At 62.8% G+C, this 54,786-nt stretch carries 57 protein-coding genes and 2 pseudogenes (2 of these 59 cut by a window edge); 23 read left to right on the forward strand and 36 right to left on the reverse strand.

Going from position 1 to position 54,786, the window contains the following annotated elements; genetic code table 11:
* The 6 genes from flgG to flgL all read left to right on the forward strand — a co-directional run.
* Nucleotides 1-622: the 3' portion of a flagellar basal-body rod protein FlgG gene (gene flgG / locus ACQ4MM_RS20055; RefSeq protein ID WP_090441524.1), read on the forward strand. The gene continues 161 nt to the left of window position 1, outside the view; 622 of the gene's 783 nt are visible here — the last part of the coding sequence; the start codon falls outside the window, past its left edge; the stop codon is at nt 620-622.
* 15 nt (nt 623-637) lie between these two features.
* The gene (locus ACQ4MM_RS20060; protein WP_431478996.1) at nt 638-1,294 is read left to right on the forward strand and encodes a flagellar basal body L-ring protein FlgH; all 657 of its coding nucleotides are present in this window, start codon (nt 638-640) and stop codon (nt 1,292-1,294) included.
* A 2-nt stretch (nt 1,295-1,296) separates the two neighbouring features.
* Nucleotides 1,297-2,403 (forward strand): flagellar basal body P-ring protein FlgI, encoded by a 1,107-nt coding sequence (locus tag ACQ4MM_RS20065; RefSeq protein WP_431478997.1) that lies wholly within the window; start codon nt 1,297-1,299, stop codon nt 2,401-2,403.
* Between the two features lie 10 nt (nt 2,404-2,413).
* Nucleotides 2,414-3,334 (forward strand): flagellar assembly peptidoglycan hydrolase FlgJ, encoded by a 921-nt coding sequence (gene flgJ, locus ACQ4MM_RS20070; RefSeq protein ID WP_431478998.1) that lies wholly within the window; start codon nt 2,414-2,416, stop codon nt 3,332-3,334.
* Between the two features lie 62 nt (nt 3,335-3,396).
* Complete coding sequence (flgK, locus tag ACQ4MM_RS20075; RefSeq protein ID WP_431478999.1) at nt 3,397-5,346, forward strand: flagellar hook-associated protein FlgK; 1,950 nt, start codon at nt 3,397-3,399, stop codon at nt 5,344-5,346.
* Between the two features lie 21 nt (nt 5,347-5,367).
* Entirely contained in the window at nt 5,368-6,597 is a 1,230-nt protein-coding gene (gene flgL, locus ACQ4MM_RS20080; RefSeq protein ID WP_431479000.1) for a flagellar hook-associated protein FlgL, read from the forward strand.
* On the opposite strand, the gene fliR is transcribed toward flgL, so the two are convergent.
* The 15 genes and pseudogenes from fliR to fliF form a co-directional block, all read right to left on the reverse strand.
* Nucleotides 6,555-7,412 carry a flagellar biosynthetic protein FliR gene (gene fliR / locus ACQ4MM_RS20085; protein WP_431479001.1) on the reverse strand — a complete coding sequence of 286 codons (858 nt, stop codon included), beginning with the start codon at nt 7,410-7,412 and terminating at the stop codon, nt 6,555-6,557. The genes flgL and fliR overlap by 43 nt on opposite strands.
* 3 nt (nt 7,413-7,415) lie before the next feature.
* A complete protein-coding gene (gene fliQ, locus ACQ4MM_RS20090; RefSeq protein WP_055930712.1) occupies nt 7,416-7,685 on the reverse strand; it encodes a flagellar biosynthesis protein FliQ in 270 nt (89 codons plus the stop codon).
* An 11-nt stretch (nt 7,686-7,696) separates the two neighbouring features.
* A pseudogene (gene fliP, locus ACQ4MM_RS20095) lies at nt 7,697-8,444 on the reverse strand (flagellar type III secretion system pore protein FliP).
* Nucleotides 8,434-9,051 (reverse strand): flagellar biosynthetic protein FliO, encoded by a 618-nt coding sequence (gene fliO / locus ACQ4MM_RS20100; protein WP_431479002.1) that lies wholly within the window; start codon nt 9,049-9,051, stop codon nt 8,434-8,436. The pseudogene fliP and the gene fliO overlap by 11 nt, the downstream one beginning before the upstream one ends.
* Nucleotides 9,048-9,467, reverse strand: coding sequence for a flagellar motor switch protein FliN (gene fliN / locus ACQ4MM_RS20105; RefSeq protein ID WP_055930721.1), 420 nt, complete (start codon nt 9,465-9,467; stop codon nt 9,048-9,050). Before fliN ends, fliO begins: the two co-directional genes overlap by 4 nt.
* Nucleotides 9,468-9,482: 15 nt before the next feature.
* Nucleotides 9,483-10,463, reverse strand: a complete 981-nt coding sequence (gene fliM, locus ACQ4MM_RS20110) for a flagellar motor switch protein FliM (RefSeq protein ID WP_431479003.1) — start codon at nt 10,461-10,463, stop codon at nt 9,483-9,485.
* Between the two features lie 14 nt (nt 10,464-10,477).
* Complete coding sequence (gene fliL / locus ACQ4MM_RS20115; RefSeq protein ID WP_431479004.1) at nt 10,478-10,996, reverse strand: flagellar basal body-associated protein FliL; 519 nt, start codon at nt 10,994-10,996, stop codon at nt 10,478-10,480.
* 129 nt (nt 10,997-11,125) lie between these two features.
* Entirely contained in the window at nt 11,126-12,607 is a 1,482-nt protein-coding gene (locus ACQ4MM_RS20120) for a flagellar hook-length control protein FliK (protein ID WP_431479005.1), read from the reverse strand.
* A gap of 12 nt (nt 12,608-12,619) precedes the next feature.
* Nucleotides 12,620-13,060, reverse strand: coding sequence for a flagellar export protein FliJ (gene fliJ, locus ACQ4MM_RS20125; protein ID WP_431479006.1), 441 nt, complete (start codon nt 13,058-13,060; stop codon nt 12,620-12,622).
* Between the two features lie 34 nt (nt 13,061-13,094).
* Nucleotides 13,095-14,500, reverse strand: a pseudogene (gene fliI, locus ACQ4MM_RS20130) (flagellar protein export ATPase FliI).
* Nucleotides 14,449-14,946, reverse strand: a complete 498-nt coding sequence (locus tag ACQ4MM_RS20135) for a FliH/SctL family protein (RefSeq protein WP_431479007.1) — start codon at nt 14,944-14,946, stop codon at nt 14,449-14,451. Before ACQ4MM_RS20135 ends, fliI begins: the two are co-directional and overlap by 52 nt.
* Complete coding sequence (locus ACQ4MM_RS20140) at nt 14,843-15,250, reverse strand: hypothetical protein (protein ID WP_431479008.1); 408 nt, start codon at nt 15,248-15,250, stop codon at nt 14,843-14,845. The genes ACQ4MM_RS20135 and ACQ4MM_RS20140 overlap by 104 nt, the downstream gene beginning before the upstream one ends.
* On the reverse strand, nt 15,250-16,248 hold the full coding sequence (gene fliG, locus ACQ4MM_RS20145) for a flagellar motor switch protein FliG (protein WP_055930739.1): 999 nt from the start codon (nt 16,246-16,248) through the stop codon (nt 15,250-15,252). Before fliG ends, ACQ4MM_RS20140 begins: the two co-directional genes overlap by 1 nt.
* Nucleotides 16,241-16,927 (reverse strand): flagellar M-ring protein FliF C-terminal domain-containing protein, encoded by a 687-nt coding sequence (locus ACQ4MM_RS20150; RefSeq protein WP_431479009.1) that lies wholly within the window; start codon nt 16,925-16,927, stop codon nt 16,241-16,243. The genes fliG and ACQ4MM_RS20150 overlap by 8 nt, the downstream gene beginning before the upstream one ends.
* The gene (gene fliF / locus ACQ4MM_RS20155) at nt 16,869-17,978 is read right to left on the reverse strand and encodes a flagellar basal-body MS-ring/collar protein FliF (RefSeq protein WP_431479010.1); all 1,110 of its coding nucleotides are present in this window, start codon (nt 17,976-17,978) and stop codon (nt 16,869-16,871) included. Before fliF ends, ACQ4MM_RS20150 begins: the two co-directional genes overlap by 59 nt.
* A gap of 170 nt (nt 17,979-18,148) precedes the next feature.
* Here fliF and fliE point away from each other — a divergent pair, with 170 nt between their 5' ends.
* On the forward strand, nt 18,149-18,490 hold the full coding sequence (gene fliE / locus ACQ4MM_RS20160; RefSeq protein WP_431479011.1) for a flagellar hook-basal body complex protein FliE: 342 nt from the start codon (nt 18,149-18,151) through the stop codon (nt 18,488-18,490).
* A gap of 88 nt (nt 18,491-18,578) precedes the next feature.
* On the opposite strand, the gene ACQ4MM_RS20165 is transcribed toward fliE, so the two are convergent.
* From ACQ4MM_RS20165 to ACQ4MM_RS20200, 8 genes are all read right to left on the reverse strand, one after another.
* Nucleotides 18,579-19,313 (reverse strand): flagellar brake protein, encoded by a 735-nt coding sequence (locus tag ACQ4MM_RS20165; protein ID WP_431479012.1) that lies wholly within the window; start codon nt 19,311-19,313, stop codon nt 18,579-18,581.
* Between the two features lie 26 nt (nt 19,314-19,339).
* A complete protein-coding gene (locus tag ACQ4MM_RS20170) occupies nt 19,340-19,696 on the reverse strand; it encodes an EscU/YscU/HrcU family type III secretion system export apparatus switch protein (protein ID WP_431479013.1) in 357 nt (118 codons plus the stop codon).
* Nucleotides 19,683-20,948 carry a flagellar hook-length control protein FliK gene (locus ACQ4MM_RS20175; RefSeq protein WP_431479014.1) on the reverse strand — a complete coding sequence of 422 codons (1,266 nt, stop codon included), beginning with the start codon at nt 20,946-20,948 and terminating at the stop codon, nt 19,683-19,685. Before ACQ4MM_RS20175 ends, ACQ4MM_RS20170 begins: the two co-directional genes overlap by 14 nt.
* A 14-nt stretch (nt 20,949-20,962) precedes the next feature.
* Nucleotides 20,963-21,289 (reverse strand): flagellar protein FliT, encoded by a 327-nt coding sequence (locus ACQ4MM_RS20180; RefSeq protein WP_431479015.1) that lies wholly within the window; start codon nt 21,287-21,289, stop codon nt 20,963-20,965.
* A 12-nt stretch (nt 21,290-21,301) separates the two neighbouring features.
* The gene (fliS, locus tag ACQ4MM_RS20185; RefSeq protein ID WP_431479016.1) at nt 21,302-21,739 is read right to left on the reverse strand and encodes a flagellar export chaperone FliS; all 438 of its coding nucleotides are present in this window, start codon (nt 21,737-21,739) and stop codon (nt 21,302-21,304) included.
* 21 nt (nt 21,740-21,760) lie between these two features.
* Entirely contained in the window at nt 21,761-24,418 is a 2,658-nt protein-coding gene (gene fliD, locus ACQ4MM_RS20190; RefSeq protein WP_431479017.1) for a flagellar filament capping protein FliD, read from the reverse strand.
* A 183-nt stretch (nt 24,419-24,601) separates the two neighbouring features.
* On the reverse strand, nt 24,602-24,973 hold the full coding sequence (locus ACQ4MM_RS20195) for a flagellar protein FlaG (RefSeq protein WP_431479018.1): 372 nt from the start codon (nt 24,971-24,973) through the stop codon (nt 24,602-24,604).
* Between the two features lie 77 nt (nt 24,974-25,050).
* Entirely contained in the window at nt 25,051-26,511 is a 1,461-nt protein-coding gene (locus tag ACQ4MM_RS20200) for a flagellin (protein ID WP_431479019.1), read from the reverse strand.
* A 347-nt stretch (nt 26,512-26,858) separates the two neighbouring features.
* On the opposite strand from ACQ4MM_RS20200, the gene ACQ4MM_RS20205 reads away from it, so the two are divergent.
* Entirely contained in the window at nt 26,859-27,479 is a 621-nt protein-coding gene (locus ACQ4MM_RS20205; RefSeq protein ID WP_431479020.1) for a hypothetical protein, read from the forward strand.
* A 51-nt stretch (nt 27,480-27,530) separates the two neighbouring features.
* Here the strand turns inward: ACQ4MM_RS20205 and ACQ4MM_RS20210 are convergent, their stop codons facing one another.
* From ACQ4MM_RS20210 to ACQ4MM_RS20225, 4 genes are all read right to left on the reverse strand, one after another.
* Entirely contained in the window at nt 27,531-29,108 is a 1,578-nt protein-coding gene (locus ACQ4MM_RS20210; protein ID WP_431479021.1) for a GGDEF domain-containing protein, read from the reverse strand.
* A 113-nt stretch (nt 29,109-29,221) separates the two neighbouring features.
* On the reverse strand, nt 29,222-29,869 hold the full coding sequence (locus ACQ4MM_RS20215; protein WP_431479022.1) for a response regulator: 648 nt from the start codon (nt 29,867-29,869) through the stop codon (nt 29,222-29,224).
* A complete protein-coding gene (locus tag ACQ4MM_RS20220; RefSeq protein WP_431479023.1) occupies nt 29,862-30,953 on the reverse strand; it encodes a histidine kinase in 1,092 nt (363 codons plus the stop codon). Before ACQ4MM_RS20220 ends, ACQ4MM_RS20215 begins: the two co-directional genes overlap by 8 nt.
* Nucleotides 30,954-30,968: 15 nt before the next feature.
* Nucleotides 30,969-31,550, reverse strand: a complete 582-nt coding sequence (locus ACQ4MM_RS20225; RefSeq protein ID WP_431479024.1) for a hypothetical protein — start codon at nt 31,548-31,550, stop codon at nt 30,969-30,971.
* Nucleotides 31,551-31,589: 39 nt separating this feature from the next.
* On the opposite strand from ACQ4MM_RS20225, the gene greB reads away from it, so the two are divergent.
* The 6 genes from greB to ACQ4MM_RS20255 all read left to right on the forward strand — a co-directional run bounded on the left by greB (nt 31,590) and on the right by ACQ4MM_RS20255 (nt 36,777).
* A complete protein-coding gene (greB, locus tag ACQ4MM_RS20230) occupies nt 31,590-32,153 on the forward strand; it encodes a transcription elongation factor GreB (RefSeq protein ID WP_431479025.1) in 564 nt (187 codons plus the stop codon).
* Nucleotides 32,154-32,232: 79 nt separating this feature from the next.
* Nucleotides 32,233-32,913 (forward strand): YIP1 family protein, encoded by a 681-nt coding sequence (locus ACQ4MM_RS20235; protein WP_431479026.1) that lies wholly within the window; start codon nt 32,233-32,235, stop codon nt 32,911-32,913.
* A gap of 7 nt (nt 32,914-32,920) precedes the next feature.
* Entirely contained in the window at nt 32,921-34,138 is a 1,218-nt protein-coding gene (locus tag ACQ4MM_RS20240) for an efflux RND transporter periplasmic adaptor subunit (protein WP_431479027.1), read from the forward strand.
* The gene (locus ACQ4MM_RS20245) at nt 34,135-34,818 is read left to right on the forward strand and encodes an ABC transporter ATP-binding protein (RefSeq protein WP_431479028.1); all 684 of its coding nucleotides are present in this window, start codon (nt 34,135-34,137) and stop codon (nt 34,816-34,818) included. The genes ACQ4MM_RS20240 and ACQ4MM_RS20245 overlap by 4 nt, the downstream gene beginning before the upstream one ends.
* 2 nt (nt 34,819-34,820) lie before the next feature.
* A complete protein-coding gene (locus ACQ4MM_RS20250) occupies nt 34,821-36,044 on the forward strand; it encodes an ABC transporter permease (RefSeq protein ID WP_431479029.1) in 1,224 nt (407 codons plus the stop codon).
* Nucleotides 36,045-36,156: 112 nt separating this feature from the next.
* Complete coding sequence (locus ACQ4MM_RS20255) at nt 36,157-36,777, forward strand: transposase (protein WP_431479030.1); 621 nt, start codon at nt 36,157-36,159, stop codon at nt 36,775-36,777.
* Between the two features lie 33 nt (nt 36,778-36,810).
* Here ACQ4MM_RS20255 and ACQ4MM_RS20260 read toward each other — a convergent pair whose 3' ends face one another.
* From ACQ4MM_RS20260 to gmk, 3 genes are read right to left on the reverse strand one after another with little or no spacing between them, the layout of a single operon-like run.
* Entirely contained in the window at nt 36,811-39,090 is a 2,280-nt protein-coding gene (locus ACQ4MM_RS20260) for a RelA/SpoT family protein (protein WP_431479031.1), read from the reverse strand.
* A 24-nt stretch (nt 39,091-39,114) separates the two neighbouring features.
* Complete coding sequence (gene rpoZ, locus ACQ4MM_RS20265; protein WP_005665923.1) at nt 39,115-39,318, reverse strand: DNA-directed RNA polymerase subunit omega; 204 nt, start codon at nt 39,316-39,318, stop codon at nt 39,115-39,117.
* Between the two features lie 41 nt (nt 39,319-39,359).
* The gene (gene gmk / locus ACQ4MM_RS20270) at nt 39,360-40,001 is read right to left on the reverse strand and encodes a guanylate kinase (protein ID WP_431479032.1); all 642 of its coding nucleotides are present in this window, start codon (nt 39,999-40,001) and stop codon (nt 39,360-39,362) included.
* Between the two features lie 121 nt (nt 40,002-40,122).
* Here gmk and ACQ4MM_RS20275 point away from each other — a divergent pair, with 121 nt between their 5' ends.
* Together ACQ4MM_RS20275 and ACQ4MM_RS20280 are read left to right on the forward strand one after the other, a co-directional pair.
* Nucleotides 40,123-40,707, forward strand: a complete 585-nt coding sequence (locus tag ACQ4MM_RS20275; protein ID WP_431479033.1) for a TetR/AcrR family transcriptional regulator — start codon at nt 40,123-40,125, stop codon at nt 40,705-40,707.
* Complete coding sequence (locus tag ACQ4MM_RS20280) at nt 40,704-41,588, forward strand: alpha/beta hydrolase family protein (RefSeq protein WP_431479034.1); 885 nt, start codon at nt 40,704-40,706, stop codon at nt 41,586-41,588. The genes ACQ4MM_RS20275 and ACQ4MM_RS20280 overlap by 4 nt, the downstream gene beginning before the upstream one ends.
* Here the strand turns inward: ACQ4MM_RS20280 and ACQ4MM_RS20285 are convergent.
* The gene (locus ACQ4MM_RS20285; protein WP_431479035.1) at nt 41,585-42,334 is read right to left on the reverse strand and encodes a DUF72 domain-containing protein; all 750 of its coding nucleotides are present in this window, start codon (nt 42,332-42,334) and stop codon (nt 41,585-41,587) included. The two genes, ACQ4MM_RS20280 and ACQ4MM_RS20285, sit on opposite strands and share 4 nt — an antisense overlap.
* A 51-nt stretch (nt 42,335-42,385) precedes the next feature.
* On the opposite strand from ACQ4MM_RS20285, the gene ACQ4MM_RS20290 reads away from it, so the two are divergent.
* Complete coding sequence (locus ACQ4MM_RS20290; RefSeq protein WP_431479036.1) at nt 42,386-43,693, forward strand: M20/M25/M40 family metallo-hydrolase; 1,308 nt, start codon at nt 42,386-42,388, stop codon at nt 43,691-43,693.
* A gap of 76 nt (nt 43,694-43,769) precedes the next feature.
* Here the strand turns inward: ACQ4MM_RS20290 and ACQ4MM_RS20295 are convergent, their stop codons facing one another.
* Complete coding sequence (locus ACQ4MM_RS20295) at nt 43,770-44,660, reverse strand: YicC/YloC family endoribonuclease (protein WP_431479037.1); 891 nt, start codon at nt 44,658-44,660, stop codon at nt 43,770-43,772.
* A gap of 97 nt (nt 44,661-44,757) precedes the next feature.
* Here ACQ4MM_RS20295 and ACQ4MM_RS20300 point away from each other — a divergent pair, with 97 nt between their 5' ends.
* Genes ACQ4MM_RS20300 through rph form a run of 3 tightly spaced genes read left to right on the forward strand, consistent with a single transcriptional unit; the run spans nt 44,758 to nt 47,428 of the window.
* The gene (locus tag ACQ4MM_RS20300) at nt 44,758-45,747 is read left to right on the forward strand and encodes a serine/threonine protein kinase (protein ID WP_431479061.1); all 990 of its coding nucleotides are present in this window, start codon (nt 44,758-44,760) and stop codon (nt 45,745-45,747) included.
* A gap of 12 nt (nt 45,748-45,759) precedes the next feature.
* Nucleotides 45,760-46,692, forward strand: coding sequence for a PP2C family protein-serine/threonine phosphatase (locus ACQ4MM_RS20305; protein ID WP_431479038.1), 933 nt, complete (start codon nt 45,760-45,762; stop codon nt 46,690-46,692).
* A 7-nt stretch (nt 46,693-46,699) separates the two neighbouring features.
* Nucleotides 46,700-47,428, forward strand: a complete 729-nt coding sequence (gene rph, locus ACQ4MM_RS20310; RefSeq protein WP_431479039.1) for a ribonuclease PH — start codon at nt 46,700-46,702, stop codon at nt 47,426-47,428.
* Here the strand turns inward: rph and ACQ4MM_RS20315 are convergent.
* A complete protein-coding gene (locus tag ACQ4MM_RS20315) occupies nt 47,397-48,302 on the reverse strand; it encodes a LysR family transcriptional regulator (RefSeq protein ID WP_431479040.1) in 906 nt (301 codons plus the stop codon). The genes rph and ACQ4MM_RS20315 overlap by 32 nt on opposite strands.
* Before the next feature lie 98 nt (nt 48,303-48,400).
* Between ACQ4MM_RS20315 and ACQ4MM_RS20320 the strand changes: the two genes are divergently transcribed.
* The 3 genes from ACQ4MM_RS20320 to hemW are packed head-to-tail and all read left to right on the forward strand — an operon-like array spanning nt 48,401 to nt 51,265.
* Complete coding sequence (locus ACQ4MM_RS20320) at nt 48,401-49,405, forward strand: NADP-dependent oxidoreductase (RefSeq protein WP_431479041.1); 1,005 nt, start codon at nt 48,401-48,403, stop codon at nt 49,403-49,405.
* 31 nt (nt 49,406-49,436) lie between these two features.
* Nucleotides 49,437-50,024: an RdgB/HAM1 family non-canonical purine NTP pyrophosphatase gene (gene rdgB / locus ACQ4MM_RS20325; RefSeq protein ID WP_431479042.1), complete on the forward strand. Its 588-nt coding sequence runs from the start codon at nt 49,437-49,439 to the stop codon at nt 50,022-50,024.
* Entirely contained in the window at nt 50,021-51,265 is a 1,245-nt protein-coding gene (gene hemW, locus ACQ4MM_RS20330; RefSeq protein ID WP_431479043.1) for a radical SAM family heme chaperone HemW, read from the forward strand. The genes rdgB and hemW overlap by 4 nt, the downstream gene beginning before the upstream one ends.
* A 272-nt stretch (nt 51,266-51,537) precedes the next feature.
* Here the strand turns inward: hemW and ACQ4MM_RS20335 are convergent, their stop codons facing one another.
* The 3 genes from ACQ4MM_RS20335 to ACQ4MM_RS20345 form a co-directional block, all read right to left on the reverse strand.
* Nucleotides 51,538-53,322 carry a methyl-accepting chemotaxis protein gene (locus tag ACQ4MM_RS20335; RefSeq protein ID WP_431479044.1) on the reverse strand — a complete coding sequence of 595 codons (1,785 nt, stop codon included), beginning with the start codon at nt 53,320-53,322 and terminating at the stop codon, nt 51,538-51,540.
* A gap of 95 nt (nt 53,323-53,417) precedes the next feature.
* Complete coding sequence (locus ACQ4MM_RS20340; RefSeq protein ID WP_431479045.1) at nt 53,418-54,491, reverse strand: patatin-like phospholipase family protein; 1,074 nt, start codon at nt 54,489-54,491, stop codon at nt 53,418-53,420.
* A protein-coding gene (locus ACQ4MM_RS20345) for an efflux transporter outer membrane subunit (RefSeq protein ID WP_431479062.1) crosses the window boundary here: on the reverse strand, nt 54,491-54,786 show its end. It continues 1,186 nt past the right edge of the window; only the last 296 of its 1,482 coding nucleotides appear in the window; its start codon lies beyond the right edge, outside the window; its stop codon occupies nt 54,491-54,493. Before ACQ4MM_RS20345 ends, ACQ4MM_RS20340 begins: the two co-directional genes overlap by 1 nt.

The raw sequence follows: 54,786 nt of genomic DNA on the forward strand, positions 1-54,786 counted from the left end.
TGCCTCCTCGCAGCAGACCCAGCTTCCATCGGGCATGCAGATCGGTACCGGCGTGCGTCCGGTGGCCATTGAGCGCATCCATACCCAGGGCAACCCGCAGTCGACCGGCAACGACAAGGACCTGATGGTCAATGGCAACGGCTTCTTCCCGGTACTGCTGCCGGACGGCACCACCGCCTACACCCGCGATGGCTCCTTCCAGCGCGATAACAATGGCCAGATGGTCACTTCCAGCGGCTTCGTGCTGCAGCCGGCCATCACCATTCCGATCAATGCCACCAGCATCACGGTGGGCCGTGACGGCATCGTGTCGGTCACCCTGCCGGGCCAGGCGGCGGCGCAGCAGATCGGCGCCATCCAGCTTGCCACCTTCATCAACCCGACCGGGCTGGAATCGAAGGGCGAAAACCTGTACGTGGAAACCGGTTCCTCCGGCGCCGCCACCCAGAACCAGCCGGGCACCAATGGCACCGGCGTGATCCTGCAGGGCTATGTGGAAACCTCGAACGTCAACGTGGTCGAGGAAATGGTCAACATGATCCAGACCCAGCGCGCCTACGAAATCAATTCGAAGGCGATCACCACCTCCGACCAGATGTTGCAGCGCCTGTCGCAACTGTAATAGAACGAGCCCGCCATGCGACTCCGTCTTGCCGCCACCGTTATCGCCGCCGTGCTGCTGTCTGCCTGCGCCGGCGCGCCAACCTCGATCGTCAACGGTCCGACCAGCGCCCGTCCTCTGCCGCCGCCATATCCACCGGTGGCGCAGAACAATGGCGCGATCTTCCAGGCCAGCACCTACCGCCCAGCCTTTGAAGACCGCCGCGCGCGCCATGTGGGCGACGTGATCAATGTCGTTATCACGGAAAGCACGTCCGCCGTCAAAAATGGCGCCAGCGCCGGCAGCAAGTCGGGCAGCGTCAACTTCGGCATTCCCGGCGTGCTGCAGAACCGCTTCGGCACCAATGTTGCAACCAGCGCCGACAACAAGTTTGCCGATGCCGACAGCCAGTCTCTCAGCAACAGCTTCCGTGGCACCATTGGCGCCACCGTGGTGGAAGTGCTGTCGAACGGTAACCTGATCATCGCCGGCGAAAAGCAGGTCGGCATGAACAAGGCCACCGAGTACATCCGCATTTCCGGCATGGTGAACCCTGACTCGATCAATGGCAATTCAGTGGCCTCGACCGCGATCGCTGATGCCCGCGTCGAATACCGTACCAAGAGCAATATCGATGGCGCTGAGGTGCAGTCGATGCTGTCGCGCTTCTTCCTCAGCCTGCTGCCTTTCTGATCATGAAGAATTTCAAGCTCCTCACTCTCTGCGCGGCCTTGCTGCTGGCGCCTGCCGTGCAGGCTGAACGCCTGAAAGACCTGGCCAGCATCGCCGGCGTGCGCCAGAACCAGTTGATGGGTTATGGCCTGGTGGTCGGCCTGGACGGCTCGGGCGACCAGACCACGCAAACCCCGTTTACCGTGCAATCGGTGGCCTCGATGCTGCAGCAGATGGGTATTGCGCTGCCTGCGGGGACCACGCTGCAATTGAAGAATGTGGCGGCGGTGATGGTCACCACCAGCCTGCCGGCCTTCGCGCAACCGGGCCAGCAGATCGACGTCACCGTGTCGTCGATGGGTAACGCCAAATCGCTGCGCGGCGGCACTCTGCTGATGACCCCGCTGAAAGGCGCCGACGGCCAGGTGTACGGCATGGCGCAGGGAAATGTGCTGGTCGGCGGCGTCGGCGCGCAGGCGCCGGGCGGCGGTGCTGCCGTGGTGGTGAACCACCTGTCGGTCGGCCGTATTTCCGGCGGCGCCACGGTGGAACGCGCAGTACCGACCACGCTGGGCGACGGCAACCAGATCCGCCTGGAGCTGAACAACACCGACTTTGCCACCGCCAGCCGCGTGGTGCATGCGATCAACGATAAATACGGCGCCGGCGTGGCCTACGCGCAGGATGGCCGCACCATCCGCGTCACCGCACCATCGTCAAGCGATGCGCGGGTGGCCTTCATCGGCGAGCTGGAGAGCATGGATGTGCGCCCGGCGCGCCAGGCTGCCAAGGTCATCATGAACGCCCGCACCGGCTCGGTGGTGATGAACCAGGAAGTGACGCTTGAGACGTGCGCCATTTCGCACGGCAACCTGTCAGTATCGGTCAGTGCCGACACCCAGGTCAGCCAGCCGAATCCACTCAGCGGCGGCCAGACCGTGGTAAGCCAGCAGGGCAGTGTCGACATCAAGAAAGACTCCGGCAAGGTCATCATGCTGAAGGGCGGCGCGTCGCTGGCCGACGTGGTGAAGGCCCTCAACGCCATCGGCGCTTCCCCGCAAGACTTGCTGGCCATCCTGCAGGCGATGAAGGCAGCGGGTTCGCTGCGCGCCGAGCTGGAAATCATTTGAGGACGCAGCCATGATCCCGCGTACCGCCAGCAGCGACCTGGGCGCCAACCTTGCCATCGACACCAAGGGCATGTCCGAGTTGCGCCAGTCGGCGCGTGCCGGTTCGCCGGAAGCCTTGAAAACCACGGCGGTCCAGTTCGAAGCGATGTTCGTCAACATGATGATGAAGAGCATGCGCGACGCCACGCCGCAAGACGGTTTGATGGACAACCAGCAAACCAAGATGTTCACCTCCATGCTTGACCAGCAGACCAGCCAGGACATTGCCAAAAAGGGCCTGGGCCTGGCAGACGTACTGGTGCGGCAGCTTTCGAAAACCCTGGCGCCGCAGGACGGCGTGCCGACCGACCCGGCCATGACGCGCGCCCTGATGGAGCAAGCCAAGCTGCAACGCTCGATCGAGGCCAGTGGCGGCGCCGCCGCCGTGGCCAAGGCCGGCACGAACCCGGTAGCTGCCTCCGACAAGCCGGCCCATGTGCGCAGCTTCCAGGAGAAACTGTCGAGCCACGCGGAAGAGGCCAGCCGCGCTTCCGGCATCCCGGCCAAGTTCATGCTGGGCCAGGCTGCGCTGGAAACCGGCTGGGGCCGGCGCGAAATCAAAGGCCGCGACGGCAGCAACAGCAATAACCTGTTCGGCATCAAGGCTGGCCCGGACTGGAAGGGCCGTGTTGTCGAAACGGCTACAACCGAATACATCAACGGCAAGCCGCAGACCCGCGTCGAGAAATTCCGCGCCTACGACAGCTATGCGGACAGCTTCAAGGACTACGCCCGCCTGCTGAGCAGTAATCCGCGCTATGAAAAAGCGCTGGCAGCGGCCGGCAGCACCGATGCCGCCGGCTTCGCCATGGGCCTGCAGCGCGCCGGCTACGCCACCGATCCCAACTATGCCAGCAAGCTGGCCGGCATTATCAAGCGCACTCTTGCCTGACGAACATCAAGTTTTGTCCGGATGTGCCGTAAACTGAATATCTAGCGAAGGTAATTATCAAAATGTCCTTACTCAGCATCGGTAGAAGTGGTTTGTTGGCTGCCCAGACGGGCCTGGCCACCACTGGGCACAACATTACCAACGCCAACGTGCTCGGCTATAACCGTCAAGTGGTGGTGCAAGGCACGACGCCGCCCCTGCAGACGGGCGAAGGTTTCATCGGCACCGGCACCGAAGTGGCGCAGATCAAGCGGGTCTACGACGACTTCCTGAACCGCCAGCTGCTGGGCGCCCAGACCAACCAGGCGCAGCTCGACACCTATTTCAACCAGGTTAGCCAGATCGACAACTTGCTGGCCGATACGACGGTTGGCCTGGGACCGGCACTGCAGAGCTTCTTCAGCGGCGTACAAAACGCCAACTCGAACCCGCAGTCGACCGCGGCGCGCCAGGCCATGCTGTCGGCGGCCGAATCGCTGGCTTCGCGCTTCAACGGCCTGTCCAGCCGCATGAAGGAATTGAACGAAGGCGTAAATTCCGGCGTGACCGCCAGCGTCAACGAGATCAACTCCTTCGCGCGCCGTATCGCCGAGATGAACAACACGATTGCCGGCCTGTCGGTCGATCCTTCGGCCCTGCCGAGCGACCTGATGGACCAGCGCGACGCCCTGATCGCCGAAATGAACAAGCAGATCAAGGTCACCGTGATGCCGGCCGAGAACAATATGCTGAACGTATCGTTCGGCACCGGCCAGCCGCTGGTGATCGGCAACCGCAGCCAGGAACTGGCGACCGCCGCTTCGCCATCCGACCCGGAGCGCATCGTGGTCGGCTACCGCACCCAGGCCGGCACATTTTCACAACTGCCGGACAGCGTGCTGACCGGCGGCCAGCTGGGTGGCCTGATCGATTTCCGCAACAGCGGCCTGGACGTGGCAAATGCCAACCTCGGCAAGATTGCGGCCGGCCTGGCCGATGCCTTCAACGACCAGCACAAGCTTGGCATCGACCTGGATGGCAACCTGGGCGGCAACTTCTTCAAGGACATCCACGCTTACGTCGGCTACGACTCCCGCAATTCGTCGTCGAGCACGGTGAAAATCGATGCGGTGGTAGTCGACGCGGCCAAGCTGACCACCTCCGATTACGACATCAATTACAACGGTACCGACTTCGTCGTGACCCGCGCCAGCGATGGCGCGACCACGACCATCGCGCCGTATCCGCAGGCCCAGCCGCAAGTGATCGATGGCGTGGCCTTCTCGATCACCGGTGCCGCAGGTGGCCCGGACCACTTCCTGGTGCGCCCAACCTATAACGCGGCGCAGGATTTTGGCGTTGAGCTGAAGGACCGCAACAAGATTGCGCTGGGCGCGCCAATCAGCACTTCGGCGCCGGCCGCCAATACCGGCACCGGCAAGATCAGCGCCGGCGCCGTGAACTCGAACTACCTGTTGCCGGGCAACCAGCTTGCCGCGCCGGTCACGCTGACCTACAACAGTGCGACCAACCAGCTGAGCGGCTTCCCGACCGCGGTTGACGTCACGGTCAACGGTGTCACCACGAACTATCCGGCTGGTACGCCGGTGCCGTACACCGCGGGCGCCAAGATGGCCTTCCAGGGCATTGAGATCGAGCTCACCGGCAATCCTGCCAACAACGATAAGTTCACCATTTCGCCGGGCAGCGGCGTCGGCGATGCGCGCAATGGCGTGCTGCTGGCCGGCTTGCAGACGAAGAACATCCTGGATGATGGCCACGCCACCTTCCAGGCCAGCTATGCGCAGATGGTCAACTTCGTCGGCAACAAGACGCGCGAAGTGCAGATTGCCGGCGCGGCAGCCGATACCACCGTGGCGCAGGCGCAGGCCGCGCGCGATTCGGTGTCGGGCGTGAACCTGGATGAAGAAGCTTCCAACCTGCTGCGTTACCAGCAGGCCTACCAGGCCTCTGGCAAAGTGATCCAGGTGGCAAGTGAATTGTTTGATACCCTGCTGTCGCTGGGCAGATAAGTTTTTTGAAGGAATAGCATCATGGTCATGCGTATTGCCACCCGGACGATTTACGAGAACGGCGTCAGCCAGCTGAACACGCTGCAGGCGCAGTTGCAGAAGACGCAGATGCAGTTATCGACCATGCGGCGTGTTGTGAACCCTTCGGACGACCCGGTTGCCTCGGCGCGCGCGCTGGAAGTGTCGCAGTCGAAGGAAATGAACACCCAGTTCGTCACCAACCGCAGCAATGCCAATTCCTCGCTGTCGCTGGTCGACAATACCCTGGCAAACACCGATGACCTGCTGCAGGAAGTGAAGAGCAAGATCGTCGCCGCCGGCAACCCCGGCTTTACGCTGGCCGACCGCGAAGCGCTGGCCAAGGAGCTGGAGGGACGCCTGGAAGATTTGCTGGGCCAGGCCAATGCCACCGACGGCACCGGCGCCTATCTGTTCTCCGGCTATAAGAGCGATATCAAGCCATTTACCCGTTCCGCTACCGGCGCCACCTACAACGGCGACCAGGGCCAGCGCGAACTGCAGGTGGCATCGTCGCGCAAGCTGGCCACCAGCGAAACCGGTTCGGCTATCTTTGAAAGCAATATCACCGGAAACGGCACCTTCCAGACCAGCGTCGATCCTGCCAACTACACGCGCGGCGGCACCGGCATCATTTCGCCGGGCGTGGTGAAGACACCTTCGGCTGTGACGGGCCACAACTACACGCTGAACTTTACCGTGACCGGTACGCCGGCGGTGACCACGTATACCGTCAACGACGTTACTGCCGGCACCGCGGTCGCCTCGAACGTCCCATTCGTGTCTGGCCAGCCGATCGCCTTCGATGGCATCCAGATGGACATCACTGGAGCACCCGCGAATGGCGACGTGTTCAACGTCGATCCGAGCAAGAACCAGTCGGTGTTCGAAACCATGACCACGTTGATCGCTGCGTTGCGCGGTCCTTCGGGTACGCCACAGGCGGGCACCGCATTGACCAATGCGCTGAACCTGGCCAACCAGAACATCACCAATTCGCTGGACAATGTGCTGTCGGTGCGCGCCTCGGTGGGCGCCCGCCTGAGCGAACTGGATCACCTCGACAGCGCCGGCGAAGACCTGAACCTGCAGTACGCCAGCCAGATCTCCGACCTGGTCGACCTGGACCCGGTGGAAGCCATCTCGCGCTTCACACAGCAGCAAACCACGCTGGAAGCAGCGCAGAAGTCCTACAAGGCGCTGACGGGCTTGTCGCTGTTCAATTTGATCTGAGGCTTGCCCGGTATCGGTGGCCGGGTTGTCCTGCTATCCCACTCGCGCGGCAATTGCCGCGCTTTTTCGATGCCTTCATTGACCAGCGCCTGGATCGGCATGCTCATGTAAGGCAGGGTCATGGTCAGGGTCAGGAAGCCGACGCCCAGTGTGATCGGGAAACCGATGCCGAACAGGTTCAGCTGCGGCGCGGCGCGCGTCAGGACGCCCAGCGCCACGTTGGTGATCAGCAGTGCCGCGACAATCGGCAGCGACAGCTGCAGGCCAGCCGTGAAGATCTTCGAGCCCCACAGTGCCAGGTCCCAGAACCCATCGTTGCGGAAGGAAATGGCTGCCACCGGCAGCGTATAAAAGCTTTCCGCCAGCGCTTCAATCAGCACCAGGTGACCATTCACCGCCAGCACGGCCAGCGTCATCACCCACACCAGGAATTGCGATACTGCCGAGGAGCGGCCTTGCGACATCGGGTCGAAGAAACTGGCGAAACCCAGGCCCATGGTCAGGCTGGAGATCTCGCCCGCCATTTCCACCGCCGCGAACACCAGCCGCAAGGCGAACCCCATGCCGGCGCCAATCACGATTTCGCGCGCCAGCACCGATAAGCCGGACCAGCCGGCCGGGTCGAGGGCCGGCATGGCAGGCACCGCGGGCGCGACCACCATGGCGATCAGCACGCCCAGCGCCAGCTTGACGTTCTGCGGGATGCGGGCATTGCCGAAGATAGGGGAGGCCGCGATCAGCGACAGGATGCGGGCCGCCGGCCACATCAAAGCGGCGATCCAGGTATTGAGTTCAGCGGCGGTAACGACCAGCATCGGTCACGAGACCAGCGATGGAATGCCGGTCAGTACCTGCCGCATATAGTCGACCATCACGGAAATCATCCACGGTCCCGCCACCACCAGGGTGACGAACACGCCGACCAGTTTCGGGATGAAGGACAGGGTGGCTTCATTGATCTGGGTGGCGGCCTGGAAGATCGAGACCACCAGGCCAATCAGCAGCGCCACCAGCAGCAGTGGCGCGGCCACCATCAGCGTGACTTCCATGGCCTGGCGGCCCATGGTCATGACTGTTTCGGGCGTCATCGCAAGCCTCCCTAATAGAAGCTCTGGGACAGCGAACCCAGCAGAAGTTGCCAGCCGTCGACCAGCACGAACAGCATCAGCTTGAACGGCAGCGAAATCACGGCGGGCGACATCATCATCATACCCATCGACATCAGCACCGAAGCCACCACCATGTCGATGATGAGGAAGGGGATGAAGATGGCAAAGCCGATCTGGAAGGCGGTCTTCAGTTCGGAAGTGATGAAGGCCGGCACCAGGATCTTCAGTGGCACATCTTCCGGCCCCTGCAATTCCTGGCTGCGCGAAATCTTGACGAACAGGGCCAGGTCGGACTGGCGGGTCTGTTTCAGCATGAAGGTTTTCAGCGGCGCGGCCGAACGCTCCATCGCTTGCTGCATGGTGATCTTGTTGTCTTGCAGCGGCACCCAGGCCTCGGTGTAGATCCTGTCGAACACTGGGCTCATCACAAAGAAGGTCAGGAACAGCGACAGGCCGATGATGACCTGGTTGGGCGGCGCCGACTGCGTGCCGAGCGCCTGGCGCAGCAGCGACAGCACGATCACGATGCGGGTGAAGCCGGTCATCATCAACAGCGCTGCCGGGATGAAGGTCAGCGCCGTCATCAGGATCAGCGTTTGCAGCGTCAGGCCGTAATTGGTGCCGCCGCCCGCGGCGGGGGGTACTGGTGAAGGCGGGGATGGTCGGCTCGGCGGCAGCCATCAGCGGCAGGATCAACGCGGCGCCGGCAGCCAGGCACAGTGCGCGTTTATTTGCCATTGCGCTTTTCGATCGTCTGTTTGAACCATTCGGCGAAATTGGCGCCGGGCACGGCTGGCGCATCGGCCAGCTCGGCGTCGTCCGCTTGCTGGCGCGGCATGGTGGCCAGGGCGTTCATGCGGCCGGGCGAAGCGCCGACCACGATCCATTGCTCGCCGACTTCCACCACCAGGATGCGCTCGCGGGCGCCGACGCTGAGCGCGCCGACCAGCTTGACCTTGCTGCCGCCGGTAATGTGTTTCGGGCCGAAGCGCTTCAGCAGCCAGGCCAGGCCGACCAGCAGGGCGATGACGAAGCCCAGCGACAAAATGGTCTGCAATAGCGAACCGGCGGCGGACGGCGCCTGTGCCGCCAGCGCATTGTTCGGCGCCTGGGTATTGGCGGCGCGGGCCCCGGCCAGGGCGGCCTGCTGCTCGGGCGTGGCGGCTGGCGCGCTGGCGGCCGGCGCGACCGGGCTGGCGGCGTTGGCCGGCGCCGCTTGTGCGCTGGTCGAAATGGTGTCGGGAGCGGCAGCTTGCTGCGCCAAAGCAGGAGCGCCGGCGAGGCAGAAGGCGGCCGCCAAGGTCAGCGGCCGCAGGAGGCGGAAGGCAGTAATTCTCTGCTTCATTTATTCAGTTTTCGGATGCGTTCGGAAGGCGTGATGATATCCGTCAGGCGGATACCGAACTTGTCGTTCACCACCACCACCTCGCCCTGGGCGATCAGGCAGCCGTTGACCAGCACGTCCATCGGTTCGCCGGCCAGGCCGTCCAGTTCCACCACCGAGCCTTGCGCCAGTTGCAGCAGGTTCTTGATGGCGATCTTGGTGCGGCCCAGTTCCACCGTAAGCTGGACCGGGATATCGAGGATGAAGTCGATATCGTTATGGGTTTCGGTCTTGTTCGGCTGCTTGGAAAAGTCCTTGAACACGGCGGCAGTGGCGGCCTGGTTCTGCATGGCAGCAGCTTCGGCCGCGGCCTGCTCGGCAATCGCGGCGCCCCAATCGTCATCCATGCTTGTATCGTCGTCTTGATTATCCGCCATGTTTCTCTCCTAGCTTTATTTCATATTATCCGCGTTTGCCAGCAGTTTCTCCACCTTCAATGCGTATTGCCCGTTCAACACCCCGTAGGTGCAGTCGAGCACAGGCACGCCATCCACGGTCGCTTCGATGGTTTCCGGGATGGACAGCGGGATCACGTCGCCGACTTTCATGTTCAGGATCTCGTCGAAGCTGACCTTGGCGGTGCCGAGCTTGGCCACCAGTTCCACTTCGGCGATCTGGATCTGCTGCGTCATCAGGCGGATCCAGCGCTTGTCCACTTCCAGCGCTTCGCCCTGCAGCGAGGAGGTCAGCGCGTCGCGGATCGGCTCGATCATCGAGTACGGCATGCAGAAGTGGATCTGGCCCGACACTGAACCGAGCTCGACGGTGAAGGTCGACGCCACCACCACTTCGTTCGGCGTGGCGATGTTGGCGAACTGCGTATTCATTTCGGAACGGATGTACTCGAATTCCACCGGGTACACCGGTTCCCACGATTTGGTATAGGCCTCGAACACGATATCGAGGATGCGCAAGATGATGCGCTGCTCGGTCTGGGTAAAGTCGCGGCCCTCGACGCGGGTGTGGAAACGGCCATCGCCGCCGAACAGGTTGTCGACCAGCAGGAACACCAGGCCCGGGTCGAATACCATCAGGGCCGTGCCGCGCAGCGGCTTCATGTGCACCAGGTTGAGGTTGGTCGGCACCACCAGGTTGCGGATGAACTCGGAATACTTGGACACGCGCACCGAGCCGACCGACACTTCCGCGCTGCGGCGCAGGAAGTTGAACAGGCCCACGCGCAGCAGGCGCGCGAAACGCTCGTTGATAATTTCCAGGGTCGGCATCCGGCCCCGGACGATGCGTTCCTGCGTCGCCAGGTTATAGGTCCGGACACCCGTGCTCTCCTCGGGCGTTGCGACGTCGTCCTGGTCGCCGTTGACGCCCTTTAAGAGCGCATCGACTTCTTCCTGGGAGAGAAAATTATCAGCCATGCTTCACCCGGGCCTTACTGGATGATGAATGCGGTAAACAAGACTTCGGATACTTCCTGTACCTCGCCGCCGGTTTCGAACGGCAGGTTGACCGCTTCCATGATGTCCTTGCTCAGTTGCTGCTTGCCTTCCGGCGTATTGATCTCGGATGCATGCTTGCTCGACAGCAGCAGCAGGATGCGGCTGCGCACCTTCGGCATATTGGTCTTGATGACTTCCGACTCTTCCAGGCTGGCGGCCTGCAGCGTGATCGCCAGCTGCAGGTACTGGTCGCCGTTTTCCGGCTGCAGGTTGACCGTGAACTGGTCCACTGGAATATAGACTGGCGGGCCGGCTTTCTTGGCCGGCTTCTTGGCCTTCTTGCCCGGCTTGGCTTCTTCCGCATGCTCTTCGCCGCTATCGCTCTTCAGCATGAACCATGCGCCACCGCCCCCGGCCAGGGCGAGCACCAGCACGCCCACCAGGATGATGATCAGCTTTTTCTTACCGCCACCGGCCGGCGGTGCGGCTTCTGCCTTAGCCTCAGCCTTCATTTTTGGATTCGCTTTCAATTCTGCTGCCTTGGATGCAAGAGTTGGATCATGACGCCATTATGTCATTATCGCGAAATCTTTCGGGGAGCGATGCGCCGAAAAGAGGCGGGAAGCAGGGCTATCTCTGCCTTAGGCGAAAGTGTCGACTGCGCTGAGTACGCTGCGCCGCACCACAGGGGCGGCCTGCGATGCGCTCTCGGCATTGTCATTCTGGCCATTGGCAACGCCACGGCCGCGCTTGGCGGCTGCCGCGGCTTCCATTTCGGCGAAGGCCTGCTGCTGGTCCTGGCTGCCGGACGACACGCTGCTATCGCCCAGCTTGATGCCGGCTTCGCCCATGGTTTCGCGCAGTTTCGGCAGTGCTTGCTCGAGCGCTTCCCGCACTTCCGGCTGGGCTGCGGTGAAGGCGACGCTGGCCTGGTCATTGGAGACGCTCAGTACCACTTGCAGTGGACCAAGGTCGGGCGGGTTGAGGGTCAATGTGGCGCTCTGCTCGCCGCCATTGACCATCCACACCACTTTCTGGCCCAGCTGGTGGTCCCAGCCCTGGCTGCCGACGCGGGCCTGCAGCTGGTTGCTGGCCAGGGCCTGGGCGGCTTGTGCGTTGGCTGCGCCGGCTGGCGCCAGGGCGGTGGCGGCTGCCTGCAGGGCGCCCGCTTGCGGCTGGATGGCGTGCTTGGCTTCCAGTGCTGCCGCGTCGGCGGCCTTGCCGGCGTCGGCACTGGCTTGCTGCAGCGCGGCCTGGAAATCGGTGCGCGGTTGCGCGGCGCTCTTGTCGCTGCCGGCGGCAGGATTTGCGCCGGTAGCGCCGGCCTCGGCGGCCGCGTCGTGGCGCGCTTTCGCCAATGAGTCGGCGAGGGCGGGATCTTGTGCTTTCACTGCGCCGTCGGCAGCAGCCTTGGCTGCCAGCAGCGCGTCCTGGTCAATCGGCATGCCCTCTGCCGGCAGGCGCTCGGCCACGCCGCTCCTGCCGCCCTGGCCGGACAGGACAGCGTCGCTGGCCAGTTCGGCATCGGTGGCGCGGCCATCCTTGCCGGCGGCGGCAGCGGCGGCTGCAGCAGCGGCGGCTGCCGCACTCGCGGCGCTGGCAGCGTCGGCAGCACTCGGCTGGGCCAGGCCCTGGATCATGGCCAGCATATCGGCCACCGCATCGTTGGCGGCTTGCTGGCTATCGGCCTGCTCGGCGCTGGCATCCGTGCTGGTGGAAGCGCTGGCGCCGGCCGATGCATCGGCCGGCACGGCCGCGGCTGCGGCGGGTTGGGCGTCCGAAGGCGCGGCGGCATTGTTGGCCTGGTTGCCTGGCTGGGGCTTGCCTGCTGCCTGGGTTTGCGCAGATGGCTTGTTGGCAGGGACCGCAGCATTGGCGGCGGGCTTCGGCTGCTGGCTGGCCTGGGCATGCGGCTGCTGGCTGGCCGGCTTGGGCGCCTCGGCGCGGCGCGTGGCGGCCTGCGCCTGCGGTTGCAGCGCTGGCGGCACCGCCTTGGCCTGGCGTTCGATCTGGTTGTTCAGGGTCTGTGCGAACTGATTGTCTTCCTGTGCGGCATTGGACGAGCGGCCAGCAGCCGAATTGCCGGAAAGGAGAGGGGAGTTCTGTACAGTCTGGGTTTGCATGATCGAATCTGTCTAGCGTTTGAAAAATGCCTGGCGGGAGGCGTGTTCGTCCATGGCCTTCTGGTCGCGCTTGGCTTCCTTCTTGAGCTCCTGGGCTTCGGCCCGGTCGCGCAAGGTGGAATACGACATGCGCTTGCGTTCAGCGTCCTGCCATACTTGCTTCTCTTTATCGCCGCGCGCTTTGTTGTGGCGCAGCACTTCCTGCTGGCCCAGGATCGCCGTATCCAGTTTCTCCATGAAAGCCTGGAAATTGCGATACGCCATCGGGGTAATGCCTTGCTGTTGCGAAGCGTCGAAGCGGCGGCCGTACTCGTCGCGGTAGCCAATCAACATGTTCAGCTTCTCTTCCGCTTCCGACACGGCTTTCAGGGCCGCGCCAAGGCGTTTGGCGGCATCGTCGGTTTCCCGCTGCGCCAGGTCGATCAGGGTTTCAAGTTGCTGGGTAGAGGCCATGATGGTTAATTATATGCAAGGCCAAACGCGTCAATCAGTCGAATAGCGTGGTTAACTGGCCCAAGCTCTCGGGCATGTTGACCTGCTCGGTGATTTGCTGCTGCAGGAATTGTTCAATCTTATCGTGCAGGTTGATGGCCTGGTCAAGCACCGGATCGGTGCCCGGCGTGTATGCCCCGACGGCGATCAGGTCGCGGCTGCGTTCGTAGCGCGAAAACAACTGTTTCAGCTTGCGGGCCTGGTTCTGGTGGGTATGCGACGTGATCGAGTGCATGGCGCGGCTGATTGACTGTTCGATATCAATTGCCGGATAGTGGCCGGCCTCCGCCAGGCGCCGGTTCAGCACGATGTGGCCGTCCAGGATGGCGCGTGCCGAGTCGGCGATCGGGTCCTGCTGGTCGTCGCCCTCGGTCAATACCGTGTAAAAAGCCGTGATCGAGCCGCCGCCCAGTTCGCCATTGCCGGCACGCTCCACCAGCACTGGCAATTTTGCAAACACAGAAGGCGGGTAACCTTTGGTGGCCGGCGGTTCGCCGATGGCCAGGGCGATTTCGCGCTGCGCCATGGCGTAGCGGGTCAGCGAATCCATGATCAGCAGCACGTTCTGGCCCTTGTCGCGGAAGTGTTCGGCAATCGCGGTGGAGTAGGCTGCGCCCTGCATGCGCATCAGCGGCGGCGTGTCGGCCGGCGCCGCCACTACCACGGAACGGCGCAGGCCTTCTTCGCCCAGGATCTGCTCGATGAATTCTTTCACCTCACGGCCCCGCTCGCCGATCAGGCCGACCACGATGATGTCCGCTTCGGTGTAGCGCGCCATCATGCCGAGCAGGACGGACTTGCCGACGCCGGAACCGGCGAACAGGCCCATGCGCTGGCCGCGTCCCACCGTCAGCATGGCATTGATGCAGCGCACGCCGACGTCCAGCGTTTCCCACGATCGGCGCGCGGCCCAGCGGATTGGCGGGACGCACATTGATCGGCGCCGAGTCGCTGGTCTGGATCGGGGCCCAGGCCATCCAGCGGCCGGCCGGCGCCATCGACCACGCGGCCCAGCAATTCGGGGCCGACCGGCAGGTGGCGCGCGCGGTCGCTGGGGCGGCGCCGCGGGTGGTTGACGCTGCCCGGCTTCGGCACGCTCTGTTCGACCGGAAACACGCGGGTGCCGGGAATGATGCCTTCGACATCGCTTTGCGGCATCAGGAACAGCTTGTCGCCTTCAAAGCCGACCACTTCGGCCTCGACCTTGCCGCCGGAGGGCAGGGGCACGGTGCAGGCGGCGCCGACCGCCAGGCGCAGGCCGACCGCTTCCATCACCAGGCCGGCCACGCGCGTGACGCGGCCCGACACCTGCATCGGTTCGACGAAATCGACCAGGGTGGCGCAATCGTTCAGGTAAGAACGCCAGCGGCCTGCGTGCACTTGAGGGTCGGGGGCGCCCATATCAGTCGATCCAGTCGATGTCCTTGCCGAGTGCAAGGCTCAGGCGTTGCCAGCGCGACGCCACGGTGGCGTCGATCTGGTTGGAGGCGGTATCGACCTTGCAGCCGCCGCGCTCGATGGTGGGGTCGTCGATCACGCGCCAGCCCGCCTTTGTCGAGTTCTTCCGCAATGCCCTCGCGCACCACGGCGGCATCGTCCGGGTTCAGGATCAGCAGTGCCGGCTGTTGCAGCACCGGCAGGTATTCGATCGCTTCGCGCACGATCGGCAGGATCAGTTCCGGTTTCACGCGCAGCGCGGTCTTGATCATGCCTTTGGCCAGGTGCAGCGCCAGTTCCAGCACTTCATTGCTGATGGCCTGGTCGGCATCGCGCAGTGCGGTGCTGAAGTTTGTCGGCGATTTCGCGTAGCGGCGCCAGCGCCTGCTCGGTGGCGGCGCGCGCTTCATCCAATGCCTGTGCGGCGCCGTCGTCGTGGCCGGCCTTGAAGCCGGCGTCATAGCCTTGCTGGCGCGCTTCCTCGCGGATGGCGGCCAGTTCTTCCTCCCTCGGGTAGTCGGGGGCAGGGGCCGGCTCGGCGTCGTATTGCGCTTGTTCGACTTCCGCCAGTGCCGCGGCTTCTTCCGCCGCGATGGCGCGTGCTTGCTGTTCTTCGCGTTCGCGCTGGGCCAACATGCTCGGGCGTGAGTCGCCGAAGGATTGCAGCTCCCAACGCTGGTATGCAGTCTGTTTTTCTTTTGGAATGTTCGACATCAAACGAAGGAATCCTCGCCTTTACCACCCAATACGATCTGGCCTTCATCCGCCAGGCGGCGCACGATCTGCAGGATCTGCTTCTGCTGCGTCTCCACTTCGGACAGGCGTACCGGGCCTTTGTTTTCCAGGTCTTCGCGCATCATTTCCGAAGCGCGCGCCGACATGTTCTTGAAGACCTTGTCGCGCAAGTCCGGCGAGGCGCCTTTCAGCGCGATGATCAGCATTTCGGACTGCACTTCGCGCAGCAGCAGCTGGATGCCGCGGTCGTCGACATCGATCAGGTTGTCGAACACGAACATCTCGTCCATGATCTTCTGCGCCATATCGTTGTCGTAGTTCTTGATATTGTCCATCACGTTCTGTTCCTGCTCGCCGGACATGAAGTTCAGGATCTCGGCCGCGGCGCGCACGCCGCCCAGGGTCGATTTCTTGATGTTTTCATTGCCGGATAGTAGTTTGGTCAGCACGTCGTTCAGCTCGCGCAAGGCCTGCGGCTGCACGCCGTCCAGCGTGGCGATACGCAGCACCGCATCGTTGCGCAGGCGGTCGGTGAAATGGCCGAGAATTTCGCAAGCCTGGTCGCGCTCCAGGTGCACCAGGATGGTGGCGATGATCTGCGGGTGTTCGTTGCGGATCAGTTCGGCCACCGACTGCGAATCCATCCACTTCAGCGATTCGATGCCGGACGCGTCCTTGCCGCCCAGGATACGCGACAGCAGCACCGACGCCTTGTCGTCGCCCAGCGCTTTGGTCAGCACCTGGCGGATGTATTCGTCCGAGTCGATGCCCACGGTCGAGGCGGCCGCGTACTGGTCGCGGAAATCGTCCAGCACGTCGACCACCATCTCATGCGGGATGTTTTTCATGGTGGCCATCGAGGCGCCCAGTTTCAAGACTTCGCGCGGGCCGAGATATTTCATCACCTCAGCCGCTTCGCCTTCGCCCATCGCCAGCATCAGGATGGCGGCCTTCTGCAGTCCGGTATTCTCAGTCATTATTGCCTATCCATTCCTTGATGACGTTGGCGACGATGCGCGGGTCTTCCGCGGCCAGTTTCTTCGCCAGCGCCAGGTTGTCGCGGTAGGTGCGGGCCGTGTTTTCTTCCATCTTGGCGATCTCCTCCGCCAGCATTTCTTCCGGTGTCGGTCCCAGCGGCGCGACAATCGGCTCTGGTTCCGGCTCCGGTTCCGGCTCGTTGATCGCATCGATCTTCTTGAACACCGGACGCATCATTGGACGCACGATACGCAGCAGGATGTAGAGCAGGATCAGGGCCGTGATCAGGAACTTCGCCAACTCCTTGGCCAGCGGCAGGTTGGCCGGATCGCGCCACCATTCGAGCGGCGCTTCCGGTTCCCGGTCGACCCCGTCGAATGGCGCATTGGCCACGCTGACGGAATCGCCGCGGTCCTGGTTGTAGCCCATGGCTTCCCTGACCAGGCTGTTGATCTTTGCCATTTCGTCAGCACTCAGCGGCTTGACGACGACCTTGCCGTTTTTATCGATGGTCCGACGATAGTTTACTACGACGCCGACCGTCATGCGCTTCAGTCCGGCCATTGCCTTCTGTTCATAGCGCACGGTCTTGTCGACTTCATAATTGGTTGTCGATTCCTTATGGCTGGGCCCGGCCGCGGTGCTTGCGGCGCCCGTGCCTGGCTGGCCGGGGGGCACCGGCAGCGCCGGGCGGCGTGGTGGTCAGCGGGGCCGTCGCGACGCCCGGCGGCTGGTTCGACAGTGCGCCGGGAATGCCGCCCGGATTGGCGTTGGCATTGCCGCTGGTTTCGCTGTTCTGCTGGCTGCGGATGGCGGAGGCGGCCGGCGGCGAATTCGGCTTGTAGGTCTCGGCCGCCTGTTCGATGGCGGAGAAATCGACGTCGGCGACCGCTTCCGCCCGCACATTGCCTTCGCCCACGATCGGCGTGATGATCGATTCGACTTGCTTGATGACTTGCTTCTGCATCTCCTGCACATACTTGAGCTGGGATGCATCGAGGTTCTTGGCGTTGTTGGCCGCGTTGCCGTTCTTGTTGGTGTCCGACACCAGGTTGCCGGCCTGGTCGACCACGGTCACGTTGGCCGGCGACAGTTCCGGCACCGAAGAGGCGACCAGGTGCACGATAGCGCTGACCTGGGCCGGCTCGATCATGCGGTTGGCATGCAGCTGCAGGATGACGGAAGCGGTGGGCTTTTGCTGGTCGCGCACGAAGACGGAAGGCTTGGGCAAGGCCAGGTGCACGCGGGCCGACTCGACGGCGCCGATGGACTGGATGGAGCGCGCCAGTTCGCCTTCCAGCGCGCGCTGGTAGTTGACCTGTTCCAGGAACTGGGACACGCCCAGCTTCTGGTTTTCCATGACTTCAAAACCGACATTGCCGCCTTTCGGCAAGCCCTGCTGGGCCAGGCGCAGGCGCACATTGTGCACTTGCTCGGCCGGCACCAGGATGGCCTGGCCGCCCTCGGCCAGCTTGTACTTGACCTGCATCTGGTCCAGCGAAGCGGTGATGGCGCCGCCATCCTTGTCGGTGTAGTTGGCGAACAGGACCTTGTAGTCCGGTTCCTTGTTCCACATCCACAGCATCAGGATCAGCGCCAGGATGCCCGCCACGGCGGCCCCGCGGATCACCATCTTGCCCATGGGGGTCTGGAAGAAGGCGAAGCGGCCCGTGGGCGCCCGCTGGACTTCGGGATCGTCGATATCGATTTGTTCGGCGGCTGCAGCCATGGGTAATCACTGTGGGGTTAATGGGCCTGTTGCACATTATCAGGCGATGTTGCGCCCTTTAAAGGCTTGAATAGGCCACCGTTTGCCTTCCTGCTCAGGGCTATCGCCTTGCTTTGTCACGGTTATTCTGGAAGCCTGAAAACAGGAATATTGTATCTTGGAGTCAACTAATGAGAACAGGCGGAATTGATTCTAGCCAAATCCAGGCCATGATCGCCCAGCTCCATGCCGCGGCGACACGGCCATCTGCGACGCCGCCGGCAATCCAGACCGAAAAGGTGGCGGAGAAGCCGGACTTCACCAACGCCCTGAAAGGGGCGCTGGATGCGGTCCAGGCCAGCCAGAACCAGGCCGAAGGCCTGACCAAGCGCTTCCAGATGGGGGACGATTCGGTCAACCTGTCGGACGTGATGATTTCGATGCAAAAGGCCAGCATCAACTTCCAGGCCACGGTGCAGGTGCGCAACAAGCTGGTGCAGGCCTACCACGACATCATGAACATGCAGGTATAAGCCAGATGTCCACCTTGGGGTCAGGAACAGAAGTGGACATTCCTGCGGAAATGTCCACTTCTGTTCCTGACCCCAAGGTAGACATTTTCTATTCGAGGCCGGCGATGCGGGCGTTGCGTTCGCGCTCGAGCTTGGTGATGTAGCGCTGCACGGCCGTCAGCGAGGAGCGTGGCATGTCGACAAACTGGCAGCCCAGGCGGCGGTTGGTTTTGTTGTTTAAAAGCGTCAGGTCCAGCGAGTTGCGGATCTGCAGGCCGGTGCTGATCGTGGCCACTTCCGGTAGTTCAATGCGGCAGTCGCTGTAGACCTTGCCGATCGTGTCGCCCAATTCCAGGCTGTTGTCGAGGATCGCAATGCCGCCGCAACTGATGTCGGACAGCGGAAACGGCTTGCTGCCGCCGCCCAGTTCGGCTGGCTGCGGGATCAGCACGCGCACCGGGTTGGTAACCGGCGTGGCGATGCGGTAAAACTCGCGGCGCTGCAGTCGCACCAGGCTGGCCGGCAGCGCCATCTTGAAGGCGGGGCTGCCTTCAAAGGTGGTCGATTCGATGTGTTCGCCGCTGAACATGATGCGGATCTTGTCCAGCGTGGTTTCAAAGGAAAGCCGCTTGGCGCCTAGGATGCGGCGGTTCTGGTCGGGACTGATGGAGCAGTCCAGGATCAGGTTGCCGCCGTCGGCATCGACGTCCAGGATGGAGGTGACGCAGACGTCGGCCTCGCCTTTGATGAGCATGCGGATCAACTGGTTCTTCTCGCCGATACTGCGCAGCAGCGCAGTAATCTCGCGGCGCGAACCAACCTCGAAATCATGCCAGTTTTCCATGTCCGATTCCGAAATATAGCTGTGCATCAAAGTCCGTTTTTGGGAGATTCATTCGGTACGCTGAGATCAGGCGCCGGCGGCGCGGGCTGGCCAGTCTTTTGCGCTGCTTCAATATGATAAAGCCACGCTAACAGTTCCGCAATTACACGGTAGAGCAGTGGCGGGATCCGGTGGTCCAGGTCCACTTCCATCAACAGTGAAACCAGTTCTTTCGACTCGTGGATGTGCACGCCATGTTCGGCGGCCACGGCAATGATCTGCTCTGCAACCAGTCCGCGTCCTTTGGCGACGACTTTTGGTGCCGCTTCGCCGCTCTTGTAGGCCAGGGCCACGGCGCTTTGCAGCGGCTTGCGCGGCGGGTCGCTATTGTCACTTGGCGCCATCGTTGTGCTCCGCATTGATGGCAAGTGAGGCCAGCGGCGCACCGGCAGTTTCCATGGCTTGCTGCAAGGCGCCGGCCCAGGCGCGCAGCGTGCTGGCGCTGTCTTCCGAGCCGGACTGCAGCGAAATATGCACCTGCTCGCCCACCAGCGTGACGTTGGCGGCGACCTGGCCCAGCATGGGGAAACGGAAACGCACGCCGCTGCGCCAGACCGCTTCGGCGTCGCCATCGCGGCCTTCGCCTTGGCCGCCTTTGCCGCCGGCTTCGCCTTGCTGTTCGCGTTCCACCAGCCATTGCATCTGCTGGCCAGGCCAGGCCTCGCCTTGCCACATGACCTTGCCTTGTTCGTGGGTGTGCAACTGCTGGTTGATCATCTGTGCGGCCGACAGGTCGGGTCCGCCCAGTGCCTTCGCGATCGCATCGGCCTGGCCTTGCGCTGCGCCTTGCGCGGCGGCGTGGCGCTGCATCTGCGGTTCGCGCTGCAAGTCTTGCAGCGGGCGCTTGCCTTCGGCCCATTCCGCCACGTGCGATTCATAGAACAGGCCGCTATCGCCGAGAGCGCGCTGCAAGCCTTGGCTGAGCTTGCCTGGGTCGGGCGGCCCGCCTGCGCTCAGCGGCATCTTGCCGTTGATGGTGACCGGTACCCCGGGCGTGGTGTAGGCCGAGGCCAGCGCGCTGGCGATGGCGCGCGCGGCGGGGCTGAGCGCGGCTTGCGGGGTGTCCTTGCCGAGCGCGGGCAACTGGTCGACCGGTACCAGCGGGGCTTTGCTGAGCAGGGCCGCGCCGGGGCTCAGGGTCCGGCCCTGGGCTTGCGCAGCGCCGGCCTGGCCGGCTTCCGCGCCCTGCGGCTGTTTGCCGCTCAGGTTGAGGATGGCCGCTTCCTGCGACGGCAGGCGCGCTGCCGGCAGCTCGGGCATCTGGTCGCCGGCGACAAAGGTGGCCATCTGCCCGGCTTGCGGACTGCCGGCGCCCACTTGCAGGGTGGGCCGCGGCTGGGCGCTGACCACCGTCAGCGGCAGGTCGTCGCCGGCATTGACGCCGGCTGGCAGCAGCATGCGCGCATTGGTGTCGGCCACCCGCACCAGGAAACTACCATCGGAGAATTTGCTGAGGACCTGGGCGGGCAGGGTTTGCCCGACCATTTGCGACAGGGCGCGCTGGAAGGCTTCCTGGCGCGGAGCGGCAACCGCTGGCGTGGCCGAGGCCGCGCTGGTGGCGCTGACGCCACGGACGTCCAGGCGCGGCGGCAGCATGGCAGCCGCCCCGTTCAGACGGCGCCGTAGGCCGCGGCCAGGCGCCGTTCAGTGCCGGTATTGTTGATCAGTTTGGACAGCTGGGCCATCCATGGCATGGTCAGGTCGCGGATCTGGCGGTCGTCGTCCAGCATCTGCTTGATCAGGCCGAGCTTTTGCTGGCGCGCGCCGGCGTCCAGCACTACCGTCTCTTCAGCGCCGCGCAGCAGGGCAACCTGGGCCGCTACCTGGCTTTCCAGCACTTCCAGTCCATCCCAGTCGGACATCGTTGCTGCCGCCACCATCTTGTGGGTCAGTGCTGCCATGGCGCTGTAGGCGGTCAAAACTTCCACGTTCGTCATTGTCGTCCTCGATTACATGCTGGCCAAGGCCGCAGGCTGGGTGTTATTGGTCGCGGCTGGGGTGCCGCCGATCTGGTTCCAGGTGTCGCGCAGGTCGGCCAGCAGGCTGCGCACTTCTTCCAGGATTTCCGGCTGGTTCTTGATATTCGCGTCCAGCAGGCGGCGGCTCATGTAGTCGTACAGCGCGTCCAGGTTGCGCGCGATCTCGCCGCCCACTTCCTTGTCCAGGCTGGCGCGCAGGCCGTCATCGATGATGCGGATGGCTTTGGAGATGGCCTTGCCTTTTTCTTGCACATTCCCTGCATTCATTTGCGTAATCGCGGTCATGATCGCCGCCAGCGCGCCGTCGTACAGCATGACGATCAGCTTGTGCGGCGAGGCGGAGCTGACGCCGGTTTCCAGGCCGACTTTCGCGTAGGCGTTGACGCCGCGTGAAGTAGTTCCAAACATAGTCTCTCCTTATTCCTGCGATCATCCGTTGGAGGCAATGGCCGCCAATTGCTGGGTCAAATACGCTTGCGTGCTCTGCATTTTCGCGAGGGTCGCGTCGAGCCGGGTGAACTGGGTGCGATAGCGTTTTTCGATGTCGTCCAGCTTGGAAGAGAAAGCGTCGCGCTGCTTGGCCACGTCTTTGATGCTCTTGTTCAAACCCTCGGTCACGGTGGTCAGCAAGCCTTTGCTGCCCAGGAAGGACGTGGCCAGGTTGTTGAGCTGGTAGGCATAGCCTTGCGAGAACGAAACGCTGCCACGGTCGCCCAAGGCGCCACCCGTGATGTCGATTTTCAAACCTTCCGCATCGGTGCCTTCGGCGCCGGTGAGGGTCTGGCCGGTGCCGACCACGGCCTTGCCGCCCAGGGTGCCGGCAACGTCGGTGCCGGCTACCGGCGCCGCGCCACCAAACACGCTGTCCACGGTGCTGCCGGTGACGCTGGTCAGGGCGATGTTCGAGGCTGAGCCGTATTTGCTGGACGACAGTACCAGCTTGCCGCTGCCGTCGATCGCGGCAGTGACGCTGGAACCGCTGTCGGCGAACGCGGCGGTGCCGTTGATCGACGATTGCACGATCTTGGCCAGCTCGGCGGGCGAGTAGGTGCCGGCCGGGATGGTGACGTTGGCGACATTTTTCGAGTTGCTGGGCGTGGTGTCATTCAGGGTCAGCGCCCAGGTCGTGTTGGCGTCAATCGTGGTGCTGCCAACCAGTGCCGCCGAACTGGTCAGGGCAGCCTGGCTGGCCAGGGCTGTGACGTTCAGCGCATAGCTGCCCGGCTTGGTTTTTGCGGTCGAGCTGACAAAGCTCACATTCGGGTCGGTCGCATTGCCGATGGCGGTAAACAAGCCGGCAATGTCGCCGAAATTCTTTTCGATCGCCTTGTTCAGCTTGGCGTCGTCCAAAGTCAGCGTGCCATCCTTGGCAAAGGAAATGCCGACCTGGCCCATGTTGGTCAGGCTGCCGGACAGGCCGGTGATCTGCCCGCTCATCATGCGGCGCAATTGCGCTTGCATGGACTGGGCGGTCGGGTCGCCCTGCAGCGCGCCGGCTTTCTTGGTTTCCGGATCGTAGGCGGTGAGTTTCTTCAGCGCGCCGTTGAGTTCGTTATACGCCTTGACAAAGGCGGTCAGGTTGGTCTTGACGCTATTGGTGTCGCGCGCAACGTTCAGCGTGGTGCTGCCCACCTGGTTGACCGTCAGGCCAACGCCCTGGATCGATTCGCTGACGGTGTTCGAGTGGCTGCTGACGGCGATGCCATTGACGGTCAGTTTGGTGTCCTGGGCAGCAGAGGTCTGCTGCATCGACTGGGTGCCGGCCGGGTCGTAGCTGAGCAGGCTGTTCAGGGCGGCGTCCGGCGGGTTGCTGCCGTCACCGCTCAGGCCGATTTTCATGGCCGCGTTTTCGCCGGTCTTGTTTGACGTCAGCACCAGGCGGTAGGGGGTCGCGCTGCCATCGGACACGATGGTGGCGGTCACACCCAGGCTGGCTTTGTTGATGGCGTCGGCCACGCCTTGCAGGGTGTTGTTGGTGCTGTCGATGACGACGGAGCCGGATGGCTGGCTGGCATCCTGGCTGAAGCCGCCCCCGATCATGCTGCCGCCGGTGCCTGCCGTCAGGCCGGCTGCCGCCGGATTGTTGCCGGCGATGGTAATCGGGCTGCCGTTGGCCGAGCTGAGGGTGACGCTGCTGGCGGAAGCGTAAGTGGCGCCGGCATTGGCGGCACCGGCCGCGGTCTTGGCGCCGCCGGTGACACCGCTTGCCGTTTCGGTAATGGCCACGCTGGCGCCGCTGGCGCTGCGGAACTCCAGGGTGCCGGCTGCGGCGCTGCCGGTGAAGGTAATGCCTGCGGCTGCGAGCGCGGTGGCAGTGGCGCCGCCGGCATTGGCCAGGTCGGCGTCGAGCGAGGCCGCCGTTACGCCGGCGCCGGCTGCTACGCCTGCGCCCTGGCTGGCGAGTGTGACATTGCCCACTTTCAATGCGTAGGAACCGGTGCCATCGGTGGCCACGTCGCCAAAGGTGGAGAAGATATTCGCCACGCTGGCAGTGACGCCGGTGCTGCTGGTCTTGTCGTTGATGGCATTCGCCAGGGCGGTGGCGCTGTTGGTGCTGCTCGAAGTCGGAATGGCAGTACCGTTAATGCTGAGCGAGCCATTGGCCAGACCGTTGCTCAGCATCGACGAGCTAAGGCCGGTGCCCTGCAAGCCGAAGCTGCCGCTGGCTGTGCCGAACTGGAAGAACAAGGTGGTCGAGCCGCCCAGGCCGATGGCCGAAGTCTTGCTCGCCAGGCCACTGGTCATCAGGGTCTGGGCCTGGGCCAGTTGGCTGACATTGATCTTGTAGTTGCCTGCCACCGCCTTGGCCGACGCGCTGGCAGTCAGCAAATCCTTGTTGCCCACTGTGGTAGAGAAGCCTTTGAAGGCGTTGGCCGAAGTCAGGCCGCCCAGTGCACTCTGGAACACGCCGACGGCCGCAGTCAGCGAGCCGAAGGCGCTCACCTTGGACTGGTAGGACGCGGTCTTGCGGTCGTAGCCCGACAGTGGCGCTGCTTCGGCCGCCATCAGTTTGTCAACGATGTCATTGACCTGAAGGCCGGAACCGATACCGGGGGATGCAAGTGCAGGGGTGGAAGATAGGGCCACGGCAAACTCCTGAGGAAACAAGATAAGTCTAACTTGTTTACGGCAGATTCAAAGTGGACTTGAGAGGGGGAAATACCTGTTTATTCGTGACCGAAAAGACAAGGTGGCCGCCGGAACAGCATAACGCAAAAAAGCCCGGGCTGCCGCAAGGGCAGGCCGGGCCGGGAATGCTGTTGCTGACGGTCAGGCTTCTTGATCGACCAGCAAGCCCCTGAAGGCATCGATCGCTTTCGCGATCTCCAGTGCTTCCGGGGTCGGAATCTGGCGCAGCACTTCCTGGGTATGCAGGTCAATCACTTTGACAACAGTGCGGTGGCTGTCGTCGTCGATGGCGAACACCAGGCTTTGCGCCCGCTGCTGCACCGAGTTGTTCAGCCTGGCAACCGCATCTTCCACTTCTTTCCTGGAAGGCGTTGCCTGCTTGGCCTTGACCGCATCGATGGTTTCCACCGCAGCAGCCGGGCTGCGGCCTGCCACCGGGAGGGCCACGAAATCCGGGACCGCGATGCCACGGTCAGCCCGTGGCACAGTAGCAGTTATTGAATCGATAGTCATACAGACCTCCTACGAAAAATTCCCCGGTCCGGCGAACCGGAGCGGGGAACCGCTTGTGTTACCTAGCGATTTGGCGATTAGCCGCGCAGCAGGCTCAGCACGCCGTTCGGCAGCGAGTTAGCCTGGGCCAGCATGGCGGTACCAGCTTGTTGCAGGATCTGGCCGCGGGTCAGGCTTGCGGTTTCTGCAGCAAAGTCGGTGTCCACGATACGGCTACGCGATGCAGACAGGTTCTCGGTCGTTGCGCTCAGGTTCGAGATGGTCGACGAGAAACGGGACTGCAGAGCACCGAACGATGCGCGCTGGCTGTTCACCGATGCCAGGGCGGCGTCAGCGATCTTGATTGCCAGCTGGGCGTTGTCGAAGGTGGTCACGTCCAGGGTTGCGACCGACTTCAGGGTCGAACCGCCAGCCAGGCTGAAGCCGGTTGCAGCAGCTTCCGTTACCGAGAACGAGCTCTCCGAGTCCATGGTCACGCGGCCCATGACGGTCGATACAGCAGCAGCTGCAGTCATCGCGTTGGCAGCACCGTTCAGGGTACCGGTCGCGGTGTAGTTCTGTGCGCTTGCCACGGTGTTGCCGCCAACTTTGGTGTTGGTCAGCTTGATGTCGGAGCCGGTCGAGTGCGACAGTTTCAGCTTGTTGTTGGTCTCGTCGTACTGGGCAGTAACGCCAGTCTTGGACGATTGCGCATTGAAGGCATTGATCGCCGAAGCGTAGTCGTCAGCCGAGTTGGCACCGGTACCGATGGTGAAGGACACGGTCACTGGCGAGCCAGCGTTGTCGCCTTCGACGGTCATGGTGTAGGACTCAGCGCCCAGGGTCAGGGCCGCATCGGTTTTAGCCGATGCAGTGACGCCGGTGTTGGCGGTCTGTGCATTGATGCTGGCAGCGACCGACTTGGCGGTGCTGGTAGCGGCCAAGGTGGTGATGGTTGCCGAACCGCGGGAACCGTTGATGGTCGCGGTGGTAGCAGCCGAGGTGTTGGCAGCAGTCACAGCAGCTGGAGCGCCTTCGATACGGTTGTCGCCGTAGGTGCTCGTCAGGAAGTTGGCGCCAACAGCCTGGATGGTCTGGTTCGCGTCAGCGCCGACCTGGAAGGTCGCGGTGCCCATCGAGCCGTCCAGCAGGTTTTTGCCGTTGAAGTTGGTGGTCTGAGCAACGCGGTTCAGTTCCGATGCCAGTTCGCCAACTTCAGTTTGCAGAGCTTGACGGTCCGAAGCCGAGTTGGTGGCGTTGGACGACTGCACTGCCAGTTCACGGATACGCTGCAGGATGTCGCCGGAGGATGCCAGCGCACCTTCAGCGGTTTGAGCCAGCGAAACGCCGTCGTTGGCGTTACGCATTGCCTGGTTCATACCGCGAATCTGGGAATTCATACGGTCCGAAATTGCCAGGCCAGCCGCATCGTCCTTAGCGCTGTTGATACGCAGGCCGGAGGACAGACGTTGCAGGGAGGTCGACAGGCTGCTCTGGGATGCGTTCAGGTTGCGCTGCGAGTTCAGGGACGAGATATTGGTGTTAATTACGGAAGCCATGGTATTTCTCCATTCGGTACTACTGATTGGGCAATTTGCTCATTCACTTTGGCCCGCCACGTTGTCCTGTGACGATCAAGCCGCTGTTGTATTGGGTAACGGTTTCCACACGGGAACCTTTAGGGCGATCTGGCTGGCCAATCGCCCTGTTTTCACCCTCAAGTTGCCCACGGAGTGCCGCTTAAACGGCGGGCTTTTCATGAACTTTAGGCCGAAAAAAAATATTTTTCAGGCGCAAAAAAATTTATGGACGCTGAGAAATTGCGATGTTTGCCGAATGCAATTGATGTTTATTTTGGGAAATATATTGTGTATTATGCAATTCCAGTAACTCTTTATCAATTCCAATGCATAAAATTTCCCAACGATGGGCCGCCGCCTTGCTGGTGGCCGCCTGCACCCAGAGTTCTGCCGGTGTCCTGCCTGTGGTCGACGTCAACAATCCGGTCAGCTGGCCGGGGGCCGCGGTCGACGTCAGCCATAGTCATTACCAACAGCATTTTGCCGCGACACAGAGCGGGCTCCTGTCGGGATTCGGCATCTTCACCGCCCCTGGCTACACCTGGCAAACAACCAGCGTCAAGATCAAGGTCGGCGGCGGCGATCGCTGGCAGACCGATGGCTGGGCTGCCCAGATCACTTCGCGCCTGGATGGCACGCTGGTCGATTTGACAGGCTTTAACCTGCATGTGAATGCAGGTGACGACATTGTCTTTGATGTAGGAGGCGGCGGCAGTGCCTTCATGGTGCAGCATGGTATGGGTCCGCTGTACGAAAAGAACAATTTTTCAGACTTCCCGTTACGGCAAACCGACCGCTCGCTGGCGTTTACCACTTGGATGATCCCGGACCCCGTCGCGCCGGACCCGACCACAGATGTGGCGGCGCCTGGTGCGGGCATTCTCACGCTGCTGGGCTTGGCAATGCTGGCGCTTGCAAGACGCCTTTCGGCAGGCCGCGTGCGCTAAACGAAAAGAGCCCGCGATGCGCGGGCTCTTAAGTCTTGAGGGGCCGGTTTGCTAGTCCGCGACAACGACGCGGTTCTTGCCGGATTTCTTGGCCTTGTACATGGCGGCGTCGGCGCGCTGGACCAGCTCGGATTGGCCTTCGCGCGGACGGCGCAGCGCCACACCGGCCGAGAAGGTGATCAGCACCTTCTCGTTTTCATGCATGAAGAAGTGGCGGGTCAGTTCGCGCTGCAGGCGGGTCATGGTGGCCTCGGCCGCCTCGATGGTGGTCTCGGGCAGCAGGATCAGGAATTCCTCGCCGCCGAAGCGGGCGATCACGTCCATCGAGCGCAAGGTCTCTTTGACAACCTTGACCAAATGCTTGAGCGCGTTGTCGCCGGCGATATGGCCCATGGTGTCGTTGAGCTTCTTGAAATCGTCCAGGTCCAGCACGGCGATGCAGAGCGGGGTGCCGCGCCGGTCGGCACGCGCGGTTTCGCGTTCGAACACATCGTCCAGGCCGCGCCGGTTCAGCGAGCCGGTCAACTGGTCTTCACGCACCAGTTCGCTCAGGTGCTGCAGCTTGGCTTCCAGGGCGTGGATGCGCGCTTCGGCGTCCTGCACTTCCTGCCGCGCCACCATCATATTGTCGCGCGCTTTCAGCGCTTCGCTCTGCACCTGGCGGGTTTCCTTCAGCACATCGTCGAGGATCTGGTTCAGTTCGCCAATATCGCGCGCGGCGCGGATCTTGTCTGAATAGCCACCGATCTTTTCATGGAAGTCGCCGGTCGAGGTCGCCACGGCGCCAAGGCGGTCGATGAAGGTCATCATCATGTTCTTGACGGTGGCCTTGACGTCGGTGATCGAGTGCTTGAGCTGGCTCTGTTTATAGATGACGTCCTTCAGGCTGCGGGTGGCTTCTTCCAGCGCGCGCTGGTCGATCGGGCCGGCGATCAGGTTCTGCACGGCATCGATCTGGCCGCGCAGCCAGGAGTCGTCGTCCAGCAGTTCGCTGACGTTTTCCAGCAGCAGGCGGAACAGGCGCAGCAGCAATTCCTGCTGCTCGGCGGTGTCGCCGCTGCGGATCTCGATCTGGTAGCACAGCTCTTTCAGGCGGCTGCCGATTTCGGCCAGCGCCACCTCGGTGTGCGCTTCCTTGGTGGCAGCGCCGAGCGACTCGGCTTCCGCCACCAGGTTGGGGCTGTCGGACAGCAGCGAGGCAACGGCAAAGGTCAGGGTGCGGCTCAGCAGTTCGCGCAGCAGGCGCGCCTGCTCATTATTCTCTTCCGGCACCAGGCCGCCGGCGCCCACTTTCACCAGCGGGCGTTCGGCCAGTGCGGCCAGGGTGCGGGCATAGGTATCCCAGTCGCGCGCCTTGACTGCGCGGTTGAAACGGCGGCCGAAGTCGGCCAGGTCGCCCGGCTGGTCGGTCAGGCGGGCGGCGAACTGTGCCAGCATGGTTTCTGCCGGGCCGTCCTGCACCACTGGTGCCGGCGGCAGCGGCACGATGCCGGCGATTTCATTGTAGATGTCGCGATACGCGTCCGGCGTAGGGGCAATCCGGCGCACAGCGAGGCGGCGGAATGCCTCGCGCGCGATATCAGCCGGATTCATGTCCGCCGCGGCTGGATTGGTGGGTTTGCTAGACATCTGACGTACAGCCTTTACGAAGGTTTACCGATTACCAGCATATTAAGCCACTGTCCAGTTGCCCGATTCGGTGATAAACGGGAGTAAATGTGCTTACTTCCTGGCATCATTTTCTAATCGATCAGCTGGTTCTTGATGGCGTAATGCGTCAGCTCGGCGCTGTTCTTCAGGTTCATCTTGACCAGCAGGCGGGAGCGGTATTCGCTGACGGTCTTGACCGAGAGCGATAGCTCCTTGGCAATGGTGCCGACGGTCTTGCCGGAGGCGATCATGGTCAGGGTCTGGTACTCGCGGTCGGACAGCGTTTCGTGCGGCGCTACCTGGTGGTCCTCGCCGACATGGTTGGCCAGTTCCTGGGCCAATGCCGGGCTTACATATTTTAACCCCGCTGCGCACTGGCGGATTGCATTTACTAACTCTTTCGGCGCACTTTGTTTGGTGAGGTAGCCGGCGGCGCCGGCCTTCAGCGAGCGGATTGCGTACTGGTCTTCGCGATGCATGGACAGCATCAGCACCGACAGTTCGGGTTTGTCCTTCTTGACCTGTTTTAGCACTTCGATGCCGTTGCGATCTGGTAAGGAAATGTCGAGTAGTAATACATTGCAGCCGGACTTGCGAAATAGCCTGATGGCATCCAGGCCATTTTCCGCTTCGCCGGACACCACGATGTCTTTGGTTTCAGCCAGGATCTGCTTCAAGCCTTCGCGCACGATGGCATGGTCGTCGGCAATAAAAACTTTGATGACGGCTTTTTCACTCATGGTCCATTGTAACGTCTGGCGCGCTGGCCGGGAGGCGGATTTTGATCGCCACCTCGGTGCCGCCGCCGGCCGCATGGCCCAGGTTCAGCGTGCCGCCCAGTGCCCGCGCGCGCTCGGTCATGCCGCGCAGGCCGAAGGAGTCGGGCTTGGCGCGGTCGGCTGGATGGATGCCGCGGCCGTTGTCGATGATCTTCAGTGTCAGCATGCCGCGGCTGCGCGTCAGCTTGACGGTGACCGCGCTGGCCTGCGCGTGTTTGGCGATATTGGTCAATGCTTCCTGTGCGATGCGGAACAGGGCCGCGGCTTGCTCGGGATCGAGTTCGAGCTCTTTCATGCTGGCCTCCAGCGTGCAGGCAATGCCGGCCTGGGTGGCGAATTCCTTGACCTGCCACTCAAGCGCCGGCAGCAGGCCGAAGTCGAGCACGGATGGGCGCAGGTCCAAGGTCAGGCGGTGCACGGCATCGATGGTGCGGTCGACCAGGGAGTCGACGTAGGCGGCCTTTTGCTGCAGGGTGGCATCGCCTTCCGGCAGGCGTGCGGTGAGCATGGCCAGGGCCATCTTGATGGCGGTCAGGTTGCCGCCCAGGTCGTCGTGGATTTCGCGCGCGATGCGCTCGCGCTCCTGCTCCTTGACCCGTTCGATGTGGGCGGTCAGCTCGGCCAGGCGGGCGCGGCTGGCGCGCACCTCGAGCTGCTCTTGCTTGCTCTCCGTGATGTTGGACATCATGCCTTCCCACTGCACGCCGCCGTCGGGCAGGGCGTGCGGGGTGCTGCGCAGGTTGATCCACTTGACGTCTTTCCAGGCTTCGACCCAGATGCGGCCTTCCCAGTTCCAGCTCCATAGCGAAGTGGCGGACGCCTGCATCGACTCCAGGTAGGCCGGGCGGTCTTCCGGCAGCACCAGCGACAGGAAGCGTTGCGGCTCGGCCTGCAGTTCGGCGGCGTTGATGCCCAGCAGGGCCAGGCAGCCATCGCTCAGGTAGGGAAACGACACGCTGCCATCGGCATGGCGGCGAAACTGGTAGACCAGTCCGGGAGCGTTGGCGGCGATATGGTGAAGGGCGGTCGGCAAGGCAGGGCGCATGAGGTGGTTGCAGGGTCAGCGGCGGCGCATGCGCCAGAATGCGCTGAAGCGGCGCAGCACGCGCATCGGGCGCGCTGCGAAACGGCCGCGGCGCCAGCCGGCGCGCCAGCGGCGCAGGCGTCCGCGCACCTGGTCGGCCAGGGCGCGGCATTCGCGCCAGGCGGCCGTGGCCTTGAGGCGCGCGATCCAGCGTTCCTTCACTGCCATGAAGCGCCCGTGCAGCCAGGCGAACCAGCGCAAGCGCAGCAGGGCCGGGCGGGTCAGGGCATACAGCCGGGCGACCGCGGCAGCCCCGGCCACTTTGGCCAGCAAGAACACACTGATGCCCATGAAGGCATGGCCGCGCGCCAGCGCGAACAGGGCCAGCAGCTTGACCGGAAACAGCATCAGTGCCGGCAGCAGGAACACGGCCATCGCGGCGGCCGGGCCGAGGCTGCAGATGATGCGCTCCAGCGCCCGCAGCGGCGGGAACGCGGCCAGTCTCGCCATCAGGCGCGCCCCCACATCCCACAGCCATTCCTCGAAGATCAGGAACAGGGCCGCCAGGTAGACGAGGGGGGCGAACAGGCGCCGCCTGAGTGTGTACAATCGCTTCATGTAGCTGCCATTATTGCACCAAACAATTAGAAAACGGTTATGAACAAAGCTTTTGTCAAAGAGGGCGAACAGGACGATGACGACGACCTGCCGCCAGGTGCGCCGCCGATTCCTCCCGGCTCCAAGAACTACCTGACGCCTGCCGGCTACCAGCGCATCAAGGACGAGCTGCTGCAGTTGATTGACGTCGAGCGTCCGGAAGTGGTGAAGGTGGTGCACTGGGCGGCATCGAACGGCGACCGTTCGGAAAACGGCGATTACATTTATGGCAAGCGCCGCTTGCGCGAGATTGATCGCCGCATCCGTTTCCTGACCAAGCGCATGGACCTGGCCGAGGTGGTGGATCCCAGCATCCATCATGGCAACGACCAGGTGTTCTTCGGCGCAACCGTGACCTACGCCAAGCGCGACGGCGAAGAACACACCATCACCATCGTCGGCATCGACGAATTCGACCCGCTGAAGGGCAAGGTAAGCTGGATCAGCCCGGTGGCCCGCACGCTCACCAAAGCGCGCGAAGGCGACACGGTCCTGCTGCATACGCCGAACGGCGCGGAAGAACTGGAAATCCTCGAAGTCAGCTACCCCGCCCCAGCGCCTTAACTGCCGCCAAAGTATCTCCGCACATGATTGCCAGGTTGTTATAATTAATTTTTAATTATTTTTATGGCAAGGTGCGCGCATGGCATTCGCTCAACTGACGCAGGTCTTCTATGAACCATCGGCCGCGTTCGCGGCGCTGAAGGAGCGGCCGCGGGCCTGGTTGCCGCTGCTGCTGCTTTACGTGGCCGGCATCGGCATGGTGGTCTGGTATTTCCAGAGCGTCGATTGGGAATGGATGAAGGCGGCTACCTTGCCGCCGGACCTGCCAGCTGAACAGCGCGAGGCGGCCGGCCAGGGCATGACGCGCGGCCTGATGATGGGATTCGGCATTGCCGGCGTCGTGCTTGGCACGCTGCTGATTTTCAGTCTGTATGGTTTTTACTATTGGCTGGCGGGGAAACTGGCCAGCATGGAGCTCAGCTTCAAGTCCGGTTTCGCGTTGGTGGCATGGGCCTCGCTGCCAGGCCTGATCAGCGTGCCGTTGATGGCGCTGCAGATCGCCACCAGCAAGGGCCAGCTGGCGTTTGAGAACGCCGACATGCTGTCGCTGAACTTCCTGCTGGTGCATGCTGCGCCGCATACACCATGGTTCGGCATCGCCAGCGCGCTCAAACTGACCGATATCTGGGTCGTCGTGCTGACCACCATCGGCCTGCGCACCTGGACCGGCAAGAGCGGCACCACCTGCGCCATTATCGCTGTGCTGCCGTATGTGTTGATTTACGGCTGCTGGGCCGCCTGGATCCTGTTCAAGAACTGAGGTGGCCATGAAGCGCAAACTGATTGCATTGGCCGTGATCACGGCCATGCTCGGCATTCCCGTCGCCGTCAAGTTCGGCAGTCCGCCGGCCAAGGTCGAAGCCGAACTGGCCAAGGTCGAGAACAAGGCGATTTATCCCGCGGTCCTGGCCTCGGGCAGCCTGGTGTTCCGCCAGGAGGTGCAGCTGTCGCCGGAGGTGATCGGCAAAGTGTCCGCAGTGCTGGTGAAGGAAGGCGACAAGATCGAACAAGGGCAGGTCGTGCTGCGCCTCGACCCGAGCACCTACAAGGCCGACGTGGCGCAGCAGGAAGCCGCGGTGCGCAACGCGGCCGTCAGCGTTGACCGGGCACAGATCGACCTCGATAACCAGCAGCGCAAGCTGGAACGTTCGCGCCAGCTTGCCGCCGCCAAGTTCATCGACGTGTCGCGCCTGGACGATGCCAAGCTGGCGGTCGACCTGGCCGTGGTGGGGCTGCGCAGTGCGCGCGAGAGCCGCCAGCAGGCGATGGCGATGCTGGCGCTGGCGCAGGAACGGCTGGCCAAGACCGAAGTGCGGTCGCCGATCGCGGGCACTGCCACCAGCGTTTCGATCAAGGCCGGCGAAACAGCGGTGGCCAGTGCCACCGGTATCGCCGGCTCCAGCCTGATGACGATCGCCGACGTCGGCTCGATGATCGCGGAAGTGAACGTCGACGAGGGCGATATTGCCAATGTGGCGCCGGGCCTGAAGACCCGGATCTTCCCCTCGGCCTATGCCGACCGCCCGCTGGCCGGCAGCGTCGAATCGGTCTCGCTGGCGCCCAAGGCCCAGGCTTTGGGCCAGGCGGCCAGCCAGGGCCGCAGCTACGTGGTCAAGGTCAAGCTGGCAGCGCACCAGCTGGCGCTGCGCTCCGGCATGACCTGCCGCGCCGAGATCGTGACGGGCGACGGCGCGCCGCGCCCGGTGGTGCCGCTGCAGGCAGTGCAGTTGACGGAGGCTTCGGAAGGCAAGGGCAAGCGCAGCAATTATGTGTATGCGATTGTCGATGGCGTGGCCAGCAAGCGCACCGTGGAGCTGGGCCTGTCGGACGACAGCAACCAGGAAATCACCAAAGGCCTGGCGCTTGGCGAAACGGTTGCCGTAGGGCCGGCGCGCACCTTGCGCGACCTGCGCGAGGGCACGGCAGTCAAGGCCAAGGCGCTGGACGCCAAGCCGCTCAAGGTTGCGGACGGAAGCAAACCGTGATCACCCTGAGCGGCATCACCAAGCAGTACCAGATGGGCGACCAGACCGTCCATGCCTTGCAGGGCGTTGATTTGCAGATCGAGCGCAATGAGCTGGTGGCCTTCATCGGCGCCTCAGGATCAGGCAAGTCGACGATGATGAATATCGTCGGCTGCCTTGACCGCCCGAGCAGCGGCACCTATTTCCTGAACGGGAAAGATGTCGCGACCATGGCCGGCGACGACCTGGCGCAGGTGCGCAATGAGGAAATAGGCTTCATCTTCCAGAGTTTCCACCTGCTGCCGCGTCATACAGCGCTGGACAACGTGGCGCAGCCGCTGATCTATCGCGGCATTGCGCCGTCCGAGCGCAAGCGCATGGCGCGCGAGGCGCTGCAGCACGTGGGACTGGGGGAGCGCATGCATCACCGGCCGAACGAGCTGTCGGGCGGGCAACGCCAGCGCGTAGCGATCGCGCGTGCGCTGGTGGGCAAGCCGTCGATCCTGCTGGCCGACGAACCGACTGGCAACCTCGACTCGGCCACCACGCGCGAGATCATGGCGCTGATCAAGGAGGTGCACCGCAACGGCCAGACGGTAGTGATGGTGACGCACGAGCCGGACATTGCCGACCAATGCCAGCGCATCGTGCGGCTGCAGGATGGACGCGTGCTGTCCGACCATCGCCTGGCAGGAGGTTAGGGATGTACATCTTTATCGAAGCGCTGCGTTCGGCCATGGCGGCGATCCGCGCACACCGCATGCGCAGCTTCCTGACCTCGCTGGGCATCATCATCGGCGTGGCGTCGGTGATCACCGTGATTTCCTTGATCCAGGGCTTGTCGCAATCGATCACGCGCCAGTTCGAAGGCCTGGGCGGCAATGCGCTGACGGTGCACGCCAAGAACGACTTCAAAGACGTCATGCGGGGCAAGGTCAACTACCTGCAGTTTGAAGACGTGGAGCAGTTGCGTGGGCACGTCGACGGCATCCGCGAACTGAGCCCGGCATTCATGTTCCCGGGCGGGGAAATCCGCTACGGCAACCAGACCGCCTCCAGCCGCCAGCAACTGGCCGTGACCGCGGCCTTCATGGAGGTCAACGGCAGCTATCCGCGGCTGGGACGTTTCCTCAGCGAGTCCGACAATGCTGGTGCACGGCGCGTCTGTGTGATTGGCGAGAAGATGATCGAAATGCTGCACCTGCCGGAGAATCCGCTGGGTGAGTTCATCCAGTTCTCCGGCGAGTGGTTCAAGATCGTCGGGGTGTTGGAGAAGAAGGGCGAGATACTCGGCATGTCGCAGGACGACCAGGTGCTGGTGCCATTTCGCACCGGCCAGAGCCTGATCGGCATTACGCGCAAGCCGAGCATGTCGATCACGGTATCGATCAGCGACATCGGCCGCACGGAGGAGCTCAAAGAGCGCATTGCCACGGTGATGCGGCAATCGCATCGCCTGCATGCGGAGCAGAAGGACGATTTCGAGATCCAGTCCTCCGACCAGTTCCTCAAGAGCTTCGAGACAGTGACCACCACCGTCACGCTGGTGATGGGTGGGGTGGTCGGGATTGCGCTGCTGGTGGGTGGCATCGGGATCATGAACATCATGCTGGTGTCGGTCAGCGAGCGCACGCGCGAGATCGGCATCTGCAAAGCGATCGGTGCACGCAGCCGCGACATCCTGATGCAGTTCCTGATTGAAGCGGTGACCCTGTCGATGCTGGGCGGCGCGATCGGCGTGCTGCTTGGGTATGGCATGGGCCATGCGATCGCCAGCATGATTCCCGACTTTCCCGGCGCGTACGTGCCGTGGTGGGCGGTGGCCTTGTCGGTGATGTTCTCCGCCGGCGTCGGCGTGGTGTTCGGCGTGCTGCCGGCCGCCAAAGCCGCCAAACTGGACCCGATCGAAGCCTTAAGGTACGAATAAGCGCCGATTGCGTCCGCACAAAGCGCACAAAAAAAAGCACCGCTATCCTTTGAACAGGCGGTGTCTGACCCTGCGGGTCAGACACCGGTTTACCGGTTCCAAGGAGAGCAAAATGCCCCGCCCACTACGTAACTACCCCGTAGGTACTTGCCTGCACCTGACCCAGCGCGGCGACAATGGCCGCATCATCTTCAATGATGACGAAGAGCGGCACGGTTTCCTCGGCTTGCTCAGAGAACATAGCGTCAAATCAAGCTGCGACATCCACGCCTACGTCCTGATGAGCAACCATTTCCATCTGTTGCTCAGTATTCGTGGACAAAACTCCCAGGCGTCGTTGATGAAGTCGCTTGCACAGCGTACCGCGCTTTGGCGCCACGCCCGGTACGGAGGCAGCGGCACAATGTGGGATAAGCGTTACCACTCGTCCCTAATCGACAGCAGCGCATACCTCTTGATGTGCCAGCGATATATTGAACTCAATCCTGTAAGGGCGGGGATGGTGGAATTTCCCGGCGGGTATAAATGGTCGAGCTATCGCGTTAATGCAGAGGGGCGGGAGGATGTATTGATTCGTCCGCATCCGGTCTACCTCGGCTTAGGTTCGGATGATGAGGAGCGCCGGAAGGCTTATCAGGCGCTTTTTGACATGCCTCTGGCAGAGAAGGACCTGGAGCGGATACGGTTTGCTATCAAGGGAGATGCTGCTTTGCGGAAACCAATGAACCGGTAAACCGGTGTCAGACCCGCAGGGTCTGACACCCCGCTAGGCGCGTTCGCGGGTGACGCGGTTGACGCCTGCTACTTTTCGCACGTTGCGGATCAGCGCCGCCAGGTGCACGCGGTCCTTGACCTGGATCGTGAAGCGCAGCTGGTGCAGCACGTGCTCGCGGTCTTCGTCCATGCCGACGAAGGTGATGTTGCCGTCGCTTTCGCCGATTTCCGCTGCCACGCGCGCCAGGATGCCCTTCTCATTGTTGATGATCAGGCGGATGCGGCTGTCGAAGCGGCGGTTGATCTCGGTACCCCATTTGACCGCGATCCAGCGCTCAGGCTCTTTCTGCTTGGAGCGCTTGGCCACCGAACAGTCGCCGGTGTGCACCTGCAAGCCCTGGTCGCGGCGCAGCTGTCCCACGATATGGTCACCCGGAATCGGCAGGCAGCATGGCGCCAGCTGCACCGACACGCCTTCGCTGCCGTAGATCGTGACCGGATCGAGTTCTTTCGAACTGGTGTGCTCGATCGGCGCGCTGGCCGATTCGCCGCCCAGCAGGCCGAAGATGTGGCGCGCCACCAGCGCGGCCATGCGCTTGCCGATGCCGATGTCGGCATACAGCTCTTCCATCGACTTGGCCGAGGATTCGTTCAGCAGGCGTTCCATCAGCGGCGGCGGCAGCTCGCCCGGCACATTGATCGCATCCAGTGCCTGCGCCAGCAGTTGCTGGCCAAGCCGGATCGATTCCGGCAGGTTGATCGTGCGCAGGTGGTGGCGGATCGCCGAGCGCGCCTTGCCGGTGCGCACGAAGGACAGCCAGGTCGGGCTTGGGCGCGAGTTCGGGTCGGTGACGATCTCCACGATGTCGCCGTTGCGCAGTTCGGTGCGCAGCTGGGCCGCTTCGCCGTTGATGTTGACCGATACCGTATGGTCGCCGATGCCGGTGTGGATCGAATACGCGAAATCGATCGGCGTGGCGCCACGGGGCAGGGCGATGATCTTGGACTTCGGCGTGAACACGTAGACCGAATCAGGGAACAGGTCGACCTTGACGTGCTCCAGGAATTCGGCCGAGTCGCCGGTCTGCTGCTGGATGTCGAGCAGCGATTGCAGCCAGGCGTGGGTGCGCTGCTGCATGTCCGAGATGTTGGCGTCGTTGCTCTTGTATAGCCAGTGCGCCGCCACGCCCGATTCGGCGGTGCGGTGCATTTCCTGGGTGCGGATCTGGAATTCCACCGGCGTGCCGTAGGGGCCGATCAGCGTGGTGTGCAATGACTGGTAGCCGTTCAGCTTACGGATCGCGATGTAGTCCTTGAACTTGCCCGGCATCGGCTTGTACAGCGAGTGCAGGGTGCCGAGCGCCACGTAGCAGTTGGGGAAGCTGTCGACCACCACGCGGAAGCCATACACGTCCAGCACCTGCGAGAACGACAGGTGTTTGGAGCGCATCTTCTTGTAGATGCCGTACAGGGTCTTTTCGCGGCCATAGACTTCCGCCTCGATGCCGGCTATCGACAGGGTGTTCTTCACCGCGTCCAGGATCTTCGAGACCACCTCGCGCCGGTTGCCGCGCGCCGCTTTTACGGCCTTGTGCAGCACGTGGTAGCGCACCGGATACAGGTGCGAGAAGGACAGGTCCTGCAGTTCGCGGTAGATATTGTTCAGGCCAAGGCGGTGCGCGATGGGGACGTAGACTTCCATCGTCTCGGCCGCGATGCGGCGCTTCTTGGCCGGGATCATCACTTCCAGCGTGCGCATATTGTGCAGGCGGTCGGCCAGCTTGATCAGGATCACGCGCACGTCCGAGGCCATGGCCAGCAGCATCTTGCGGAAGTTTTCCGCCTGCGCTTCGATCTGGCTCTGGAACTCGATTTTTTCCAGCTTGGACAGGCCGTCGACCAGGTGCGCCACCTGGGCGCCGAAGCGTTCGATCAGCTCGTCCTTCTTGACGTCCTGGTCCTCCATCACATCGTGCAGCAGCGCCGCCATGATGGCTTGTGCGTCCAGCTTCCACTCGGCGCAGATCTCGGCCACCGCGATCGGGTGCGAAATGTACGGTTCGCCCGACTTGCGTACCTGGCCCAGGTGCATCTCGTCCGAGAAGCGGTAGGCTTCCTTGACTTTTTTCAGGTCGGCCTCGCCCATGTACTCGGCGAGTTTTTCGGTGAGGTGGGTGATGGTGGCAACGCCGGTGGCCACGGTTGGCGCGGCTAGTGCAGAAGTGGAAACGGATGGTGCAGAAACGTCAACGCCCGGCTGTTGCTTAGCCGGGCGCCGTGCCCGCCGTGCGGGCTGTTCGCTGATGTTGGGATCGGCGGATGTCAGGTTCATATCGGGAACAAAAAGGTTCCCAGCTTACATAGGGACCTTTTTCAGCATTTCCAGGCCTACTTTGCCGGCAGCGATTTCACGCAGGGCGACGACGGTTGGCTTGTCCTTGGCTTCGACCTTAGGGGTGTGGCCTTGCAGCAGCTGGCGTGCGCGGTAGGTCGCTGCCAGGGTCAGCTGGAAGCGGTTAGGTACGTTTTTCAGGCAATCTTCAATAGTAATACGGGCCATGCTTAACTCCTGGGTAAATGCGGTACTTGATGCGTCGGTGATTATTCTGCGTGGTCGGCGTGGATGCCCAGTTCGGACATCAGCTTGGCATTGCGGGCGGCTTGTTGCGCAAACCGGCAACGGGCCGAGCGGACGATCGCGCTTAGCTCCGACAAGGCGACCGGGAACTCTTCGTTGATAATAACATACTCAAACTCGGGCGCGTGGGCGATTTCGCCGCCCGCCGCCAGCAGGCGGCGGTTGATCACGTGGACCTCGTCCTGGCCGCGCTTGTGCAGCCGTTCTTCCAGCGCCGCGAACGATGGCGGCAGGATGAAGATGCCGGCCGCTTGCGGGAATTGCTTCTTGACCTGGCGCGCGCCCTGCCAATCGATCTCCAGCAGGATGTCGGTGCCGGCCCTCATCTGCTCTTCCACGAAGATGCGCGAAGTGCCGTAGAAATTACCGTGCACTTCGGCCCACTCCAGGAATTCGCCCTCGGCCGCGCGCTTGCGGAAGTCTTCAGCCGTGGTGAAGAAGTACTCGCGGCCATGCTGCTCGCCCGGGCGCGGCTGGCGCGTGGTGGTCGAGATCGACAGCTTGATGGCCGGTTCCTGTGCCAGCAGGGCATTGACCAGCGTAGATTTACCGGCGCCGGATGGCGCAGCAACCATGAACAGGCTGCCGGAAAAATGTTGGCTCATTTGCAATTCTCGAAAGCTAGGCGGTCGCCCAAAGAAGTATTTTACCAAGGAGCAAGCAGAGTTGAAACCGGCTGTGCGGGCGGTTCTTGACACTGGACCGACCGGTCTATAGAGTGGCCGCATGAATACCCAACAACTCACCACCCGCGAACGCCTGATCAACGCCATGATCACCACGCTGCAGCACCGCGGCCTGCATGGTGCCGGCCTGAGCGAGATCCTGGCTACGGCCAAGGCGCCGAAAGGCGTGATGTACCACCATTTCCCCGGCGGCAAAGACCAGCTGGCGGTGGCCGCCATCGAAGCCACCTTCAGCTTCCTGCTCCACAAGCTCGACACCTATATGGAGCGCGAGCCCGATGTGGTCGCCGCGCTGCAAGCCTGGATCCTGCGTGCCCTGCGCGGCCTGGATGACAGCGAGTTTGAGCTGGGCTGCCCGCTGGCTGCCGTGGCGCTGGAATCCACCGCCGATGACGCCGAGATCCGCAACGCGTTGAAAACCGGCTTTGCCAGCCTGCGCGGCCGCATGGCCGACGCGCTGGCGCAGGCCGGCCACGAACGCCAGCGTGCCGAGGGCATCGCCGCCCTGATCCTTGCCGCCTACGAAGGGGGCCTGCTGCAAGCCCGCGTGGCGGGCGACACCGCGCCCATGGTGCAAACCATGGACGCCCTGATGCCAATGCTGAAAGTGGAGAAAAGAACATGAGCCATATGCCTGCCGCCGCCTTGCTGCTGGCGGAAAAACTGGAACTGCGCGCGGTCGACGGCTATCGCTTGTCCGCCATGCGCTACCGCGCACGCGGCCCGGAGAAAGCGCGCTTGCTGGTAGCCGGCGCCACCGGCGTGCCGCAAGGCTTCTACCGCCGCTTCGCCGAATTCGCGGCCGGGCAGGGCTACACCGTGCTGACTTTCGACTATCGCGGCGTAGGCGGCTCGGCGCCGAAAACCCTGCGCGGTTTCGAGGCCAGCTTCCTCGACTGGGCGCGGCTGGACCTGAACGCCGTGATCGAATTCTTTGCGCCTGCCGACAGCACGCCGCTGTACATGGTGGGTCACTCTTACGGTGGCCATGCACTGGGCCTGGTGCCGAACCACGAAAAAATTGACGGCGTTTACCTGTTCGGCGTCGGCGCGGGCTGGCATGGCTGGATGCCGCGTATGGAACGCCTGCGCGTGCTGGCCATGTGGCATGTGGTCGGCCCGATCGTGACGCGCTGGAAGGGGCGCCTGGCCTGGAGCAAGCTTGGCATGGGAGAGGACTTGCCGATGGGCGTGTACCGCCAATGGAAGCACTGGTGCAAATTCCCGCGCTACTTCCTGGATGACCCGAAAGTGCCGGAGATTGCCGAAGGCTTCGCGGCCGTGCGCACGCCGATCCTGGCGCTGAATGCGACCGACGACCTGTGGGCGCCGCCGCGGTCGCGCGATGCGCTGATGTCCGGCTACCGCAACGCGCCGTGGCATGGTGTGGACATCGACCCGGCTGCCACGGGACTGGGCCAGCTCGGGCACATGGGCTACTTCCGCCCGCATGCGCAGCCGCTATGGGTGCGCGCGCTCGAATGGTTCGACGGACTGGCGCGTTAGCGTTTCGCGCCCAGCACGCGCAGCAGCTCCTGCGCCGCCGCCGGCGCGCGCTCCTTGGCGCCGTTGATGAAGTAGATGAAGACATCGCGCTTGCCGTCGCCGGTCCAGTCCTGCGCTTGCGCGGCCCATTTTTTCAAGGCGGGCCTGGTGTAGCCGGTCGTGATGCCGCTTTGCGCATCCATCAAGCGCGCGTAGACGAAGTCACCCGTCATTTCCGTGAAGTTCGGGTATTTCGGTGAATCCGTGATCACTGTCGCGACCTTGTACTTGCGCGCCAGCTTCAGGTAGTCCGGGCACATGAAACTGTCGTGGCGCGCATCGAGCACATGCTGCAGCTTGCGCTTGCCCAGCTTCTTCGGCAGCAGCTGGAAGAAGGCCGCAAGATCATCCGGATCGAAGCGCTTGGTGGCGGCGAGCTGCCACAGGATCGGGCCAAGCTTGTCGCCCAGCTCCGTCAGGCCGCTCTCCATGAAGCGCTCGATCGACTCTCCCGCCTCGCCCAGCACCTTGCGGTTGGTCGCGTAACGCGAAGCCTTCACCGCAAATACGAAATTGTCCGGCGTGCGCTCGGCCCAGCCGGTGAAGTGCTCAGGCTTGGCATTGCGGTAGAAGGTGCCGTTGATCTCGATGCTGGTCAGCACGCTGCTGGCGTATTCCAGTGCGCGCTTGAGCGGTACGTCGGGCGGGTAGAAGGTGTCGCGCCAGGGAGCAAAGTCCCAGCCGCCGATGCCAACGCGGATGTTCATCTGAATTTTCCGTAGTAGAGTTGCGATCACACTTCAAGGAGGATGCCAGAAATGCGTATGACCTGCCTGTTCGTTTCGCTGCTCGCCGCCGGATTGATGGAAAGCGCTGCGGCGCAGTCGCTGTCGCTGTCGCCTGAAGAAGAACGCATCGTCAGCCTGGTCAAGGCCAATTCGAGCAATGCGCTGGCCTTGCTGGAAAAGACGGTCAACATCAATAGCGGCACCATGAATCACAAGGGCGTGCGCGAGGTCGGCAAGGTGTTCCGCGTAGAACTGGGCAAGCTGGGATTCAAGACGCAGTGGATCGACATGCCGAAGGAAATGCAGCGCGCCGGCCACCTGGTCGCCACGCGCGAGGGCAAGCAGGGCAAGCGCGTGCTGCTGATCGGCCATCTGGATACCGTGTTCGAAGCGAATGCACCGATGCAGAAGTGGGAGCGCCAGGGCGAGCGTGCCAGCGGCCAGGGCGTCAACGACATGAAGGGTGGCAACGTCATCATCATCGAAGCGCTGCGCGCGCTGCACGGCGCAGGTGCGCTGGACAACACCACGGTCAGCGTAATCTTCACCGGCGACGAGGAAAATGCCGGCGACCCGAAAGAAATCTCGCGCGGCGACATGGTCAACCTGGCAAAGCGCAGCGACGTCGCCCTGGCCTTCGAAGCCACGGTGCTGGACGAAAACGGCAAGGCCACGGGCACTATCGGCCGCCGCTCCTCGACCTCATGGCAACTGGAAGTGAAAGGCAAGCAAGGCCATTCATCCGGCATTTTCAACGCCGATGCAGGTTATGGCGCGGTGTACGAAACGGCCCGCATCCTGGACACCTTCCGCCAGCAATTGCAGGAACCGAACCTGACCTTCAATCCCGGCCTGGTCCTGGGCGGCACCGAAGTCACTTACGACGGCACGGCGGCCAAGGGCACGGCCTTCGGCAAGTCGAACGTCATCGCCAACAGCGCGACTGTGAAAGGCGACCTGCGCTTCCTGACGCCGGAGCAGGGCGAAAGTGCCCGCGCCCGCATGCGCTCCATCGTCGCGCAGAACCTGCCTGGCAGCAGCGCCCAGATCCGCTTCCACGACGGCTACCCGCCGATGGCGCCGACCGAAGGCAACCTGAAAGTACTGCAGCTGTATTCGAAAGCCAGTGCCGACGCCGGCCTGGGCCCGATCGCCGCGCTGCCACCGGGCCAGCGCGGCGCCGGCGACGTGCAATTCGTCGCGCCCTACGTCGACAGCCTGGACGGCCTCGGCGCCACCGGCAAGGGCGCCCATGCACCGGGAGAAGACCTGGAAGTGCGCTCGATCGAGCAGGGTGCGATCCGGACCGCGGTACTCCTGTACCGTCTTACAAGATAAAAGTCGGGGTCAGCTCCGGCAATCGGACATTTGCCGCAGGCAAATGTCCGATTGCCGGAGCTGACCCCGACTTTCTTTATTCTAGGTTCTGGACCTGTTCGCGCATCTGCTCGATCAGCAGCTTGAGCTCCATCGAGGCGTCTGCCAGTTCCTTGACCGAGGCTTTGGCGCCGAGGGTGTTTGCTTCGCGGTTCAGCTCCTGCATCATGAAGTCCAGGCGCTTGCCGACCTGGCCGCCTTTTTTCAGGATGTGGCGGGTTTCGCCCAGGTGGGCCGACAGGCGGCCCAGCTCTTCAGCGACGTCAATGCGGATGCCGTACAGGATCACTTCCTGGCGGATGCGTTCCATCGCGTCCTGGCGCGACATCGCGGTATTCGATCCCTGGCAGGCCAGGCCGAGGGCCTCTTGCATGCGCTCCACGGCTTTTTGTTGGAATTGTGCAACTACCTGAGGAATTAGTGGGGTAATTCGTTTTACGATGCTTTCCATGGCTTCGATGCGCGAAACCAGCATCGCTTCCAGCGCCGCGCCTTCGCGCTGGCGGCTTTGGACGAAGGCTGCCAGGGTCTTGCCCATCAGGGCCGAAACGTCGGCCTGGAGCGATTCCTGGCCGATTTGTGCTTCTTCGACAACACCGGGCCAGCGAAGTAGTTCAGCAACACTCATCTGCGCGGCGCCGCTGAAATGCTGGCCAACTTCGCCTTGCAGGCGCGCCAGTTCGTTGAGCAGGGCTACATTCAGGGCCTGGGTGCCGGCGGCAGCTGCCTTCCGGCCAAAACTCAGCCGTAGCTCTACTTTGCCGCGGGTGATGGCACCCATGACAGCAGATCGCAAATCCGGTTCGAGCGCGCGTAAGTCGTCATTAATGCGGAATTGAAGGTCAAGAAAGCGCGAATTGACGCTTTTGATCTCAATTGTCAGTGTGCCCGCCGCGCTTTCGCTGGTGGCTACGGCGTAGCCAGTCATGCTGGAAATGCTCAAAGGATATCCCCGTTTTTGTCTTTGTCTTTACAATATATTGCTTTGTCCCACACAATCCGGTTTAGTTGAAGCGAGGAAACTTATGGCAGCTCAGAACAACGCTCCATTACCGGATGGTCTGGAAATTGCTGGATACCGCATTGTAAAGAAAATTGCGTCAGGCGGGTTCAGTATTGTGTACCTGGCCTACGACGCCGAAGGTAATGCGGTAGCGATTAAAGAATATTTACCAAGCAGTCTTGCATTGCGTCAAGAGGGCGAGATGGTACCTGTGGTCACGAAGTCGAACCTGGCGGTGTTCAGGATCGGGCTGAAGTGCTTTTTTGAAGAGGGTCGTGCACTTGCGAAGATTTCACATCCAAATGTTGTAAGGGTGTTGAATTTCTTCCGTGCCAACGAAACTGTCTATATGGTAATGGCCTACGAGTCGGGCCATTCGCTGCAGGATCACATCCAGCGGCAACGCAGCAAGGGTCGCAATTGCAGCGAGGCCTTCGTGCGCCAGATTTTCACGCAGGTGCTGAAAGGCTTGCGCGAGGTGCACACCAACAAGCTGCTGCACCTGGACCTGAAACCGGCCAACATCTACTTGCGCACGGACGGCACCCCCATGCTGCTGGACTTCGGCGCGGCGCGCCAGACCGTGAATACGGACAGCCCGAAGCTGATGCCGATGTACACGCCTGGCTTTGCGCCGCCCGAGCTGTACTCCAAGACCGAGGCGCTGGGCCCATGGACCGACGTCTATTCGATCGGCGCCTCGATTTTCGCCTGCATGCTCGGCCAGCCGCCGCAGCCGGCAGACCAGCGCCGCAAGGAAGACAAGATGGAGCCGCACTTCCAGAAGATGGAAATCCTCTATTCGCCGGAGCTGGTCAAACTGGTACGATGGACTTTGCTGATAGACCCTCTGGCGCGTCCGCAAAGCTTGTTCGAGCTGCAAAAGATGCTGGCGCAAGCGCCGGCGCCGAAGGAACCGCCGCCTCCGCCGGGGGCATTAGAAAAGCTGGGCAAGCTGGCAGGCAAGCTCGGATTTGGCCGTAAAAAAGAGACGGCCCCGCGCCAACAATAAGGAGCCCATGCCATGCAATTCGCCGTTTACCAGGAAACGCATATCGGGGGCCGCAAGGTCAACCAGGACCGGATGGGCTACAGCTTCACGCGCGACGCGCTGTTGCTGGTGCTCGCTGACGGCATGGGTGGCCACGCGCGCGGTGAGATCGCCGCCTCCATCGCTACCCGCACCATCTCGCAGATGTTCCAGCAACAGGCAACGCCCTACGTGAAGGGGGCGGAGCGCTTCCTCGAAGAGGCGCTGGCTGCCGCGCACAACGACATCCACACGTACACGATGACCCACAATATGCCGGAGTCGCCGCGTACTACCATCGTGGCCTGCCTGGTGCAGCACAATACCGCCGTGTGGGCGCATTGCGGCGATTCGCGCCTGTACTGGGTGCGCAATGGCCAGTTGCACGGCCGCACGCGCGACCATTCTCACGTCGAGAACATGATCGAGAAGGGCTTGATCCCCGCTTCTGCGCGCAATACCCACCCCGACCGCAACAAGCTGTATGCCTGCCTTGGCGCCAGCAGCGCGCCGCGCATCGAAGTTTCCGGCCGCGCCAACCTGCTGCCGGGCGATACGCTGATGCTGTGTTCCGACGGCCTGTGGGCGGTGGTGAACGACGAGGAGCTGGTGCAGATGCTGACCACCCAGACCGTGGTGCGGGCAGTGCCGGACATGTTGACGACTGCGCTGCGCCGCGCCGGCGACACCAGCGACAACGTGACGGCACTGGCCATCATGTGGCAGGGCGCGCTGGTGGCCGATGGCGCGCCGACCACGCACGCCGGTTCGACCGTGATTTCGACCGAGCAGTTGCCGGATGATGTGGTCAGCACTACCATCCACGGCGCCAAGACCGAAACCGATGTGTTCGACGACGACGAAATTGAAAAGGCGATCGCGGAAATCCGCGGCGCCATCGAGAAATCTACCCAGCTACTGAAATAGGAATTCCATGACCACTGTCAATCGCCCGAGTGGCCGCGCCGTCGATGCGCTGCGCAATATCCGCATCACCCGCGACTACACCAAGCACGCCGAAGGTTCGGTGCTGATCGAGTGCGGCGACACCAAGGTAATTTGCACGGCCAGCATTGAAGAACGCGTACCGGGCTTCCTGAAAGGCAAGGGGCAGGGCTGGATGACGGCGGAATACGGCATGCTGCCGCGTTCCACCCATTCGCGCATGGACCGTGAGGCGGCCAAGGGCAAGCAAAGCGGCCGCACCCAGGAGATCCAGCGCCTGATCGGCCGTTCGCTGCGCGCTGCCTTCGACCTGGATGCCTTCGGCGAACGCACCCTGCAACTGGATTGCGACGTGATCCAGGCCGACGGCGGCACCCGCACCGCGTCGATCACTGGCGCCATGGTGGCGGCCTATGATGCTTTCACCAAGCTGAAGGCGCGCGGCATGATCGAAACCATCCCGGTCAAGCATTTCGTGGCTGCGATCTCGGTTGGCGTGTACCAGGGCGTGCCGGTGCTGGACCTGGACTACCTGGAAGATTCTGGCTGCGACACCGACATGAACGTGATCATGACGGACGAAGGCGCCTTCGTGGAAGTGCAGGGCACGGCTGAAGGCGCGGCCTTCGACCGTGCGGCCATGAACCGCCTGCTGGACCTGGCCGAAGGCGGCATCAAGGACTTGGTCAAGCTGCAGAAGCAGGCTCTCGGCCTGTAATTTCGCCCAGGCGCTGCCGCAGGAAGTCGACAAAGGCGGCGGTCTTCAAAGGCAGGAATTCGCGCGCCGGGTACACCGCGTAGGTGGCTGGACCCGGCGGCAAAGCCACGTCTTCCAAGATGCGCACCAGCTGGCCGCCGGCCAGTTCGTCGGCAACGATGGGCACCGGTACTTTGATGATGCCCGCGCCGCCCACGGCTGCCGTCACCAGGGCGCCGCCATCGTTCATTTGCAGCGGGCCGTCGACCCGCACCGTGCCGGCTTCACCGAAATTCCATTCGTCATAGACCCGCGCGCCCACTGCGTACAGCAAGCAGGCATGCTGCTGCAAATCCTGCGGCGTACGCGGCGTGCCTGCGCTGGCAAGGTAGGAGGGGGCGGCGCAGACGACGCTGGGATTTTCGGCCAGCTTGCGCGCCACCAGCGTTGAGTCGACCAGGGCGGAGGTGCGGATTGCAACATCGATTTGCTGCGCGATCAGGTCGACCATTGCGTCGTCCAGCTGCAGCGATACCTTCACCTGCGGATACTGCGCCGTGAAATCCGCCAGCAACGGCACCAGCACGCGTCGTCCGGCCATTGAACACGACACGCGCAACAGGCCGCGTACCTGCTGCTGGTAGCTGTCGGCGAGGTGGGCAATCTTGTCCAGCGAACGTTCGATCTGGCGCGCCTCTTCCAGCACCATCTGGCCCACCTCGGTCAGGGCGAGCTGGCGCGTGGAGCGTTGGATCAGGCGTGCGCCGAGGTCTTTTTCCAATTGAGCGAGCTGGCGCGATACGACAGACTTGCCGCAGCCGAGCTTGAGCGCGGCAGCGCTGATGCTGCCGGACTGGATGATGGTAGCGAAAATGGCAAGGCGTTGAGGGTTCATTGTTCCTCCTTGGTCAACAATGTAATGCCTTGTCGTTGACTTATCAAGTACGGTCATGACCCGTACACTGGCGTCATTCAAACCTCTTTGGACGCATCATGACCAACAACCGCCAGTTCCTGCTTGCCCGCCGCCCTGAAGGCGCCATCCAGCGTTCCGATTTCGACTTCGCTACGACGCCGCTGCGCGCGCTGTCGGAGGGGGAAGTCCTGATCCAGATTTCCCATGTGTCGCTCGACCCGGCCATGCGCGGCTGGATGAATGCTTCGACCGATTCATACATGCCGCCGGTCGCATTGGGCGAAGTGATGCGCGCCATTGCAGTGGGCCGCGTTGCCGAGTCGCGCAACCCTGGATTTGCCGTTGGCGATCACGTCACCGGCTTGCTGGGCGTGCAGGAATATGCGATTCACAATGGCGTTGGCCTGAGCAAGGTCAATCCATCGTTGGCGCCGCTGCCGTTGTTCCTCGGCGCGCTCGGCATGCCAGGCCTGACCGCCTATTTCGGCCTGCTTGACGTGGGCCAGCCGAAAGAAGGCGACACGGTCCTGGTGTCCGGCGCGGCCGGTGCAGTCGGCGCGCTGGTGGGGCAGATCGCCAAGCTCAAAGGCGCTCGGGTGATCGGCATTGCCGGCGGCGCGGACAAAACGCGCTACCTGGTCGAGGAGTTGGGCTTCGATGCTGCCATCGACTACAAGACCGACAACGTGGCCGCCGCGTTGCGCCAGCATGCGCCGCAAGGCGTCGACGTCTTCTTCGATAACGTCGGTGGTGAAATCCTGGATGCCGCGCTGGCCAACCTGGCGCACGGTGCGCGCGTAGTGATTTGCGGTGCGATTTCCCAATACAACAATACCGACGCTGTAACCGGCCCTGCGAACTACCTGCAACTGCTGGTCAAGCGCGCCACCATGCGTGGTGTGATGGTGAGCGACTACTATCACCGCGCGATGGAGGCAATCACCACCATGGGTGGCTGGATCCAGGCCGGCAAACTGAAAACCCGTGAACACGTGGTGCAGGGGCTCGACACCTTCCCCGAGACATTCGCCAAGCTGTTTAGCGGCGCCAACCAGGGCAAGCTGGTGCTGCAAGTGGTTTAAAATGTCGGCTCTTTCAAAAGAGCCGATATTCATGACACAACGCATCGTTCTCGCATCGAACAACAAGGGCAAGCTCAAGGAATTCAATGAGCTGCTCTCGACCATTGGTTTTTCCGCCCACCCGCAGGGCGAATTCGACGTGCCGGAGGCGGATGAGCCTTTCCACACTTTTGTCGAAAATGCACTGACCAAGGCGCGCCACGCAGCCCGCCTGACCGGCTTGCCGGCGCTGGCCGATGATTCGGGCGTATGCGTCAATGCGCTGGGCGGTGCGCCAGGCGTCTACTCGGCGCGCTATGCAGGCGAGCCGAAATCGGATGCTCGCAACAGCGAGAAGCTGATCGCCGACCTGGCAGCGCATGCCGACAAATCGGCCTACTATTACTGTGTGCTGGTATTCGTGCGCCACGCTGACGACCCGCAGCCGGTGATCGCCGATGGGCGCTGGGAAGGTGTCATTTCGCCTGAGGCGCGCGGCGAAGGTGGCTTTGGCTACGACCCGTATTTCCTGATTCCTTCGCTGGGCAAGCACGTGGCCGAGCTGGCGCCGGAAGAGAAGAACCGCCTGTCCCACCGCGGCCAGGCCCTGCGTGCGTTGGTAGAGAAGCTGAAGAAATGATCCCGATTAAGCCGGTCGGCAATGCCGTACCAAGCCGCACCATCGACAGCGCCGCCGGCGTCGCTGCCACCTACCTGCGTCCGGGCGCGCTGAACCTGCAGGCCTTGCCGCCCTTGTCGCTGTACATCCACTGGCCGTGGTGCGTGCGCAAGTGCCCCTACTGCGATTTCAATTCGCACGAGGCGAAGGGTGAAGTACCTGAGAAGGAATACCTGGACGCGCTGCGGCGCGACCTGGAAATGTCGCTGCCCCTGATCTGGGGCCGCAAGATCTACACGATTTTCATCGGCGGCGGCACGCCGAGCCTGATGTCGGCGGCCGGCATGGACCGATTGATGTCGGACTTGCGCAGCCTGCTGCCGCTGGACGGCGCCTGCGAGATCACGATGGAGGCCAATCCCGGCACCTTCGAGGCCGAGAAATTCCGCTCCTATCGCGACAGCGGCATCAACCGCCTGTCGATCGGCATCCAGAGCTTCAACAGCGAGCACCTGAAGGCGCTGGGCCGTATCCATGACGACGGCGAGGCGAAACGCGCGGTGGAAATCGCGCTGGCGAACTTCGACAATTTCAACCTGGACCTGATGTACGCGCTGCCAAACCAGACGCTGGAGCAGGCGCGCCAGGATATCCAGACCGCGATCGATTTCAAGCCGCCACACCTGTCGTTGTACCACTTGACGATGGAGCCGAACACCGTGTTCGCCAAGTATCCACCGCAGTTGCCGGACGACGACCTGAGCGCCGACATGCAGGACATGATCGCCGAGCTGACCACTGCGAACGGCTACGGCCACTACGAAGTATCGGCCTACGCGCAGCCGGGCCACCAGGCGCGCCACAACCTGAACTACTGGCAGTTCGGCGACTACCTCGGCATCGGCGCCGGCGCGCACTCCAAGCTGTCCTTCCCGCACCGCGTGCTGCGCCAGGCGCGCTACAAGCAACCCCAGTCCTATATGGATGCGGTGGCCGCCGGCAATCCGGTGCAGGAAGAGCGCGAACTGTCGCGCGACGAAATGGGCTTTGAGTTCATGCTGAACACCCTGCGCCTGCAAGGCGGCTTCGAACCGAACCTGTTCGCTGAACGCACCGGCGTGGCGCTCAACACCATCGAAAAGCAGTTGAACGCGGCCGAGGCCAAAGGCCTGCTTTACCGCGACCACATGCTGATCAAGCCAACCGAACTAGGCCAGCGCTTCCTCAACGACTTGCAGCAGATGTTCCTCGGCGAAGACTAAAACTCTTCCCATTCGTCGTGGCCGCGGCACGGGCCAGAGTCGGTGCCAGGTCTGTCATTCGGACAGCTAGCGCTCTCATTTGACGAATCTCAATGCGCGAATCTGGCTGATTTTGCGAATTGATATTTATCAAAGAATTAGCTCGCTTGTCCGAATGACAGACCTGGCACCGACTCGAAAACGGAATCCGAAATCCGAGACGCGCTGGCAATGACGGCATGGCGCATTAGGCAATGTGCGCCAGAGCATCAAAGTCGAGCTTCTAATTTTCCTTAGAACTCTTCCCATTCATCGTTGGCAGCAGCCGGGGTGCGGCGCTCGGTCTTAGTGCGACGTTCAGTTGTGCGATCGGCGGAGGCCTTGGCATTTGCGCCGCGCGGATTGGCGCGTGCGTCCGGTGCGACCAGGCGTTTCTGCGGAGTGGCTTCGATCGTTGCCGTGGCTTCGCCCTGACCGGCAACACGCGCAGCAGGGCGGGCTTGGGCGCTCCAGCGGGCGACGGCCTCGGTGCCCAATTTGAATGACGCGGCGACTTGCGCGAGCTGGGCGGCCTGTTCCTGCATGCTGGCGGCAGCGGCAGCGGCTTCTTCCACCAAGGCGGCATTCTGCTGCGTCACCTGGTCCATCTGGCCAATGGCCTGGTTCACTTCATCGATGCCGACGCTTTGTTCGCGGCTGGCCGAGGTGATCTCGCCCATGATGTCGGTCACGCGCCGCACGCTGGTCACCACTTCGCCCATGGTGGTGCCGGCTTGCTGCACCAGCGAGGTGCCGGCATTCACCTGCACCACGGAGTTGTCGATCAACTCTTTTATTTCTCTCGCGGCAGCGGCTGAGCGCTGCGCCAGGTTGCGCACTTCGGAGGCGACCACGGCGAACCCGCGGCCTTGCTCGCCGGCGCGTGCCGCTTCCACGGCAGCGTTCAGCGCGAGGATGTTGGTCTGGAAGGCGATGCCGTCGATGGTGCCGATGATGTCGACAATCTTGCGCGATGACGCGTCAATGGAGCCCATCGTCTCCACCACTTGGCCAACGATCTCGCCGCCGCGTGCGGCCACGTCGGATGCGGCCTGGGCCAACTGGTTCGCCTGGTTGGCGTTGTCGGCGTTCTGCTTCACGGTGGAGGTCAACTCCTCCATCGAGGATGCGGTTTCCTCGAGCGAGCTGGCTTGCTGTTCGGTGCGCGAGGAGAGGTCCAGGTTGCCTTCAGCGATTTCGCTGGATGCGGTGGCGATCGCTGTGGTGCCGGTCTGCACCTGGCTCACCACGCGGCGCAGCGCGTCGTTCATGCCACGCAGGGCCTTCATCAGGTCGCCGATTTCATCACGGGCAGTGTGTTCATCGAAATGCGTGGTCAGGTCGCCTTCGGCCACGGTGTTGGCGATGCCGAGTGCGGAATTCAGCGGTACGGTGATACTGCGCGAGATGACCCAGGCGGCCCAGGCGCCAAAGACCAGCAGCAGGATGCCAAGGGTGAGCATCAGGCGGTTGCTGCGCGCATTGGCTTCGTTGATCCCGGCCGCTGTGGCGTCGATGGCTTTGCGCTGCTGCGCCAGCAATTCGTTCACTTTCTCCTGATAGGCCTTCGCGGCTGGCTCGAATACCTCGCGGTACAGGCGCTCGCCTTCCGCCGCATCGCCGGCCTTCTTGGCGTTCATCACCTGGTTTTTCGCGTCCTGGTATTTGGTGCGGATGGCTACTGCGTCCTGGTAGATCTTGCGTTCTTCATCCGACTCCAGCAGGCCTTCGATCGACTTCAGCAGTTCGGCGCCGCGCTTTGCGCTGTCGGCAATCGCGGTGGCGAAGGTATTCGACAGTTCGCCATCGCTGCTGCGCGCAATCATCTGGGTGCGTGCGACGGCCGAGTAGATCAGCACATACCAGTCCGACACAATGCGCTCCTTGGCCAGCGGCCGGTCCATCATGGCGCGCGTGGCGTTGGCGGTTTTGTTGGAATGGTAAAGGGCGTAGCTGGTGCCGATGGCCGACAACAGCAGGACGATGCCGAAGCCCGCCGCGAGACGGGACCCAATACGGAGCTGGGACAGGAATTGCATACAAGCCTCCAATAAGTTGGAGTACTAGTATGCACCTGAACAGTTGCGCGGTAGATATCCTGTTGCAAGGCTGCAACAAAGGAGAAATACCTGGCTTAAAACTGCTGGGCTACCTTCAGATCCGGTTTTTCCGCCCACTCGGCCAGCGCGTCGGCCATGCGCTGGCTTTCGCCAATTGCGTAGGTCCAGTCGCGGATGCGGGCCGCGTGGTCCTGGCCGTAGTGCTTGAAGTCCGTGCGGTCCGGCAGTTTGCGGTTCGGCAGGCGCGCCACGAACGATGGCGAGGGCGACACCAGGATCACGTTTTCCAGCGCGCTGTCGCGGGCACGGCGCCACGGCATTGATTTATCGAGCCAGCCCGGCACGATATGGTCGGTGAAGTGCGGGTACAGTACCAGGCCCTCGTCGCGCTGGTAGGGCAGGTGCAGGTGGTAGTCGATCAAGCCGCCGTCCCAGTAGTCGCCCGGCGGTGCGCCGTGGATGTCGCTGACTGCCTGCAGCACCAGCGGAATCGAGCCGGAGGCCAGCAGGGCCGGGTGCAGGTTCTGTTGCGTCAGGCCGACGTAGTGCGAGGCAAAGGCGTCGAAGCTGTTGCGCAGCCAGGCCGCGTCGTCGCGGGTGTCGTGGAAGAACACGCGTTCCATGGCACTGGCCAGGCGGCTGCGCGAGATGGCGTTGCCGGCGGCGGCGCGCAGGAAGCCCGCCATTTCGCGCCAACGGTTGCCGCGCGTGCGGGCCAGGGGGCCGATGCCGCGCACCGTGATCACCGACAGCAGGTAGTCGGGATTGGTGAGCATTTCGTTGCCGCGCCCATCGAGCACGCTGTCGAGCAGGCTGCGGATGACACGGCTGACGTAGGCGGCATCCACCTTGGCTGGGTAGGTCTGGCGGACGTAGTGGTGCGCCAGGCGCTGTTGCGCGGCCACCGGGTCGTGGAAGGCGCCGGCGGCCATGCGCCATGCGCCGATCGAGGCGCCGATCAGGCGGCGCTTGCGTGGTGCTTGTTTCAGCCACTCGCCGAACATCCATTGGTCGATGCCGTTCAGGATCAGGCCTTTAGGACCGCCTGCCGCGGCGGGGATGATGGCGATGTCGGCGGCTTGCAAGCCAGCGCGCTCGATACGTTGGCGGGCGCGCTGGCCGAGACGGATACTGATCGGTGAATCCACTACTTCAAACCTCCTCCAAGCGCACGGTACAAGTCGATCGCGCTGGTTGTGCGCAGCAGGCGTGCCTGGACCAGGGCCTGCTCCGCGGTGAACAATTCGCGTTGGGCGTCGAGCACGTCGAGCGAGCTGGCGACCCCGTTTTCAAAGCGTAATTGTAATAGACGCAGGCGTTCGGCCTGGGCGTCCTGCACTGCGCGCTGGGCGGCCACCTGTTCGCTGAGGTAGGTGCGGGCGGCCAGGGCGTCGGCGACTTCGCGGAAGGCTTGCTGGATGGCTTTCTCGTAGTCGGCCACGG

Origin of the sequence: Massilia eburnea (genome assembly GCF_050709955.1) — a bacterium.
GTDB classification, from domain to species: Bacteria; Pseudomonadota; Gammaproteobacteria; order Burkholderiales; family Burkholderiaceae_D; genus Rugamonas; species Rugamonas eburnea_A.

Excerpts from the sequence above, each read along its gene's own strand:
- ACQ4MM_RS20300 (WP_431479061.1), top strand. The coding sequence starts at position 44,758 with ATGGCAGCTCAGAACAACGCTCCATTACCGGATGGTCTGGAAATTGCT.
- greB (WP_431479025.1), top strand. The coding sequence starts at position 31,590 with ATGAACAAAGCTTTTGTCAAAGAGGGCGAACAGGACGATGACGACGAC.
- ACQ4MM_RS20065 (WP_431478997.1), top strand. The coding sequence starts at position 1,297 with ATGAAGAATTTCAAGCTCCTCACTCTCTGCGCGGCCTTGCTGCTGGCG.
- flgL (WP_431479000.1), top strand. The coding sequence starts at position 5,368 with ATGGTCATGCGTATTGCCACCCGGACGATTTACGAGAACGGCGTCAGC.
- ACQ4MM_RS20180 (WP_431479015.1), bottom strand. The coding sequence starts at position 21,289 with ATGACGAACGTGGAAGTTTTGACCGCCTACAGCGCCATGGCAGCACTG.
- ACQ4MM_RS20335 (WP_431479044.1), bottom strand. The coding sequence starts at position 53,322 with ATGCAATTCCTGTCCCAGCTCCGTATTGGGTCCCGTCTCGCGGCGGGC.
- rph (WP_431479039.1), top strand. The coding sequence starts at position 46,700 with ATGACCACTGTCAATCGCCCGAGTGGCCGCGCCGTCGATGCGCTGCGC.
- fliR (WP_431479001.1), bottom strand. The coding sequence starts at position 7,412 with ATGCTGGTCGTTACCGCCGCTGAACTCAATACCTGGATCGCCGCTTTG.
- fliN (WP_055930721.1), bottom strand. The coding sequence starts at position 9,467 with ATGGCGGATAATCAAGACGACGATACAAGCATGGATGACGATTGGGGC.
- ACQ4MM_RS20215 (WP_431479022.1), bottom strand. The coding sequence starts at position 29,869 with ATGAGTGAAAAAGCCGTCATCAAAGTTTTTATTGCCGACGACCATGCC.
- fliM (WP_431479003.1), bottom strand. The coding sequence starts at position 10,463 with ATGGCTGATAATTTTCTCTCCCAGGAAGAAGTCGATGCGCTCTTAAAG.
- ACQ4MM_RS20255 (WP_431479030.1), top strand. The coding sequence starts at position 36,157 with ATGCCCCGCCCACTACGTAACTACCCCGTAGGTACTTGCCTGCACCTG.
- ACQ4MM_RS20240 (WP_431479027.1), top strand. The coding sequence starts at position 32,921 with ATGAAGCGCAAACTGATTGCATTGGCCGTGATCACGGCCATGCTCGGC.
- flgJ (WP_431478998.1), top strand. The coding sequence starts at position 2,414 with ATGATCCCGCGTACCGCCAGCAGCGACCTGGGCGCCAACCTTGCCATC.
- rdgB (WP_431479042.1), top strand. The coding sequence starts at position 49,437 with ATGACACAACGCATCGTTCTCGCATCGAACAACAAGGGCAAGCTCAAG.
- ACQ4MM_RS20285 (WP_431479035.1), bottom strand. The coding sequence starts at position 42,334 with ATGAACATCCGCGTTGGCATCGGCGGCTGGGACTTTGCTCCCTGGCGC.
- ACQ4MM_RS20225 (WP_431479024.1), bottom strand. The coding sequence starts at position 31,550 with ATGAAGCGATTGTACACACTCAGGCGGCGCCTGTTCGCCCCCCTCGTC.
- ACQ4MM_RS20060 (WP_431478996.1), top strand. The coding sequence starts at position 638 with ATGCGACTCCGTCTTGCCGCCACCGTTATCGCCGCCGTGCTGCTGTCT.
- ACQ4MM_RS20170 (WP_431479013.1), bottom strand. The coding sequence starts at position 19,696 with ATGGCGCCAAGTGACAATAGCGACCCGCCGCGCAAGCCGCTGCAAAGC.
- ACQ4MM_RS20275 (WP_431479033.1), top strand. The coding sequence starts at position 40,123 with ATGAATACCCAACAACTCACCACCCGCGAACGCCTGATCAACGCCATG.
- fliJ (WP_431479006.1), bottom strand. The coding sequence starts at position 13,060 with ATGGCCTCTACCCAGCAACTTGAAACCCTGATCGACCTGGCGCAGCGG.
- hemW (WP_431479043.1), top strand. The coding sequence starts at position 50,021 with ATGATCCCGATTAAGCCGGTCGGCAATGCCGTACCAAGCCGCACCATC.
- fliO (WP_431479002.1), bottom strand. The coding sequence starts at position 9,051 with ATGAAGCAGAGAATTACTGCCTTCCGCCTCCTGCGGCCGCTGACCTTG.
- ACQ4MM_RS20140 (WP_431479008.1), bottom strand. The coding sequence starts at position 15,250 with ATGTCGAACATTCCAAAAGAAAAACAGACTGCATACCAGCGTTGGGAG.
- fliF (WP_431479010.1), bottom strand. The coding sequence starts at position 17,978 with ATGGCTGCAGCCGCCGAACAAATCGATATCGACGATCCCGAAGTCCAG.
- ACQ4MM_RS20165 (WP_431479012.1), bottom strand. The coding sequence starts at position 19,313 with ATGGAAAACTGGCATGATTTCGAGGTTGGTTCGCGCCGCGAGATTACT.
- ACQ4MM_RS20260 (WP_431479031.1), bottom strand. The coding sequence starts at position 39,090 with ATGAACCTGACATCCGCCGATCCCAACATCAGCGAACAGCCCGCACGG.
- fliS (WP_431479016.1), bottom strand. The coding sequence starts at position 21,739 with ATGTTTGGAACTACTTCACGCGGCGTCAACGCCTACGCGAAAGTCGGC.
- ACQ4MM_RS20220 (WP_431479023.1), bottom strand. The coding sequence starts at position 30,953 with ATGCGCCCTGCCTTGCCGACCGCCCTTCACCATATCGCCGCCAACGCT.
- ACQ4MM_RS20320 (WP_431479041.1), top strand. The coding sequence starts at position 48,401 with ATGACCAACAACCGCCAGTTCCTGCTTGCCCGCCGCCCTGAAGGCGCC.
- ACQ4MM_RS20295 (WP_431479037.1), bottom strand. The coding sequence starts at position 44,660 with ATGACTGGCTACGCCGTAGCCACCAGCGAAAGCGCGGCGGGCACACTG.
- ACQ4MM_RS20305 (WP_431479038.1), top strand. The coding sequence starts at position 45,760 with ATGCAATTCGCCGTTTACCAGGAAACGCATATCGGGGGCCGCAAGGTC.
- ACQ4MM_RS20290 (WP_431479036.1), top strand. The coding sequence starts at position 42,386 with ATGCGTATGACCTGCCTGTTCGTTTCGCTGCTCGCCGCCGGATTGATG.
- gmk (WP_431479032.1), bottom strand. The coding sequence starts at position 40,001 with ATGAGCCAACATTTTTCCGGCAGCCTGTTCATGGTTGCTGCGCCATCC.
- ACQ4MM_RS20120 (WP_431479005.1), bottom strand. The coding sequence starts at position 12,607 with ATGCAAACCCAGACTGTACAGAACTCCCCTCTCCTTTCCGGCAATTCG.
- fliE (WP_431479011.1), top strand. The coding sequence starts at position 18,149 with ATGAGAACAGGCGGAATTGATTCTAGCCAAATCCAGGCCATGATCGCC.
- ACQ4MM_RS20135 (WP_431479007.1), bottom strand. The coding sequence starts at position 14,946 with ATGAAGCGCGCGCCGCCACCGAGCAGGCGCTGGCGCCGCTACGCGAAA.
- ACQ4MM_RS20205 (WP_431479020.1), top strand. The coding sequence starts at position 26,859 with ATGCATAAAATTTCCCAACGATGGGCCGCCGCCTTGCTGGTGGCCGCC.
- ACQ4MM_RS20175 (WP_431479014.1), bottom strand. The coding sequence starts at position 20,948 with ATGCTGCCGCCGCGCCTGGACGTCCGTGGCGTCAGCGCCACCAGCGCG.
- ACQ4MM_RS20280 (WP_431479034.1), top strand. The coding sequence starts at position 40,704 with ATGAGCCATATGCCTGCCGCCGCCTTGCTGCTGGCGGAAAAACTGGAA.
- rpoZ (WP_005665923.1), bottom strand. The coding sequence starts at position 39,318 with ATGGCCCGTATTACTATTGAAGATTGCCTGAAAAACGTACCTAACCGC.
- fliQ (WP_055930712.1), bottom strand. The coding sequence starts at position 7,685 with ATGACGCCCGAAACAGTCATGACCATGGGCCGCCAGGCCATGGAAGTC.
- ACQ4MM_RS20200 (WP_431479019.1), bottom strand. The coding sequence starts at position 26,511 with ATGGCTTCCGTAATTAACACCAATATCTCGTCCCTGAACTCGCAGCGC.
- ACQ4MM_RS20315 (WP_431479040.1), bottom strand. The coding sequence starts at position 48,302 with ATGAACCCTCAACGCCTTGCCATTTTCGCTACCATCATCCAGTCCGGC.
- ACQ4MM_RS20195 (WP_431479018.1), bottom strand. The coding sequence starts at position 24,973 with ATGACTATCGATTCAATAACTGCTACTGTGCCACGGGCTGACCGTGGC.
- ACQ4MM_RS20250 (WP_431479029.1), top strand. The coding sequence starts at position 34,821 with ATGTACATCTTTATCGAAGCGCTGCGTTCGGCCATGGCGGCGATCCGC.
- fliL (WP_431479004.1), bottom strand. The coding sequence starts at position 10,996 with ATGAAGGCTGAGGCTAAGGCAGAAGCCGCACCGCCGGCCGGTGGCGGT.
- fliG (WP_055930739.1), bottom strand. The coding sequence starts at position 16,248 with ATGACTGAGAATACCGGACTGCAGAAGGCCGCCATCCTGATGCTGGCG.
- ACQ4MM_RS20210 (WP_431479021.1), bottom strand. The coding sequence starts at position 29,108 with ATGTCTAGCAAACCCACCAATCCAGCCGCGGCGGACATGAATCCGGCT.
- flgK (WP_431478999.1), top strand. The coding sequence starts at position 3,397 with ATGTCCTTACTCAGCATCGGTAGAAGTGGTTTGTTGGCTGCCCAGACG.
- ACQ4MM_RS20235 (WP_431479026.1), top strand. The coding sequence starts at position 32,233 with ATGGCATTCGCTCAACTGACGCAGGTCTTCTATGAACCATCGGCCGCG.